Origin of the sequence: Afipia sp. P52-10 (assembly GCF_000516555.1) — a bacterium.
GTDB lineage: Bacteria > Pseudomonadota > Alphaproteobacteria > Rhizobiales > Xanthobacteraceae > P52-10.
The window spans coordinates 2,748,925-2,805,482 of sequence record NZ_AZSJ01000003.1 but is presented as its reverse complement, the minus strand read 5'-3'; the positions used below and the strand labels follow the sequence as shown (position 1 = coordinate 2,805,482).

At 63.0% G+C, this 56,558-nt stretch carries 56 protein-coding genes (2 of these 56 only partly in view); 21 read left to right on the top strand and 35 right to left on the bottom strand.

The window, feature by feature from the left end; genetic code table 11:
• A protein-coding gene (locus X566_RS14445) for a hypothetical protein (RefSeq protein ID WP_034467356.1) crosses the window boundary here: on the top strand, positions 1–21 show its 3' portion. Its footprint begins 177 nt before the window's first position; only the last 21 of its 198 coding nucleotides appear in the window; its start codon lies off the left edge, out of view; its stop codon occupies positions 19–21.
• A 286-nt stretch (positions 22–307) separates the two neighbouring features.
• Entirely contained in the window at positions 308–1,264 is a 957-nt protein-coding gene (locus X566_RS14440; protein ID WP_034467355.1) for a D-2-hydroxyacid dehydrogenase family protein, read from the top strand.
• 78 nt (positions 1,265–1,342) lie between these two features.
• On the opposite strand, the gene X566_RS14435 is transcribed toward X566_RS14440, so the two are convergent.
• Positions 1,343–2,512: a L,D-transpeptidase gene (locus tag X566_RS14435; RefSeq protein WP_081740195.1), complete on the bottom strand. Its 1,170-nt coding sequence runs from the start codon at positions 2,510–2,512 to the stop codon at positions 1,343–1,345.
• Positions 2,513–2,894: 382 nt separating this feature from the next.
• Here X566_RS14435 and X566_RS23980 point away from each other — a divergent pair, with 382 nt between their 5' ends.
• The gene (locus X566_RS23980; RefSeq protein ID WP_051444112.1) at positions 2,895–3,929 is read left to right on the top strand and encodes a hypothetical protein; all 1,035 of its coding nucleotides are present in this window, start codon (positions 2,895–2,897) and stop codon (positions 3,927–3,929) included.
• Positions 3,930–4,130: 201 nt separating this feature from the next.
• On the opposite strand, the gene sseA is transcribed toward X566_RS23980, so the two are convergent.
• The 3 genes from sseA to X566_RS14415 form a co-directional block, all read right to left on the bottom strand.
• Complete coding sequence (gene sseA, locus X566_RS14425; RefSeq protein ID WP_081740194.1) at positions 4,131–4,991, bottom strand: 3-mercaptopyruvate sulfurtransferase; 861 nt, start codon at positions 4,989–4,991, stop codon at positions 4,131–4,133.
• Positions 4,992–5,162: 171 nt separating this feature from the next.
• Positions 5,163–5,588 (bottom strand): rhodanese-like domain-containing protein, encoded by a 426-nt coding sequence (locus X566_RS14420; protein ID WP_034468763.1) that lies wholly within the window; start codon positions 5,586–5,588, stop codon positions 5,163–5,165.
• Positions 5,589–5,726: 138 nt separating this feature from the next.
• Complete coding sequence (locus X566_RS14415) at positions 5,727–6,902, bottom strand: VWA domain-containing protein (protein ID WP_034467353.1); 1,176 nt, start codon at positions 6,900–6,902, stop codon at positions 5,727–5,729.
• A gap of 319 nt (positions 6,903–7,221) precedes the next feature.
• Here X566_RS14415 and X566_RS14410 point away from each other — a divergent pair, with 319 nt between their 5' ends.
• The 3 genes from X566_RS14410 to X566_RS14400 all read left to right on the top strand — a co-directional run bounded on the left by X566_RS14410 (position 7,222) and on the right by X566_RS14400 (position 9,171).
• The gene (locus X566_RS14410; protein WP_244434755.1) at positions 7,222–7,473 is read left to right on the top strand and encodes a GlsB/YeaQ/YmgE family stress response membrane protein; all 252 of its coding nucleotides are present in this window, start codon (positions 7,222–7,224) and stop codon (positions 7,471–7,473) included.
• A 141-nt stretch (positions 7,474–7,614) separates the two neighbouring features.
• Positions 7,615–8,457: a MoxR family ATPase gene (locus tag X566_RS14405; protein WP_034467347.1), complete on the top strand. Its 843-nt coding sequence runs from the start codon at positions 7,615–7,617 to the stop codon at positions 8,455–8,457.
• 96 nt (positions 8,458–8,553) lie between these two features.
• Positions 8,554–9,171, top strand: a complete 618-nt coding sequence (locus X566_RS14400) for an HAD family phosphatase (RefSeq protein ID WP_034468761.1) — start codon at positions 8,554–8,556, stop codon at positions 9,169–9,171.
• 48 nt (positions 9,172–9,219) lie between these two features.
• Here the strand turns inward: X566_RS14400 and X566_RS14395 are convergent, their stop codons facing one another.
• The 6 genes from X566_RS14395 to X566_RS14370 all read right to left on the bottom strand — a co-directional run bounded on the left by X566_RS14395 (position 9,220) and on the right by X566_RS14370 (position 15,390).
• Positions 9,220–10,011, bottom strand: a complete 792-nt coding sequence (locus tag X566_RS14395; RefSeq protein ID WP_051444111.1) for a DUF1963 domain-containing protein — start codon at positions 10,009–10,011, stop codon at positions 9,220–9,222.
• 100 nt (positions 10,012–10,111) lie between these two features.
• The gene (locus X566_RS14390; RefSeq protein ID WP_034467345.1) at positions 10,112–10,705 is read right to left on the bottom strand and encodes a GNAT family N-acetyltransferase; all 594 of its coding nucleotides are present in this window, start codon (positions 10,703–10,705) and stop codon (positions 10,112–10,114) included.
• A gap of 20 nt (positions 10,706–10,725) precedes the next feature.
• Positions 10,726–11,655, bottom strand: coding sequence for an SMP-30/gluconolactonase/LRE family protein (locus X566_RS14385; RefSeq protein ID WP_034467344.1), 930 nt, complete (start codon positions 11,653–11,655; stop codon positions 10,726–10,728).
• Positions 11,656–11,722: 67 nt separating this feature from the next.
• A complete protein-coding gene (locus tag X566_RS14380; protein WP_034467342.1) occupies positions 11,723–12,649 on the bottom strand; it encodes an SMP-30/gluconolactonase/LRE family protein in 927 nt (308 codons plus the stop codon).
• A gap of 520 nt (positions 12,650–13,169) precedes the next feature.
• Positions 13,170–14,234, bottom strand: coding sequence for a phosphotransferase (locus X566_RS14375; protein WP_034467340.1), 1,065 nt, complete (start codon positions 14,232–14,234; stop codon positions 13,170–13,172).
• 22 nt (positions 14,235–14,256) lie between these two features.
• Positions 14,257–15,390 (bottom strand): nitronate monooxygenase, encoded by a 1,134-nt coding sequence (locus tag X566_RS14370; protein ID WP_034467337.1) that lies wholly within the window; start codon positions 15,388–15,390, stop codon positions 14,257–14,259.
• A gap of 294 nt (positions 15,391–15,684) precedes the next feature.
• Between X566_RS14370 and X566_RS14365 the strand changes: the two genes are divergently transcribed.
• The 5 genes from X566_RS14365 (at position 15,685) to X566_RS14345 (ending at position 20,578) form a co-directional block, all read left to right on the top strand.
• Positions 15,685–17,346 (top strand): NAD(P)/FAD-dependent oxidoreductase, encoded by a 1,662-nt coding sequence (locus X566_RS14365; RefSeq protein WP_034467335.1) that lies wholly within the window; start codon positions 15,685–15,687, stop codon positions 17,344–17,346.
• 7 nt (positions 17,347–17,353) lie between these two features.
• Complete coding sequence (locus X566_RS14360; protein ID WP_034467333.1) at positions 17,354–17,713, top strand: SCP2 sterol-binding domain-containing protein; 360 nt, start codon at positions 17,354–17,356, stop codon at positions 17,711–17,713.
• Positions 17,714–17,805: 92 nt separating this feature from the next.
• Positions 17,806–18,690, top strand: coding sequence for an alpha/beta fold hydrolase (locus tag X566_RS14355; RefSeq protein WP_051444110.1), 885 nt, complete (start codon positions 17,806–17,808; stop codon positions 18,688–18,690).
• 363 nt (positions 18,691–19,053) lie between these two features.
• Positions 19,054–20,259 (top strand): EAL domain-containing protein, encoded by a 1,206-nt coding sequence (locus tag X566_RS14350; RefSeq protein ID WP_051444109.1) that lies wholly within the window; start codon positions 19,054–19,056, stop codon positions 20,257–20,259.
• A gap of 139 nt (positions 20,260–20,398) precedes the next feature.
• A complete protein-coding gene (locus X566_RS14345) occupies positions 20,399–20,578 on the top strand; it encodes a hypothetical protein (RefSeq protein ID WP_034467331.1) in 180 nt (59 codons plus the stop codon).
• A 200-nt stretch (positions 20,579–20,778) separates the two neighbouring features.
• Here X566_RS14345 and X566_RS14340 read toward each other — a convergent pair whose 3' ends face one another.
• Both X566_RS14340 and X566_RS14335 read right to left on the bottom strand, forming a co-directional pair.
• Entirely contained in the window at positions 20,779–21,711 is a 933-nt protein-coding gene (locus tag X566_RS14340) for a fumarylacetoacetate hydrolase family protein (protein WP_034467329.1), read from the bottom strand.
• Positions 21,712–21,928: 217 nt separating this feature from the next.
• Positions 21,929–23,020: a nitronate monooxygenase family protein gene (locus X566_RS14335; RefSeq protein ID WP_034467326.1), complete on the bottom strand. Its 1,092-nt coding sequence runs from the start codon at positions 23,018–23,020 to the stop codon at positions 21,929–21,931.
• Positions 23,021–23,122: 102 nt separating this feature from the next.
• On the opposite strand from X566_RS14335, the gene X566_RS23975 reads away from it, so the two are divergent.
• The 7 genes from X566_RS23975 to X566_RS14300 all read left to right on the top strand — a co-directional run bounded on the left by X566_RS23975 (position 23,123) and on the right by X566_RS14300 (position 30,239).
• Positions 23,123–23,818: a TetR/AcrR family transcriptional regulator gene (locus tag X566_RS23975; RefSeq protein ID WP_160170476.1), complete on the top strand. Its 696-nt coding sequence runs from the start codon at positions 23,123–23,125 to the stop codon at positions 23,816–23,818.
• Entirely contained in the window at positions 23,815–24,774 is a 960-nt protein-coding gene (locus X566_RS14325) for a tripartite tricarboxylate transporter substrate binding protein (RefSeq protein ID WP_034467324.1), read from the top strand. The genes X566_RS23975 and X566_RS14325 overlap by 4 nt, the downstream gene beginning before the upstream one ends.
• Before the next feature lie 117 nt (positions 24,775–24,891).
• Positions 24,892–25,809, top strand: a complete 918-nt coding sequence (locus X566_RS14320) for an enoyl-CoA hydratase/isomerase family protein (protein ID WP_051444107.1) — start codon at positions 24,892–24,894, stop codon at positions 25,807–25,809.
• Between the two features lie 137 nt (positions 25,810–25,946).
• On the top strand, positions 25,947–27,158 hold the full coding sequence (locus X566_RS14315) for an MFS transporter (RefSeq protein WP_034467322.1): 1,212 nt from the start codon (positions 25,947–25,949) through the stop codon (positions 27,156–27,158).
• A 139-nt stretch (positions 27,159–27,297) separates the two neighbouring features.
• The gene (locus X566_RS14310; protein WP_034467319.1) at positions 27,298–28,500 is read left to right on the top strand and encodes a CaiB/BaiF CoA-transferase family protein; all 1,203 of its coding nucleotides are present in this window, start codon (positions 27,298–27,300) and stop codon (positions 28,498–28,500) included.
• A gap of 132 nt (positions 28,501–28,632) precedes the next feature.
• Positions 28,633–29,436, top strand: coding sequence for an SDR family oxidoreductase (locus X566_RS14305; RefSeq protein ID WP_034467317.1), 804 nt, complete (start codon positions 28,633–28,635; stop codon positions 29,434–29,436).
• Positions 29,437–29,459: 23 nt separating this feature from the next.
• Positions 29,460–30,239 carry an enoyl-CoA hydratase/isomerase family protein gene (locus tag X566_RS14300; RefSeq protein WP_034467315.1) on the top strand — a complete coding sequence of 260 codons (780 nt, stop codon included), beginning with the start codon at positions 29,460–29,462 and terminating at the stop codon, positions 30,237–30,239.
• A 36-nt stretch (positions 30,240–30,275) separates the two neighbouring features.
• Here the strand turns inward: X566_RS14300 and X566_RS14295 are convergent, their stop codons facing one another.
• Positions 30,276–32,972: a bifunctional acetate--CoA ligase family protein/GNAT family N-acetyltransferase gene (locus X566_RS14295; RefSeq protein WP_034467312.1), complete on the bottom strand. Its 2,697-nt coding sequence runs from the start codon at positions 32,970–32,972 to the stop codon at positions 30,276–30,278.
• Between the two features lie 191 nt (positions 32,973–33,163).
• Here X566_RS14295 and X566_RS14290 point away from each other — a divergent pair, with 191 nt between their 5' ends.
• A complete protein-coding gene (locus X566_RS14290) occupies positions 33,164–33,904 on the top strand; it encodes a CBS domain-containing protein (protein WP_034467308.1) in 741 nt (246 codons plus the stop codon).
• 20 nt (positions 33,905–33,924) lie between these two features.
• On the opposite strand, the gene X566_RS14285 is transcribed toward X566_RS14290, so the two are convergent.
• From X566_RS14285 to X566_RS14220, 14 genes are all read right to left on the bottom strand, one after another.
• Complete coding sequence (locus tag X566_RS14285) at positions 33,925–34,515, bottom strand: flavin reductase family protein (protein WP_034467305.1); 591 nt, start codon at positions 34,513–34,515, stop codon at positions 33,925–33,927.
• A 24-nt stretch (positions 34,516–34,539) separates the two neighbouring features.
• Complete coding sequence (locus X566_RS14280; protein ID WP_034467302.1) at positions 34,540–35,637, bottom strand: LLM class flavin-dependent oxidoreductase; 1,098 nt, start codon at positions 35,635–35,637, stop codon at positions 34,540–34,542.
• Between the two features lie 31 nt (positions 35,638–35,668).
• Entirely contained in the window at positions 35,669–36,811 is a 1,143-nt protein-coding gene (locus X566_RS14275) for an acyl-CoA dehydrogenase family protein (protein ID WP_034467300.1), read from the bottom strand.
• 9 nt (positions 36,812–36,820) lie between these two features.
• Entirely contained in the window at positions 36,821–37,612 is a 792-nt protein-coding gene (locus X566_RS14270) for an ABC transporter ATP-binding protein (RefSeq protein WP_034467297.1), read from the bottom strand.
• Positions 37,606–38,634 (bottom strand): ABC transporter permease, encoded by a 1,029-nt coding sequence (locus tag X566_RS14265; RefSeq protein ID WP_034467294.1) that lies wholly within the window; start codon positions 38,632–38,634, stop codon positions 37,606–37,608. The genes X566_RS14270 and X566_RS14265 overlap by 7 nt, the downstream gene beginning before the upstream one ends.
• The gene (locus X566_RS14260) at positions 38,612–39,700 is read right to left on the bottom strand and encodes an ABC transporter substrate-binding protein (RefSeq protein ID WP_034468746.1); all 1,089 of its coding nucleotides are present in this window, start codon (positions 39,698–39,700) and stop codon (positions 38,612–38,614) included. The genes X566_RS14265 and X566_RS14260 overlap by 23 nt, the downstream gene beginning before the upstream one ends.
• Before the next feature lie 434 nt (positions 39,701–40,134).
• The gene (locus X566_RS14255) at positions 40,135–40,671 is read right to left on the bottom strand and encodes a flavin reductase family protein (protein ID WP_206538697.1); all 537 of its coding nucleotides are present in this window, start codon (positions 40,669–40,671) and stop codon (positions 40,135–40,137) included.
• A gap of 44 nt (positions 40,672–40,715) precedes the next feature.
• The gene (locus X566_RS14250) at positions 40,716–41,261 is read right to left on the bottom strand and encodes a nuclear transport factor 2 family protein (protein WP_034467291.1); all 546 of its coding nucleotides are present in this window, start codon (positions 41,259–41,261) and stop codon (positions 40,716–40,718) included.
• Between the two features lie 39 nt (positions 41,262–41,300).
• Positions 41,301–42,275: a tripartite tricarboxylate transporter substrate binding protein gene (locus tag X566_RS14245; protein ID WP_034467288.1), complete on the bottom strand. Its 975-nt coding sequence runs from the start codon at positions 42,273–42,275 to the stop codon at positions 41,301–41,303.
• Positions 42,276–42,396: 121 nt separating this feature from the next.
• Positions 42,397–43,155, bottom strand: coding sequence for an SDR family NAD(P)-dependent oxidoreductase (locus X566_RS14240; protein ID WP_034467286.1), 759 nt, complete (start codon positions 43,153–43,155; stop codon positions 42,397–42,399).
• Between the two features lie 35 nt (positions 43,156–43,190).
• Positions 43,191–44,222 (bottom strand): acyl-CoA dehydrogenase family protein, encoded by a 1,032-nt coding sequence (locus X566_RS14235; RefSeq protein ID WP_034467284.1) that lies wholly within the window; start codon positions 44,220–44,222, stop codon positions 43,191–43,193.
• Position 44,223: 1 nt separating this feature from the next.
• On the bottom strand, positions 44,224–45,435 hold the full coding sequence (locus tag X566_RS14230) for an acyl-CoA dehydrogenase family protein (RefSeq protein WP_051444105.1): 1,212 nt from the start codon (positions 45,433–45,435) through the stop codon (positions 44,224–44,226).
• On the bottom strand, positions 45,432–47,564 hold the full coding sequence (locus X566_RS14225) for an acetate--CoA ligase family protein (RefSeq protein ID WP_034467282.1): 2,133 nt from the start codon (positions 47,562–47,564) through the stop codon (positions 45,432–45,434). Before X566_RS14225 ends, X566_RS14230 begins: the two co-directional genes overlap by 4 nt.
• Positions 47,565–47,567: 3 nt before the next feature.
• Positions 47,568–48,344 (bottom strand): enoyl-CoA hydratase/isomerase family protein, encoded by a 777-nt coding sequence (locus X566_RS14220; protein ID WP_034467280.1) that lies wholly within the window; start codon positions 48,342–48,344, stop codon positions 47,568–47,570.
• Between the two features lie 225 nt (positions 48,345–48,569).
• Between X566_RS14220 and X566_RS14215 the strand changes: the two genes are divergently transcribed.
• Positions 48,570–49,550, top strand: a complete 981-nt coding sequence (locus X566_RS14215) for a tripartite tricarboxylate transporter substrate binding protein (RefSeq protein WP_034468739.1) — start codon at positions 48,570–48,572, stop codon at positions 49,548–49,550.
• 119 nt (positions 49,551–49,669) lie between these two features.
• Here X566_RS14215 and X566_RS14210 read toward each other — a convergent pair whose 3' ends face one another.
• A complete protein-coding gene (locus tag X566_RS14210) occupies positions 49,670–50,311 on the bottom strand; it encodes a TetR/AcrR family transcriptional regulator (RefSeq protein ID WP_051444104.1) in 642 nt (213 codons plus the stop codon).
• Positions 50,312–50,438: 127 nt separating this feature from the next.
• Complete coding sequence (locus X566_RS14205; protein ID WP_034467278.1) at positions 50,439–51,377, bottom strand: LysR family transcriptional regulator; 939 nt, start codon at positions 51,375–51,377, stop codon at positions 50,439–50,441.
• Positions 51,378–51,508: 131 nt separating this feature from the next.
• On the opposite strand from X566_RS14205, the gene X566_RS14200 reads away from it, so the two are divergent.
• Complete coding sequence (locus tag X566_RS14200) at positions 51,509–52,570, top strand: LLM class flavin-dependent oxidoreductase (protein ID WP_034467276.1); 1,062 nt, start codon at positions 51,509–51,511, stop codon at positions 52,568–52,570.
• 117 nt (positions 52,571–52,687) lie between these two features.
• Here the strand turns inward: X566_RS14200 and X566_RS14195 are convergent, their stop codons facing one another.
• The 6 genes in view from X566_RS14195 to cyoB are tightly spaced (at most 29 nt apart) and all read right to left on the bottom strand, a layout consistent with a single transcriptional unit that may run on beyond the window.
• The gene (locus X566_RS14195) at positions 52,688–53,221 is read right to left on the bottom strand and encodes a response regulator transcription factor (protein WP_034468735.1); all 534 of its coding nucleotides are present in this window, start codon (positions 53,219–53,221) and stop codon (positions 52,688–52,690) included.
• 7 nt (positions 53,222–53,228) lie between these two features.
• On the bottom strand, positions 53,229–54,506 hold the full coding sequence (locus X566_RS14190; RefSeq protein ID WP_034468733.1) for an ATP-binding protein: 1,278 nt from the start codon (positions 54,504–54,506) through the stop codon (positions 53,229–53,231).
• A gap of 26 nt (positions 54,507–54,532) precedes the next feature.
• Positions 54,533–55,342 carry an SURF1 family protein gene (locus tag X566_RS14185; protein ID WP_081740248.1) on the bottom strand — a complete coding sequence of 270 codons (810 nt, stop codon included), beginning with the start codon at positions 55,340–55,342 and terminating at the stop codon, positions 54,533–54,535.
• A gap of 29 nt (positions 55,343–55,371) precedes the next feature.
• Positions 55,372–55,749 (bottom strand): cytochrome o ubiquinol oxidase subunit IV, encoded by a 378-nt coding sequence (gene cyoD, locus X566_RS14180; protein WP_034467274.1) that lies wholly within the window; start codon positions 55,747–55,749, stop codon positions 55,372–55,374.
• Positions 55,746–56,375, bottom strand: a complete 630-nt coding sequence (gene cyoC / locus X566_RS14175) for a cytochrome o ubiquinol oxidase subunit III (protein ID WP_034467272.1) — start codon at positions 56,373–56,375, stop codon at positions 55,746–55,748. The genes cyoD and cyoC overlap by 4 nt, the downstream gene beginning before the upstream one ends.
• Positions 56,376–56,378: 3 nt before the next feature.
• On the bottom strand, positions 56,379–56,558 hold the 3' portion of the coding sequence (cyoB, locus tag X566_RS14170; protein WP_034467269.1) for a cytochrome o ubiquinol oxidase subunit I. The gene runs 1,824 nt beyond the window's last position; the window shows 180 of its 2,004 coding nt (coding positions 1,825–2,004); its start codon lies beyond the right edge, outside the window; it ends in the stop codon at positions 56,379–56,381.

The window sequence follows — 56,558 nt, the reverse complement described above, 5'->3', positions numbered from 1 at the left end:
CAGGCGCACAAGACGCGCTAGGAATCCCGGGCGCAGATCGTTCAACGTCTGCTCCATGCAAAGAGGCAGCGCTCAACGGCTTGCTTGAATAAGCGCGTTTCACCACATCCTGGACAGGCTCGCCTCCGGTCCCGAGCTCCGATAACGCCCGGCGATCGGCGCACGCGCTTTCATCGACGGCGATGCGGACCATCCGACGGAACGCCCTTGCGACGGCGGCATCTGAGCGCTTGCATCGCTTGTCACCGCGCGCCACCATCACGCACCACATCCATCACGACGCCGCCCCAGAAAGAGGCCACTGTCAATGACCCTGCGCTGCGCGATCCTCGACGACTACCAGAATGTCGCTCTCACCCTAGCGGACTGGACACCGCTCCGAGGCAAGGTCGACATCACCGTCTTCAACGACCATCTGGGCGCACCGGACAATGTCATCAAGGCGCTGGCGGATTTCGACATCATCTGTGCGATGCGCGAGCGCACGCCGTTCCGCCGCGAGATCGTCGAGGCGCTGCCGAAGCTGAAACTGCTCCTGACCTCGGGCGCGCGCAATGCCTCGTTCGACATGGAGGCGCTCAAGGAGAAAGGTATTGTCGTGTGCGGCACCGGCAGCTTCGGCAATCCGACCGCCGGCATCGCCATCGGGCTGATGCTCGAACTGACGCGCCGGATCGGCTTCGAGAACGCACGCATGAAGGCCGGCGAAAAGTGGCAGATCACGCTCGGTCAGGATGTCGAAGGCAAGACGATGGGCATCATCGGCCTCGGCAAGCTCGGCACGCGTGTCGCCGGCATCGCCAAGGCGCTCGGCATGACGGTCAACGCCTGGAGCCAGAATCTGACCAAGGAGCGCTGCGCCGAAGCCGGCGTCGGCTATCTGCCAAAAGAGGAATTGATGGCGACCTCGGATGTCATCAGCATCCACGTCATCCTCAGCGCCCGCTCGCGCGGGCTGGTCAGCCGCGAGGATCTGGCGCGCATGAAGCCATCGAGCTACTTGATCAACACCGCGCGCGGGCCGATCGTCGATGAAGACGCGCTGCTCGATGCGCTGCGTGCGAAACGCATCGCCGGTGCGGGCCTGGATACGTATTCGATAGAGCCGCTGCCGGTCGATCACCCATTCCGCAAACTCGACAACGTCGTGCTGACACCCCATCTCGGCTACGCGACCGAGCAAGGCTATCGCCGCTACTACAGCGATATGGTCGAGGACATCCTCGGCTGGCTCGACGGCAAGCCCGTCCGGCAGATCGGCTAACGCGCAGCGAACAGGCGGCCGAAAACAAAAGTCCCCGCTCTCGCGGGGACTTTAAGGCCGGGATGATCGGACGCCGCTTCAGCGGATCGTGGTCGGCGGCGGCAGCGGCTGCACCGTAGTCGCATCCGAGCGCGCATCGCCACGATACGCTGGCGGCTGACCGGGCGCTGCACCTTGAGTCTGGCCTTGGTTCTGAACCGGTGTGTAGTTCAGCTGGCCGCCCTGAGAGCCCGCATTCGAAGACTGTGCGGAGGCGATCGCCGGCGCCGCAGGCTTGCCGCCCGGCAGCACCACCACGCGGGTTCCGACCTTCACTCGATCGAACAGATCGATCACGTCCTCGTTGAGCATGCCAACGCAGCCGGACGAGACAAACTGGCCGATCGTCGACGGCTGGTTGGTACCGTGGATGCGGTAGACCGTCGAGCCGAGATACATCGCGCGCGCGCCAAGCGGGTTGCCGTCACCGCCGGCCATGAAGCGCGGCAGATAGGGCTGACGCTCGATCATTTCCGGCGGCGGATGCCAATCCGGCCACTCGGCCTTGCGGGTGATCTTCTGCACGCCCGTCCAGGTGAAGCCGTCCCGCCCGACGCGAACGCCGTAACGGATCGCCCGGTTGCCGCCGAGCACCAGATAAAGGTGTGTGTTCGGCGTATCGACGACGATCGTACCTGGCGGCTCCTTGGTCTCGTAATAAACCTCCTGCCGCTTGAGGTTCGGCGGCAACTCCTTCGGCGCGCCGACCTCAGGCTGATCTTCCGGAGGAAGCGCGGCCAAGGTCACCGGCCGGGATGGATTCGCCGCACCGGGGGCACCGCCGACACCCTCCGGCGGGCGCACTGCAGCACCGTCCTGATAGGCATAGCCCGGCTGCTGCTGACCGCGATCGGAATACGCGGGCGGCGGACCGGACGGACGGTCCGAATAGATCACCGGCGGCGGCGCCATCGGGCGGCCGTAACGGGGATCATTCGGAGAGAGCACCGGTCCCGGCGACGGCAGCGCCGCAGAACTCTGCGGCTGCATGTCATCATCGTCGAGTGCATCGAAATTCGGTTGCTGCGAATACGGGTTGTTGCCGTAGGGCGCTGACTGCCCCGGATAGTTCGGGGAACCCGAAGAATACGTCTGGGCGGGATAAGCTTGCGACGAAGACGGCGCATAAACCTGGGCGATCGCGCCGGAACTTTCCAGCACGCCGACCGTCGCCAAAATCGCAAGAACCACAAATTTACGCTGAGCCATCGTCGTCCCTTCGATGAAACGTCAGGTATACCGTCCGTGGGCAACCATAAGGTTAACAGAGTTAACGGCTGATCCCCCAGGATCGCGGCACATTCAAGACCTGTAACAAGAAAACGTCCGGCGCACGGCCTGAACTTAGCGTGAGTGACCTAAATGACGCATCTTTGCGGCGAAATACCGTCAAGTGGTTCGCCGCTTTGATCTTTTTTTTAGGGATGCTGGCCCGTGGGGTATTCTGGCCTCAGCCTGATTCGCTGTGTGCCGATATCGGCGCCCATCGCATCCGGGGCCAGTTGCGTTCCGAGTTGTCGAGCGTGCGCGGCCGACCTGCCCCTCCTGGCGTGAGGCTGAAGCGGCGAAAGAGGAAGGGCTGATTGATCCCATGCTACCCGGATTCCGGATTCTCTTCGCAATCGTGCTGCTGTCGGTATCCCTGCTGATCTTCGGGCTGGGCGCTGCCGCCTTCCTCCGCTCAGCCCACGAAAACATCGCCAGCGCTCCGCTTTGGAAGCCGATCGAAGCGCCGGTCATTGCGCGTATGGACAGCGGCCAGGCCAACCATGCCCCGCCGACCCTGGCGATGCTGCGGGTCGAGCCTGAAACCGAACCGCCAGCCCGAACGACAACGGCGCAGTCTCCGTCGGCGCCGCCGGCCGAACCCGTCGCCACTGTGTCCGCTGAACCCACCGGGGATGCGCCTGCGTCCGCCCGCGCCGACGAACCACGACCTGCCGCCCTCGTAACAACGCCGCCAGCAGGGCCGCAACCGTCAACGACGGCGGTGGTGTCCGACCAGCCGCCTCCTGGTCCGCCGACGGAAGCCGCCCACGACGGCAGCGCGAGCGCGGCTCCCGCTTCGGAAGCGGCTGCGCAGGAGACCGCCTCCGTCTCCGAAGACCCAACGCGTCAGACTTCGGCCCCGGTTGCCCTCGCCGCGCTCGTGCCGGAGCCGCATGGCGCCCCTCCCTCCCCGGCCGCTCCAGCAGCCCCGATCGCAGTGAGCGCAGCTGCGCCGCCAGCTTCCGCCAGTGCGGACACCGCCGCAAGCGATGGCGTCGAAAAGCCAGCATCGTCCGTTGCCGATACGCTGAAAGTCGATGATCGGATGATCGAGATTCCACCGCCGGCGATAATCGCCGCACTCAACGAAGCTGCGGCGCCGCCGAACGCCGACATCAAGCCGCTGCCGGCACGCGAAGTGCGCATTCCCCGCCCACGCGTCGATCCTGCGGCGCGCGAAGCGCATCGCCGGCAACTCGCCGCAAAACAAAAGCAGCAGGCGCGCGTGCGCGCCACTCAGGCCGCCCGTCGCGTTGCCGCCGCGCGGGCGCATGCCATCGCTCAGGCAAGAGCCAACGCCGCAGCCGCGGCGGCCAGCAATCCGTTCGGCTTTCCGCCGGTCGCGGGAACGAATTAATCTCATCCGTGTTGGTGACGACCGCCGCCTGCAACGTTCAGTCAGGCGCTAAAGCGCGACGAGGTTTGGATGAATCATCTTCGCGCTTTAGCTCAGTGTTCAAGCATAATCGCTTCGGAAAACCGCTTCACACTTTCCGGGTCATGTTTTAACAGCGGCGCTTCGCCATAACCGTGCTGCCGATCGCCGGACTTCAGCGCATCAGGAAGCTGCCGGACCGGTCGCGATCCCCGGGCCACCCTGCACGCCCCATTCCGACCACGAGCCGTCGTAGAGCGCAGGATTATCGATGCCGAGGCGGTAAAGCGCCAGCGTCAACACCGCCGCCGAAACGCCCGAACCGCAACTCGTCGTCACCGGTTTCGCCAGATCGACACCGATGCTGCCGAAGGCCGCCCGCAACTCCGAGAGCGGCTTCATCGTGCCGTCCGCCGCGATCAGATTTCCGTATGGAAGATTGCGGCTGCCGGGAATGTGTCCGGAACGGAGGCCCGGACGCGGCTCGGCGACCCGTCCCTCGAAGCGATCGGCGGCGCGCGCGTCGATCACCTGTTCGGTTCCGCTTGCGACGTTGGCCACCATCTGCTGCATGGTCCGAACACGAGCGGCGTCGAATGTCGCCGTGAACGTCGCAGGCTTTGGCGTGACGGCGCCACTCTCGACGGGACGGCCCTCGGCTCGCCACTTCTTCAAACCGCCATCGAGAACATACACATCGGCGTAACCGAAGCTCAGGAACATCCACCATGCGCGCGGGGCTGCAACCCAGCCACCGGAATCGTAGATCACGACGGTATCGCCATTGCCGACGCCAAGCGCGCCGACATCGCGGCCGAACTGCTCGGCGCTCGGAAACATATGCGGCAGCGAACTGGAATGATCGGAGACCGCGTCGACATCGAAGAACACCGCGCCCGGAATATGTTCGTCGAGATAATCGTCCTTCGGCAACGGCAGCACGCCCGGCATCTTGAACGAGGCGTCGAGCACCTTCACACGGGGATCATTGAGGCGGTCGGCCAGCCATTGCGTGGTGACGAGAGGATCGCGTGCCATCGGCATCTCCAATGATCGGGCCCGTTGCGCGGCTGGCGATCGCCGCCGCGGCGTGCTCGCTCATAACACGACCGCCGCAGATTGCCGAATGGCGCTTGCGCACTCCGCGTTCAGCCGCCGCAAACAACCGCGGGCCCGCATGGGGGCCCGCACAGCGATACCGGACGGCATCTCGGCTCACTTCTTCTTCGGTTCGACCTTCTCGACCGCACCGCCCGCGTCACGCCAGGCGGTGAAGCCGCCGCCGATATGCGCAACCGGCTTCAGCCCCATCTCCTGCGCGACCTTTGCCGCAAGGGCCGAGCGCCAGCCGCTCGCACAGTGGAAAATGAACTTCTTGTCTTCCTGGAAGATCGGCTTGGCATAGGGGCTCGCCGGATCAATCCAGAATTCCAGCATGCCGCGCGGGCAGGAGAAGGCGCCGGGAATGCGGCCTTCGCGCTCGATTTCGCGCGGGTCGCGCAGATCGACGATCACCGTATCGGCGAGATCGACGCCTCCCTTCGGGAAACTCTTGACGGCGTCCGCAGCCGGGATCGTCTCGATTTGCGCATTCGCCTCATCGAGCATGGCTTTGTAACCGCGGGTGATGGTTTGCGGCATGCGTCGATCTCCTTGGTTCGATTGTTCTTCTGATCCGAGCGGCGCGCGGCCGTTCGGATGTGACATTATCGTCGGACGTGATCTTATCAAGGACCCGCGTGCTGTTGCAGCCCAGCCCGCAGGACGTCTGCCGGCGAACTACCGCACCAGCTCGCGCATGGCGTTGTCCAGCCCCTCGATCGTCAGCGGGAACATACGGTCGTTCATCGCCTTCTTGATGATGGTGATGGATTCCGAATAGCTCCAGTGCTTCTGCGCCACCGGATTGAGCCACACTGCATGCGGATAGAGCCGCGTGATGCGCTCCATCCAGACCGAGCCCGCCTCCTCGTTGACGTGCTCGACCGAGCCACCCGGCATCATGATCTCGTAGGGCGACATCGAGGCGTCGCCGACGAAAATGATCTTATAATCATGCGGATACTTGTGCATCACGTCCCACGTCTTGGTGCGGTCGGTGAAGCGGCGGCGATTGTCCTTCCACACACTCTCGTAGAGGCAGTTGTGGAAGTAGAAATACTCCATGTGCTTGAATTCGGTCTTCGCCGCCGAGAACAGCTCCTCGCAGGTGGCGATGTGCGAATCCATCGAACCGCCGATGTCGAAGAAAATCAGCACCTTCACGGCATTGCGCCGCTCGGGGCGCATGTGCAGGTCGAGGTAGCCCTGGTTGGCGGTCTTCTTGATCGTGGTATCGAGATCGAGCTCGTCCGGCGAACCGGTGCGGGCGAACTTGCGCAGCCGCCGCAGCGCGATCTTGATATTACGGATGCCGAGCTCGATGTTGCCGTCGAGATCCTTGAACTCGCGCTTGTCCCAGACCTTCACCGCGCTGAAGTTGCGGTTCTTCTTCTGACCAATGCGAACGCCTGCCGGATTGTAACCCTCAGCGCCGAACGGCGAGGTACCGGCGGTGCCGATCCACTTGTTGCCGCCCTGATGGCGACCCTTCTGCTCTTCGAGGCGCTTGCGCAGCGTTTCCATGAGCTTCTCCCAGCCCATAGCCTCGATCTGCTTCTTCTCTTCCTCAGTGAGGTATTTGTCGACCAGCTTCTTCAGCCACTCTTCAGGGATGTCGGCCTTGTCGAGCGCATCGAGCAGGCTCTCGAGTCCCTTGAAGGTCACGCCGAATACGCGGTCGAACTTGTCGAGATTGCGCTCGTCCTTCACCAGCGCGCTGCGCGCCAGATAATAGAAATTCTCGACCGACTGCTCGGCGAGATCGTTGTCGAGCGCCTCCATCAGCGTGAGATACTCACGCAGGGTGACGGGAATCTGCGCCTCGCGCAGCGAAGAGAAGAATTGCAGGAACATGCCCGACAGTGTGACGGGACCACGCGCCGCGTCAAGAGATCAATGCCCACTACAGGGCCACCGCTGCCCTCGCCTTGTGCAAGCCCATACGCGGCGAAAGCAGAGCTGGGCAGGCCAATTTGCCGGTGCTGCGCTGGACCGGGCCAGTAATTCCACTACACTGACTGTTCCGAAGCTAAAGATGGGGCTCCGGAGCGCTTGCAGGGCCGAGGCCTTGAGAGCTAAGCCGTCCAGACCCAGAGAGGCCGATGGGACGAACTGTCCGGCGGATCGTGGGCAACGGGCCGTAATGGGGTAACGAACAATGGGGGAGGTTCTTATGGTTGAATCGGTGATTGCCTGGCTCGTTGTCGGTGCTATTGCAGGCTGGCTCGCGGGCTTGATCGTCAAGGGCGGCGGCTTCGGACTGATCGGCAATATTGTCATCGGCATCGTCGGTGCGGTGGTTGCCGGGTGGCTGTTGCCGCAACTCGGCATCGCGATCGGCTCCGGCATCGTTCGTGCCATTATCAATGCAGCGATCGGCGGCGTGATCGTGCTCGTGATCCTTTCGCTGATCAGGCGAGCGTGAGGAACAGGATTTGAAAGTTGAAGGTGCCCGATCGGCTGCCGGACTGCTCCCGCCACCGATCGCGTACCGGAACAGGCTACGCCAGGACGACAACATTGGCGGCGTCTTTTAAGAAACCAAAGGAAGAACCAAGGCACTCCAATGAAATTCACCGGAACCAAGAACTACGTCGCCACCGATGACCTGAAGATCGCCGTCAACGCATCGATCGTGCTGGAGCGTCCGCTGCTGATCAAGGGCGAGCCGGGGACCGGCAAAACCGTGCTGGCCGAGGAGGTCTCCAAGGCGCTCGACGCTCCGCTGATCACCTGGCACATCAAATCCACCACCAAGGCGCAGCAGGGCCTCTACGAGTACGATGCGGTCTCGCGCCTGCGCGACAGCCAGCTCGGCGACAAGCGGGTGACCGACATCTCCAACTACATCAAGCGCGGCAAGCTGTGGGAGGCCTTCACCTCCGAGAAGCGTCCCGTGCTCCTGATCGACGAGGTGGACAAGGCCGACATCGAATTCCCGAACGACCTGCTGCTCGAGCTCGATCGTATGGAGTTCTTCGTTTACGAGACCGGCGAGAACATCAAGGCGAAGCAGCGCCCGATCATCATGATCACCTCGAACAACGAGAAGGAGCTGCCGGACGCCTTCCTGCGCCGCTGCTTCTTCCACTACATCAAGTTCCCGGATCAGGAGACGATGGCGCAGATCGTCGACGTGCATTTCCCCGGTATCAAGCAGCGGCTGGTGGAAGAGGCGCTGCGCATCTTCTTCGAGGTGCGCGAGGTGCCTGGCCTGAAGAAGAAGCCGTCGACCTCCGAACTGCTCGACTGGCTGAAGCTCTTGCTCAACGAAGACATGACGCCGGAGATGCTGCGCGAACGCGATCCGCGCAAGCTGATCCCGCCGTTGCATGGCGCGCTGCTCAAGAACGAACAGGACGTGCATCTGTTCGAGCGGCTGGCCTTCCTCAGCCGCAGGGACGTCTGAGCGCGGTAACAACCGGACTTCCATTTTGATTGGCATCGCGGGCGGGATTTCTGCAAAGAGGTCCCGCCCGATCCTTGTCAAAGCCGTGTGATCGCGATGCCATCCTCCCGCCCCAGCATTGTCGTGTTCGATATCGGCGGCGTTCTGCTCGACTGGGACCCCCGATACCTCTACCGCAAGATCTTCGACGACCCGGAGCGGATGGAATGGTTTCTGAGCGAGGTCTGCACGCCCGCGTGGAATCTCGAACAGGATCGCGGCCGGCCATGGGCGAAGGCCGTCGCCGAGCGCATTGCGCTCTACCCCGATCATGCCGACGCCATCCGCGCCTTCGACGAACGCTGGGTGGAAACCGTCTCGCAGCCGATCATGAGCAACGTTGCGTTGCTGGAGAAGCTACGCGGCAAAGGCGTGCCGACCTACGCCATCACCAATTTCTCGGCCGAGAAATACGACGTCGCCCGTGAGGTGTTTCCGTTCCTGAACGGCTTCGACGGCATGATCGTCTCAGGCGCCGAACACCTGCTGAAGCCGGACCCTGCGATTTATCAGCTGCTGCTCGACCGCTACCACCTGAAGGCGGCCGACTGCCTGTTCATCGACGACGTCGTGAAGAATGCAGACGCCGCCCGCGCCATCGGCATGCACGCGCATCACTATGTCAGCAGCGAAAACCTGGCGCAGGAACTCCGCCAACAAGGCTTTCCGGTGTGAGCGCTGCAAACACCAGCTTGGCATCCAGCGCGAGACACGCAGGCGCCATCACGTAAACTGCCCGTCGAGTATGCAGGCGCTGAACTTCATCTCCCGCAGATCGTCCTCGCTCATCGTGAAATAGAGCGAGCCGCCGGGGCCCCAGCCTTCCATCTCCTCGCCGTTTGAATACTGGTCGATCTGCAACAGCAGCCGTTGCGACAGATCCTGACTGTCGGGCGCAGAAAACCACTGCACCAGATGCGGCCAGCCCAACAGTTTGCTGAACCCGCAATAGAATTCGGCCTCCGCCGGAAGACCATGGCTTCGCATCGCGCGGTGAAATTCCGTGTAAACCGCCATATCTGCGCCATCGCCCAAGATCGATCGCATCAGCGCGCTCCGCGGATCAGGCAAATCGAACAGCGAGCGCGTGACAAGCGCGCACTCGGGAAACACCGTCAATTCACCGGCAGGCGGCTCGACGGCACGAAGCACCGTGCTATCGGGCCAATAGAAGACGGAGCCATCATCGCCGCCTTCTGCGGCGCCGATCACAACGTCTTCCTCTCCGAAGAAGGCCAGCACGCCAGTCCCGGGCAGCGTCTCGCCACCCGCATACCCGGGGATATCGGCGCAGTTCACCTGGCCGAGAAACAGCATCGGCTCATCGTCGGTCGTTGGCCACGACCAATCTGCCGGCCCGACGGGCAGACCGCCGAAACGGGCCCCGAGCGGATCCGGTCGCGCACCAGGCCGGCGCGGCCAGAGGCCGATGGCAGGCCGGATCAGTTCGCCCAGTCGCCGCGCATGGGATGGCAACAGCCGCGACAGCTCCGCTTCGATCTGCTGCCGCGACATCGCTGCAGGTGGATCGTTCTGCGGCTGCCAATACACGTAAGGATTAGGATTCGCCTGCAATGTCGCCCTCGCCCGCCGACCGCCTGCCCCGCGCCGAACGTCAGCCCCTGCCGCGCGCGAGTTGATACGTCAGATGCGCCTTCACCGTCGGCCATTCGCTGGCGATGATGGAAAACACCACCGTATCGCGCAGCGTACCGTTCGGCGCGACCTGATGGTTGCGCAGGATGCCGTCCTGCCTGGCGCCGAGGCGCGCGATCGCCGCGCGGCTCTGATGGTTGAAGAAATGCGTGCGGAATTCCACCGCAATGCAGTTCAGCGTCTCGAATGCGTGCTGCAGCAACAGCAGCTTGCACTGCGTGTTGAGCGGCGTGCGTTGCACGGCCTTGCGATACCAAGTCGAACCGATCTCGACGCGCTTGTTGACCTGATCGACGTTCATATACGTCGTCATCCCGGCGATCGTCCCGTCCGGCGCCTTCACTGTAAACGGCAGCATCGATCCCGCCGCCTGCAAGCCGAGCCGACGCTCGATCTCCGCGGCCATTTTGTCCGGCGCGGGAACGAAGGTGTACCAGAGGTGCCACAGCTCCCCGTCCTTGACCGCCTCCACCAGTCCGTCGTGATGGGATTTCGCCAGCGGCTCCAGCCGCGCGTGCTGACCTTCAAGCGTTACCGGTTCAAGCCAGGCCATTTGCAACGATCCCTCTCACATCACTTGTTCAGAAAATTCAGCGGCAAGCCCGGCCGCGGCCAGTCCATCGCCACCAGTTCACCCTTGCCTGACAAGGTAATGTAGGCGGTTTTCAGCTCCGGCCCGCCGAAGGCGATGTTGGTGGTCATGTGATCGCCGGTCTCGACCTGCTCGACCAGTTTGCCGTCCGGTGCGATCACGCTGATCGCGCCGGTCACCAGCGTCGCAACGCAGAGATTGCCGCTGGCCTCCATGCCGAGCGAGTCGAACATCTGATAGCCGCCGAGGCCCGCGATTACCGTGCCCTTGTTGTTGCGCGGCGAATTCTCCGGCGGCTTGATCTCCCCCGGCGCGCTCAGTGTGAACGCCCAGGCGCGGCAGGTCGGCGTCTCCACCGCGTAAACGGTTGTCTCGTCCGGCGAGAGGCCAATGCCGTTCGGCCGCTCCATCGAGAACACCGCCTCGACGATGCCGCCGTCGTTCGGCTTGCAGTAGTGAATAGCACCGACATCCGAGGTACGGGCGTAGCGCTTGCCGAGATCGGTGAACCAGAAGCCGCCCTGGCGGTCGAACACGATGTCGTTCGGCCCTTTCAGCGTGTGCTCGCCGCAACGATCATAGACCGTCTCCACCTTGCCGCTCTGGATATCGACGCGCTGGATCTTGCCGCCGAGATAGTCGCCCGGCTTCGGCGCTCCAGGCATCCAGGTGCCGCGGACATTGGTCCAACCGAAGCCGCCATTGTTGGTGACATACATCTTGCCGTCCGGGCCCAGCGCCGCGCCGTTCGGGCCGCCGGGCACCTGCGCCACGGTCTCCTTGCGTCCGTCCGGATAAATCCGTGTCAGCCGCTGCCCCATGATCTCGACCAGGATCACCGAGCCATCCGGCATGACCACAGGACCTTCAGGAAACTCGAGATCGGATGCAATGACGCGATAGTTGGGCACGGTACACCTCCAAAACGTTTCCCTGTCATAAAAACGCCGGCAGTGATGCCGGCGCTTTGCTTCTGTCTCACGTGTTGAGGAAGTTCAGCGGCAGGCCGGGCCGCGGCCAATCCATCGCCACCAGCTGTCCCTTACCGGACAGGGTGATGTACGCCGTCTTCAGATCGGGCCCGCCGAAGCAGATGTTGGTGGTGGCGACGTCGCCGGTCGAAACCTGCTCGACCAGCTTACCGTCCGGCGCGATCACCGAGATGCAACCGGACGCCAGCGTTGCGACGCAGATGTTGCCGTTGGCTTCGAGCGCCAGCGAGTCGAACATCTGGTAGCCGCCAAGACCGGCCACCGGCTTGCCCTTCTCGCCGCGATAGATCACATCCACCGGCGCGATCTGCCCCGGCCCGGTGATGTCGAATGACCAGACCCGCGCTGTCGGCGTTTCGGCCACATAGACCTTCTTCTCGTCTGGCGACAGACCGATGCCATTCGCCGGCAACAGCGGCGAAACCACCTCGACAATTTCCTTCAAGCCCGGCTTGACGTAGTAGACCGCACCGAGATCCATGTCGCGCGCACGCCGCTTGCCGAGATCGGAGAACCAGAGTCCGCCGCCCTTGTCGAACACGAGATCGTTGGGCCCATTCAGCTTGTTCTCGCCACATGCGGTGAACAGCGTCTCCACCTTGCCGCTCTGCAAGTCGACCCGCTGCAGTGAACCGCCCTTGTAGTCGGCTGCCGCCGCGAGCGAGACCTGGCGGCCATTGACCGTCGCCCATGAGAAGCCGCCGTTGTTGCAGATGTACATTTTTCCGTCGGGTCCCAGCGCTGCGCCATTCGGACCACCCGGCACCTGCGCCACCGTCTCCTTGCGCCCATCCGGATAGACACGCGTCAACCGCTGACCGCGGATTTCGACCAGGATGACCGAACCATCGGGCATCGCCACCGGGCCTTCAGGAAACTCGAGATCGGTCGCGAGGACACGCATATTGGGCACAGTAGGCCTCCCCTTTTTGCTTGGAGCGCAATGCCGAATCTTCCGGCAGGCTCGAACAGACAGAGGCTGCACTATAGGCCATCGCACCATGATGAACAGACCGCAGGTGCCACACTCCCATTCGGAAAAACTGTTTGTCAGCTTTTCTGCGGGCGATGCGTTCCGCCGGCGGGCACGGCTGGCGGAGGACAAGCACTGTGCTAGAGGCGGGTGTGTTTAGGTGCCTACATGGATACGCCTGCTGGATGCTGGAGCGCTTGCTCCACTCTCTCCGTCGTTCCGGGGCATCGCGCAGCGATGAGCCCGGAACCCATACGCCCTGCGTTTGTGATGGCTGTTGCATGAGTCAGTGCGCGGGCGCGCTGCGGATGATGACCCGAGATCACCTGCACAACAGAACCCCATAAGCACCGGGGATATGGTTTCCGGGCTCACGAGCTTCGCTCGCGCCCCGGAATGACGGCTAAGTTGATGTGACGCACTTCCTCTCCTTCCATTAGGAAAAGAGGACAGCGCTTCGCTAATCCAGCAGCTCCCGCGCGCCGAGATCGTCCACCGCAAGCAGGATGCGCTCGAGATTATTCCACCAGATCACCGGCGGAATGTTGTTGGCCCATTGCCACACAGGCCGGCCGATCAACAATAAAGCCGAGCGTCGATAGTCCGTATCCAGCGCCGCGCGGCTGTAGCCGGTCACCCCGCAGGCAACAAGCTCCTCGTGATAGCGGTCGAGCAAGCGCTGCTCCAGCAAGGCGCGGCGGTCGGAGTACCAGTGCATCGCGATCATATAGGCGAGATCGTTCGCACCGGTATCGATGCTCCAGGCGTCCCAGTCGAACCAGCGGGCTGTGCCGCCCGTGCCCTCGCGCGGCAACAGCACGTTCCAGACATGGGCATCGCCGTGGCTGATGGTGATGTTGCCGCGACGGCTGCGATCGGCAAAGACGCGCTCGTGCTGGGCTAGCAGCCGCTCGAACAGCACGCGCCGCTCCTGCGACAAGCGATCGCTCATAAAGTCACAGAACTTGCCGAAATCCCCGGCGAAGCGTGTGAGCCATGCATCACGCTCGGCAGCGCTCACCTGTTTGCCGACCTCGTTGCCAAGGCGGGGGTCGTCCCACCACGCCGCATGCAGCCGCGCCAGCGCGCATACGATGCTCTCGCATTGGCCTTGGGTTGGGGGCAGCGGCCAGGCGGTTGCGATCCGATGCGTCAGCGCCAGATCTTCGAGCAGCAGGTGCCACGTCTTGCTGGCAGGGTCGCAAACCGCCTCGAAGCAATGCGGCACGATCCCGGCAGGCATCCGCGCACCCGCCTGGGTGTAGAACGCCACCTCCCGTTCGCCAGCGAACCAGAAGGTCTCGGCCCGATCGGGATGACAGCTCTTCAGGATCAACGCCTTTGGAGCCCGCGGCGCATCGCCATCGTAACGCAGCTCGAGACGGACGATCCGCGACAGCACCGTGTTCTGGCTGCTCTCGACGACCACCTCACTCACCCGCGCACCATCGAGGACTTCCGCCCGGCGCAGCGCATCGGTGAGATGCGCCGCGCTGGCCATCGGCGGCAAGGTTTGCGTCGTCATGAAGCCTGTTGATGGCCTTCGCTTACTCGGCCACCAGTCCCTGCATGTGCTCGACCGCGTCGAGGAATTCCATCTTGAACTCCTGTACCACACTGGTCGCCGACTTCACACTATCAACCAGGCCGACGCCCTGGCCGACGAAGTAGCTGACGAGCTCACGCGCCTTGGCATTGCCGCCAGCAGCGGCCCGATCGATCGCGCGGAAGGCATCGTTGCTGACCAGGCTCTGCAGCGGCATCGGCAAGGCGCCGGGGCTTTCCGGCGCGCGATCCCAGGCATCGGTCCAGACCGAGCGCAGTTGCCGCGCGGGCTTACCGGTGCGCCCCTTGGAACGGATCGCGTCGCGCGAGGAGGCCGCGATCATCTTCTCGCGGAAGGTCTCAGAGGTTTCCGATTCGGTGGTCGCAAGCCAGACCGAGCCGGTCCATACGCCCGCCGCGCCCATCGCCATGCAGGCGGCCATCTGACGCCCGGTCATGATGCCGCCCGCCGCCAGCACCGGCACGTCACGAACCGGCTTGATCGCCTTCAGCACCTCCGGCACCAGCACCATGGTCGAGACCTCGCCGCAGTGGCCACCCGCCTCGGTGCCCTGCGCCACCAGGATGTCCACGCCCGCAGCCACCTGACGCAGCGCGTGCTCCTTAGCGCCGATAAGCGCCGCGACCGGCACACCGTGCTTGTGACCCAATTCAATCATCGACGGCGGTGGCACACCGAGCGCATTGGCGATCAGCCGAATCGGATGCGTGAAGGCGACCTGCAGCAATTCCATCGCCCGCTCGGGATCGAACGGCTGTGGCTTGTCGTTGGCGAATTTCGCCTGCTCGATCTCGATATCGTACTTCTTCAGGAGATCGCGCGCGTACTGATAGTGCTGCTGCGGGACGCGGTTGATCAGCGAGTTGTACGTGACGTGCTTCTCGCCCGCAGTCGCCATGTTCTCCGGGATCAGCACGTCGAGCCCGTAAGGCTTGCCGTCCACATGCGCATCGATCCATTTCAATTCCTGCTCGAGGCTCTCCGGCGAATGCGATGTGCAACCGAACACGCCGAAGCCGCCCGCACGGCTGACGGCGGCGACGACGTCACGGCAATGGCTGAAGGCGACAAGTGGAAATTCGATGCCAAGCATCTCGCAAATGGGCGTTCTCATCGCCGGTTTCCTCCGCTGACGTCGTTATCGTTGTTCCCGAAACGCTAAACCAGAGATCGACCGGCTGCCAAGCCGTCCCGAGCACCGATTTGCGCCTGGTTGCGACCGGCCGTCCCCATCCGTCGCTACCGCACAGCGGTACTGCGCCAGACGCGGGCCGGTGCGCGCTGTTGTCCCTTGCGCTTTTCCATCCGTGAGAGACAATTCACATCAATCAACAGTCGCCGGGCCTCAATAGCGACCTGACAGAAACGCTAGGGCCGGCAGGATCTAGGAAACGCGGAGATTTCACTCATGACGGACCTTCAACGCGACGCGGCGGATATGACCGTGGTGAGGAGCTACGACGTCATCGTCGTCGGCGCGGGCTTCGCTGGCATGTATCTGCTGCATAAGCTGCGCGGCCTTGGCCTTTCGACGCGCGTGTTCGAGCAAGGCTCGGGCGTCGGGGGCACCTGGTACTGGAACCGCTATCCGGGCGCGCGCTGCGACATCGAGAGCATGCAGTACTCATACTCGTTCTCGAACGAACTTCAGCAGGAATGGGAATGGACCGAACGGTTCGCCGCCCAGCCGGAGATCTTGAAGTACGCCAACCATGTCGCCGATCGATTCAACCTGCGACCCGACATCCAGTTCAACACCCGCGTCGCCTCCACCGTGTTCAACGAGGATACCGACCGCTGGACCGTGACCACCGACGACGGCAAGCGCTATGGCGCACAGTTCGTCATCATGGCGACCGGCTCGCTCTCCAATGCCCGCACGCCGGACTTCAAGGGACTGTCGAGCTTCAAGGGCAAGACCTACCACACCGGCCAATGGCCGCATGAGGGCGTGGATTTCACCGGCTTGCGCGTCGGCATCGTCGGCACCGGATCGTCGGCGATCCAGTCGATCCCGGTGATCGCCGAGCAGGCCAAGCACCTGACTGTCTTCCAACGCACGCCAAACTTCTCGATTCCCGCGCGCAACCATCCGCTGACGCCGGACTATCAGCGTGACTGGAAAGAGAACTATCCCGAGCGGCGGCGCAAGGCGCGCGAAGAGATGCGCAACGGCGTGTTCGGCCGGCTGCCGACCAAGGGGGCGATGGACGACACACCGGACGCGCGCCGCAAGGTTTACGACACCGAATGGGAGCAAGGCGGGCTCCATTTTATGTCGTCCTACAACAATCTCGCTCTGGATAAGGCCTCCAACGACACCGCGGCGGAGTACGTGCGCACCAAGATCGCCGAAGTCGTCAAGGATCAGGCGGTCGCGAAGCTGCTGCAGCCGACCACCTATCCGATCGGCACCAAGCGCATCTGCCTCGACACGGATTATTACGAGACCTTCAACCGTGACAATGTCACGCTGGTCGATATCCGCAACGCGCCCATCGAGGAGATCACACCGAAGGGCCTGATCACCGGCGGCAAGGAGTATGAATTCGACGCCATCGTCTTCGCCACCGGCTTCGACGCCATGACCGGCTCGTTCGCCAAGGTGGATATCCGGGGCCGCGAGGGGCGGACACTGAAGGACAAGTGGGCCGAGGGACCGAAGACCTATCTCGGGCTGATGGTGACCGGGTTTCCGAACCTGTTCTTCATCACTGGCCCCGGCAGTCCGTCGGTGCTCTCGAACATGATCCTGTCGATCGAGCAGCATGTGGACTGGATCACCGACTGCCTTGCCAACTTGCGCAAACGCGGGATCGGCGCGATGGAAGCCACTCAGAAGGCGGAAGACGACTGGGTCGCGCACGTCAACGAGGTCGCGTTCAAGACGCTCTATCCGCAGGCGAACTCCTGGTACATGGGGGCCAACGTCCCCGGCAAGCCGCGGGTGTTCATGCCCTATATCGGTGGCGTTCCGACTTACCGGCAGACCTGCGACCGCATCGCCGCGAACAACTACGAAGGCTTCCTGCTGACGCCGCAGCGGCAAGCAGCAACGGCGGCGGAATAGACCACGCATGATCGAGCAGCTTGCCGAGCGGGTGAATGCGAACGCGTCGCTGGTGCGGCGCGGGCAGCATCTCGATACAACGCTCCTGCTGCAGGTCGGCCCCAAGAGCTGGCTCATCCGCATCGAGAAGGGCCGCATCGCCGCCGTACGGCCGCAGGACCTGCCGATCAATAACGCCACGCTCGCGCTCCGCGCCTCCAGCGAGGCGTGGGCCGAGTTCTGGAAACGACTGCCGAAGCCCGGCTTTCACGACCTGATCGCTCTGACCAAGACCCGACAGCTCTCGGTCGAGGGCGATATCCATCTGTTTATGACGCACTTGCGTTACTTCAAGGATATGCTCGCCGCATTGCGAGCGAGCGCATGATCCCGTGCAGCGGTCATGCCGCGTGCGCGCCGCATCACCTGGACCGATGCGACGTTACATAGACGAGAGATTTCAAGCGTGAGGAGAGCCGCATGGCGCCGCGTTTCGAGCCGATCGTTGGACGCTACATGCATCTCGACATGCTCGGCCGGCCGCACCGGCTGTATGTCGAGGAAGCCGGACACGGCATCCCCCTGCTCTGCCTGCACACTGCGGGCTCCGATGGACGGCAATACCGCGGCGTGATGAACGACCCGCGTGTGCTGGAGCACTTCCGCGTCATCGCCTTCGACATGCCCTGGCACGGCAAATCCTCGCCTCCGGCAGGCTGGCACGACGAGGAGTATCGCCTCACCTCACGCGACTACGTGGCGATGATCCTCGACGTCATGCAAGCATTGGAGCTTGAGCGACCCGTGGTGATGGGCTGCTCGATCGGCGGCCGCATCGTGCTGCATCTCGCGCTCGACCATCCGGAACGGTTCCGCGCCATCATCGGCCTGCAATCGGGCGCCCATTCCGAGCCCTATTATGATCTGGATTATCTGCACCGCCCGGATGTGCATGGCGGGGAGATCTGCGGTGCCATCGTCTCGGGCCTGGTCGGCCCGAACGCGCCCGAAGCCGATCGCTGGGAGACGCTGTGGCACTACATGCAAGGTGGTCCCGGCGTATTCAAAGGCGACCTTCATTTCTACCAGCGCGACGGCGATGTGCGCGACCGCGTCGCGCACATCGATACAGAGCGATGCCCGCTCTATCTGCTGACCGGCGAGTACGATTACTCCTGCATGCCGAAGGACACTCTGGAGATTGCTAACAGCGTCAAGGGAGCCGAAGCGACCATCATGGATGGTCTCGGTCATTTTCCGATGAGCGAGGACCCGACAAAGTTTATCGACTACCTGCTGCCGGTGCTGACGCGCATTCGCAAGGCCGGCGCGCCTGTGACCGTAGCCAAACGTTCGGTCGTCTGACCCACCGCCAAGACCGCCGCGCGGGCAATCTCGCTGCCCGTCTATGGTTAAAGCCCGCCGTTGTGGCGCGCGTGTCGGCGCCTCATCCGTCATCGCTTTATCAAGGCTGCGTCATTATCGATAGGAACCTTTCGGCGCGATGCCGGCCGGTTTCTGCGGCCAAAACGCACGCGAACTCCTGATTCATTGCTGCGTCCGGTGTCCTCTGAACGAAAGCTTAGCTCGTTCGTGCGAATTTTAAGACGATTGCAATCATTAATCTTAACCCGGTATTTCAGTGTCTAACCATCCTGTGACTATTCTGTTTCCCATTTACGCCTTAGCGCGAATCCATGATGCCCGTTGCTACACAGGAGGGACATCATGGAAAGCCTTCGTTCCGAACCGGTGCAGCGCGCAACTTTCGGCCTGAGAAAGGCGGTCCCCCGCGCCTGCGTCATCGACGGCAAGCAGCACCTTCGAACATTCCTCGGCGAAACGCTCGAGGAGCTCGGCTTCGTCGTCCACGGCTGTGCCTCGTCGGACGACCTCGCACTCGTACTCGATACGATGTTTCCGGATCTGCTGATCTTCGGCCTGTCAGCCGGAGGCGTGGAGGCAACACGCGCGCTTGAAGCCGCGGCTGCGCGAAACTTCGACGGCAAGGTGTTGCTGCTCGGCGCCGCCGCGTCACCGATGGTCAGCGCCGTGCGTAGTTTCGGCAGCCGGCTCGGCTTGACGATGCTGCCGATTCTGAAGACGCCGTTCGGCGACCGCGACTTGCGCCTGGCGATCTCCTCGTTAATTCCGTCCGAAGCACCNCCCGAACCGCCGGTCGACGCCGCCGAGGCGCTCGACGCCGGCTGGCTCGAACTGTGGTACCAGCCAAAAGTCGCGACCCGCAGCTTCGTGCTCGACGGCGCCGAGGCGCTGATCCGGATGCGCCATCCGACCTGGGGCGTGGTGCCGCCGGCCTACTTCATTCCGGCAGACAATGACCCGAATTTTCGTGCACTGTCCGAATTCGTCATTCGTCAGGTGCTGAATGACTGGCATTACTTCATCACCCAGCGCGGCGGCACTCGTCTTGCGATCAACCTGCCGCTGTCGTTCTTCAGAAGCCCCGGCGCTACGCAACATCTCTGCCGGATGCTGCCGCAGCATCCAGCTTTCGAGGGCCTGACAGTCGAGATGCGCGGCGCCGAGATCGTTCAGGATTTATCCTTTGCGAACGAACTCGCGCATACACTGCAACTGCACAACATTGGCATTTCGATCGACGACCTGGGCGAACAATGGCCGTCGCTCGCCGAACTCGACGAGTTTCCGTTCATCGAGGTCAAACTCGACCGCAGTTTTGCAGCCGGCTGCGCCGACGACCGGCTGCGACGGCTCGCCTGCCGGCAGATCGTCGATTTCGCGCAAAGCACCGGCGCACGCACCGTTGCTGAAGGGATCGAAAGTCGCGGCGACTTTCTGACCCTGCGCGACATGGGCGTGGATCTGATCCAGGGCTATCTGTTCGCCAAGCCGATGACGGCACAGAAGTTCGCCCGCTTCAGCCTGCGCCGCGCCGAGCCTCTCGCCTGACAATGATGCGGCCGTTCTCCCGGGCATCACTGGCTCTTTTGGAAACGACCGATCGATTCAAATTTTAGCGATCGGCTGAACGGTAAGACAATGCTTCACTGCCAGGGTGAACCCAGCAAGCAAGACTATCGAGGCAGTGATGGGTGAGGCAGAGTATTACCGTCTTCTCAATGCGGTTTCCGCGGCGATCGCCGTCGAGCCGCTGCCGAATCTGCCTTGCGAGGACGACGATCATCTCGTCGTTCCGGCTCCGGCCAACGACAATGACGGCGCCTGGCCGCATTTCGCTTTTCCGGATGGCTGGACGGCATCCTGCTGAGATCTTCGGAAAGTGCCCGAACGGACAACCGACAAAGGCTGATCCGTCTTCCTTCGTAGTATCTCCCCTCCGGAATCAGGAACACATCACGTCCCGCGCGAAAGAAGCGCGGGCGCGTGGAACCGGCAGCATAGAGGCGTTTTCCGGACGCCGCTGTTCAGGCACCTTCGCCTCCGAATGGCTTCGGCCAAGGCGCCTTCTCACGACGCTTTGGCGTATTTGCCCGTGAGCTGTGGCGTCAGCCCCTCGAGGCCCTTGTTGGCACGCTCAAGCCGCGTCTCGCGCGACCAGCTACGCTTCAGCGGATCGCTTACCTTGATCGTCAGCCGCCCCAACCCTTGCGTCTCCAGCTCGACCGTGTCGCCGTCCTGAAATGCATTCAGGCCGCGATGGTTGGTGCCGGTGGCGAGGATATCGCCAGGATCGAGGGTGTGGATCGCACTCACCCACTCGATGCAGCGGGGGATCTTGTGCGCCATGTCGTCGGTGTTGAAATCCTGCATCAGCTTGCCATTGACCCATAGCTTCACCGGCAGTTTGTGCGGATCGGCGATCTCGTCGGCGGTGACGATGTACGGCCCGATTGGCGCGAAGGTGTCCCGCGACTTCATCTGGTAGAACACGTTGCCCGCGGGCGGCAGCCCCCGCGCCGAGCCGTCGATGAAGTTGACGTAGCCGAAAACATGGCTCATCGCATCGGCCGCCTTGACGTTGCTGGCGCGCTTGCCGATCACCACCGCCAGCTCCGCCTCACCCTCGAACACGGTAGCCGGCGCGTCCGGCAGCTTCATCGTATCGCCGGGACCGATGATGGCGTTGGGCGACTTGGTAAAGGCATTGATCGGCGCGGGCTCAGTGCGCGTGCCGTCCTCCATATAGTTCACCGCCATGCAGACGATGTTGCGCGGACGCGGCAGCGGCGGACGAACCTGGACGCCCGAGAGCGCCACGCCCTTGCCCTTCTGCGCAGCCTCCTCAAGCTTCCCGCGGAGGCTGTCGAAATGCTCGATCACAGCGGCGATCAGATCGTGAGGACCGACATGCGGAACGGCTTCGACAGCAGTGGTGACATCGATCACCTCGTCGTTGCGAACGACGCCAAGGCGGAAGTCATTGAAGAACATCAGTTTCATGGGCGGCACACATCCATCACGGTGGAAATCAGACGCAAGCAGCCTAGCACATCAAGCTGCCCGCGCTTCAAGCCCGACATTCATGCGGTTTCCGAACAAGCGCATCGCCTTTCGCATGCGCGAGACGTCGTACATGCAAAAACGGCGCGAGAGACCTCTCGCGCCACCACTGGCTTCAAATGCTTTCCAACTCTCGCTGCTGGTCAGACCGTGCCGATCAAACCGTCACGCGCTTGCCGAGGGCGCCATAAGCCTCGCGTGCGTCCTTGATCAGTTGAGCCATCACGTCCGCGACGGTGGAACGGGCGTTGACATAAGCGATGCTCTGCCCGGCCGGATAATGCACCAGCGGCTTAATGTCGTGTTCGTCGATGGCGCCGAGCAAATCGCCGACCAGGATGTCTTGGTAGGGCATCTTCAGTGGTGACGGCACTCCTTCCTTTGCCCACTCCTCGCTCCAGGCGCTACGGATCTGGCGCAACGTCTTGCCGCTGTCGGCGCGGGAGATCACGGTATCCTCGCTGCCCGCGGCAAGCAGCTTCTCGACGATGGTCTCGCTCAGCCCATACTCCTTGGTGGCGAGCCAGGCCGTGCCCATCCACACGCCGACGGCACCCAGCGCCAGCGCCGCGACGATGTGCTTGCCGGTCGCAACGCCGCCCGCCGCCACAACCGGCGTATCGCCTGCCACCTCGACGATCTGCGGCACCAGCGAGAAGGTGCCGATCGGCCCGGTATGCGCGCCCGCGTCGTGCCCCTGGGCCACCAGGATGTCTACGCCGGAGGCGATCGCACGGCTGGCATGATTGCGGTTGCCGACCAGCGCCACGGTCATCTTGCCTTGCGCCTTCGCCCGCCGCAGCACATCCGGCGGCGCACCGATGCCGCAGGCGAGCAGATCGACGTCGGATTCAAGCACCGCCTCGATCTGCGCCACCGCCATGTCCTTGGAGCGGACGAAGCGTGAGCGCATGCCGGCCTTCGACGCCGGCGGCACCTCGTAACGCTTGATAAGGCTGTCGACGAAAGCCCGATGTTTTTCAGGAAGCTGCTTCTCGATCGCCGGGCGGTCGTCATGATCAGGCATATTCGGCGGCAGCACCAGATCGACTCCGAACGGCCGATCGCCGACGAGCGCACGAATCGTCTTCAGGTTTGCGCGGATTTCCTCCGGCGTGTCGCGCGTCGCNCCGTAGATGCCGAACCCGCCATTGCGGGTGACTTCAGCAGCCGCCTGCACGCTGTGGACGAAGCCAAACACGGGGACATCAATGCCGAGGCGGTCGCAAAGCGGGGTCTTGAGGGGCATGGCGTCTCCTTATCGATCGTCCACAATATCTGTTTAATTCATATATATTAAAATTCTTGAACATGTCAATTAGAGCATGTACAAGGCGGTATGGACACGCGCATGAAATTGCTGCTCGCCGCCGAGCGTCTGTTCGCCCTGCATGGGCCGGAAGGCACATCGACGCGAATGATCGTCGCCGAGGCCGGGCAGAAGAACGCCTCCGCCCTCACCTATTATTTCGCCGATCGTGCCGCGCTGATCGAGGCGATCTGCGCGCTGCGGATGGAGCCGATCAACAACGAGCGCATCGAACGCGTCGCCCGTTATCTCGCGGCCAAGCCGGCGCCGGCGGAGCGGTTACGCGCGCTGCTCGGCATCCTGTGCGAACCCGGCCTGATCCCGATCATCGAGGCGAAGGGCAAAAGCTACTTCCGCCGCTTCCTGGCGCAGGCGATCAACAGCCCCTCAACCTCGTTCTACACTCTGGTTAAAGGCCGTTTCGACAGCGGTCTGCGCCAGGCGGCGCCGTTGATGCGTGAGGAAGCAGCTCACCTGCCGCCCGAGATCGCCAACAAGCGCATCGCCATGATGATCCGCGCAACCAGCTACCTGTCGGCGCACCTCGAAGCCCGCTGCTCACAGGGCCCATGGTCGGTGCGCCGGATCGAAATGGAAACCGAGACCCAGCTGATGATCGACGGTTTCGTCGGCTTCCTGCAAGGCCCGCATGTCGCCACCATTCCGCAAACCGCCAGCAAGAGCGGCACGACGAACCACATACCAACGGAAGCAACCTGGGAGACCGCCCTGTCATGAAACGCGTACTCGCCGCATTGGTCGGCCTGATGTTGAGTGCAACCGCCCACGCGCAGGACAACTACCCCTCGCGGGTGGTGAAGGTGATCGTGCCTTACACGCCGGGCGGCATCACCGACGTCCTCGCCCGCCTGGTTGCCGATGGCCTGTCGCATGCGCTTGGTCAGCAGTTCATCGTCGAAAACCGGCCTGGCGGCGGCACCTCGATCGGCACCCGCGCCGTGGTCACCGCTCCGCCCGACGGCTACACACTGTTGATGGGGACCACTGTCCTCAGCATCAATCCGCATCTGATGGCGAACCTCGATTACGACGCAGCGAAGGATCTCGTGCCGATCGCCAATGTCGGCGAATCGATCGGCCTGATCGCGGTGCCGGAATCGACGCCGGTGAAGACGTTGGCCGAGCTGATCGCACTGGAGAAATCCAAGCCCGGCCAACTCTCGTTCGGCTCGGCGGGTCCCGGCAGCATCGGCCACATTGCCGGGGAGATGTTCAACCAGCTTGCGGGCACCAAATTCACGCACGTCGCCTATCGTGGCAGCGCGCCGCTGCTGAACGACGCCATGGGCGGTCACATCCCGATGATCGTCGACGGCGTGATCACGACGCTCCCGGCGATCCAGGGAGGCAAGCTACGGCCGCTGGTGATCCTGCGAGCCAAGCGCACCGAACTCCTGCCGGATGTCCCGACCTCGGCGGAGGCCGGATTCCCCGACCTGATCTCCACCAGCTACTACGGCTATCTCGCGCCGCGCGGCACGCCGGAGGAGATCGTCACCAAGCTCAACACCGAGATCAACAAGATCTTGTCCCGTCCCGATGTGCAGGAGAAGATCAAGCAACAAGGTGCGGTGCTGACCGGCGGTTCGCCAGAGGATTTCGCCAAGCTGATCGAACAGACCACCAAGCGCTACGGCGATATCATCAAAGCTGCGAACATCACTGCGAACTGATCCAGCACGACAGCCCCTGCGCGCGGCCAGCCCGGCCGTGCGCAATCGTCTGTTGACGGCCGGGGACACGCCGCCCGACAATCCGGAAAACCTCGCACGACAACGGAGGAAACCGGCGTGACCCTCACATACGAAAAGCGTGACGGCGTCGCTTACATCACCCTCGCCAATCCGGACAAGGCCAACATCCTCGACAAGGCGACCTCCGATGCGATCTCGGAGGCCTGGACCGATCTCTGGGAAGACCGCGCGATCCGCTGCGCCATTCTCACTGGTGAGGGCAACCGGCACTTCTGCGGCGGGCACAACCTCGCACCATTGCCCGGATTGACCGAGGATGACCGCGAATATCTGCGCACGCAACGCATCTTCTGGCCGTTAGCGGGCACTGTGCATGGGCAGCGAACCGGCGTCGACGGGCGGATGGGCGACCACTATCCGCGAGTCTGGAAGCCGGTGATCGCCGCCGTCAACGGCTGGGCCGCGGGCGCCGGACTTTACATCCTGCTCGCCTCGACGGATATCCGCATTGCCAGCGCGGAGCACGCCCGTTTCAAGTTCGCCCTCACCAGCCAGGGCTGGCTCGGTCACGGCCCCGGCGCCAGCTTGCTGATCAAGCAGCTCCGTTACATCGATGCGATGAAGATGCTGCTCACCGACGAACCGATCGATGCTGGCGAGGCGCTACGCGTCGGCCTGATCAACGAGGTGGTGCCGCACGCAAAACTGATGGAGCGGGCGGAGGCGGTCGCGCGACAGATCTGTAAGATGCCCCCGGTCGCGGTACGCATGATGAAGGAGTTCGTGGTGCGCTTTGGCGATATGCCGACCGACCAGGCCTGGCATGTTCAGAACCTGATCAACTCGCTGCTGATTCAGGTCACTCTGGATGGCCATGAGGGGCGCCAGGCGTTCAACGAAAAGCGCCCGCCGAATTTCACCGGCACGCTACGCCGCCGCGGCGAGCCGTGGGACGAGCCGGAGGGCGAGCGGGCGCAGCGGCTGAACGATGCCTATCGCAGCGGCGAATACTGAGCATCACGCTCCTTCCCGCCTGCATGGGAAAGCCTGCAACACTGCCTGACGAAAAGGAAGACACCGAAGCTCGCAGCAGGTCATCCGTCGCCGCATTGCAGGCGGCTCGCAAAGCGGATTAGCTTGCCGACGGCGCCATGAAAACAACACTGTCATCGACTGCCTTCACCGTCCTTGCTTTGTGCTTCGTGCTTGCGGTCCTCGGACGCGGCATGAGCGAGAGTTTCACTGTCTTTCTGCTGCCGATTTCCTCGTCGTTCGGCTGGGATCGCGCCAATGTCCTGTCGATTTATTCGATGGCGGCACTGGTCAATGGTCTGTCATCGCCATTCGCCGGGCGGCTGTTCGACCGTGCTGGCCCGCGCGTGGTGTACTCGCTGGGGCTGATCCTGATTGCGGGCGCTCTCCTTGCCGCATCCATAGCGGGACAGCTCTGGCAGCTGCAGATGAGCCTTGGCCTCAGCGTCGGTCTCGGCGTGGCCTGTATCGGCAATGTTCCGAACACAATCCTGCTTGGACGCTGGTTCGGCGAGCGCCTGCCTGCGGCAATGGCTGTGATCTTCTCGGCTATGGGCGCCGGCGTGCTGGTGCTGCTGCCCGTCTCGCAATTGCTGATCGACCACGCGGGCTGGCGCGGCGCTTACCAGATCATGGGCGGCTGCGCGCTCGCCCTGCTGGTTCTGCTGCAGCTGCTGCCGTGGCGAATCTTCGCCGCGGGCTCGCCCGATCTGCCGAAGACGGCTGCCGCGACCGCCGTCGAAAATGGCTGGACGCTCGTCGGCGCCATGCGCCATCACGCGTTCTGGTCGTTGTTCTCGACATTCTTCTTCACGGCGGTCGGCATGTTCGCGATTTCCGCGCAGATCGTCGCCTATCTCGTCGATGCCGGTTTCGCGCCGCTGCAAGCGGCGACGGCCTGGGGTTTCAGTGGCGTGGTTCTGGTGATCGGCATGCTGTCGATCTCCTGGCTCGATGGCGTCATCGGCCGCCGTCCGTCGATCCTGCTGAGCTATGCGCTATCGATCGCCGGCATCGCCATGATGTGGCTATTGAAGTTCTATCCCAACACCATCCTGCTGGCGGGCTTCATCCTATGCTTCGGCAGCATGGTCGGCTCGCGCGGTCCGCTGATCTCGGCCACCGCGATGCGCTTTTTCCAGGGCAAGAATGTCGGAACGATCTTCGGCACGATTTCCATCGGCAGCGGCCTCGGCGCGGCGCTCGGATCATGGTGCGGCGGTCTGATCCACGACGCCACCGGCAGCTACGACCTAGTGATCGTCTTCGCCCTGGTCAACGTTATCCTCGGCATGATCCCCTTCCTGGTCGTACCAGCGTTACGTCAGTGACCACCTGAACTCCTACGCCAGACGGCGGACAACGCATGGCAGAGCTTCGCGCCGCCATTCGACAAGACGCCGAACATCTGCATTACTGCCCTGAAACTCGCCGACCGTTCGCATCCAATAACAAGGAGGAAGACCCGCAATGTCGCTGGCCTATGAAGGCGTTCGCATTCTCGATTTCACGCAACTTCTGTCCGGGCCGGTCGCGACCCAGCAGTTTGCGCTGCTCGGCGCGGAGGTGATCAAGGTGGAGCGTCCGGGCGTCGGCGACCAGTTCGCGAACACCATGCATACCGAGCCAAGTCGGCAGAGCGGGCGCTCGTTTCCGTTCCAGGGCGCCAATCTCGGCAAGCGCAGCCTGACGCTCGACCTGAAGCGTAGGGAGGCCGTCGAGATCATCCTTACCCTCGCCAAGCGCTGTGATGCCCTTGTCGAGAACTTCGCCGCCGGCGTGATCGGACGGCTGGGGCTCGACTACGAGAGCGTGCGCAAGGTCAACCCGAACATCGTCTATTGCTCGGTGTCCGGTTATGGCCAGAAAGGACCGAAGGCCGGTGTCGCCGCATATGATGGCGCCATCCAGGCCGCCTCTGGCATGATGGCGGCGACCGGCGATCCCAGAACCGGTCCGGTCCGCGCAAGCTATATGCCGGTGGATATCTCGACCGCCCTACTCACCTCGTTCGCCCTCGCCTCCGGTCTCTATCGCAAGCTCAGAACCGGCGAGGGCCAGTACATCGACGTGGCGATGATGGACACGGCGGTGCTGCTGCAGATGCCGCAGATGATGAACTACTTGAATGCAGGCGTGGTGCCGCAACTGAGCGGCAACCGCGCCGCAACCGGCAGCCCTACCGCCGATGCGTTCGCGACCAAGGACGGTCACGTCATGATCGTCACCATCGAGGAGCGGCATGTGGAGGCACTGCTCGCGGTTCTCGGATTGTCGGAACTTCATGCGGACCCGAAATATCGCGACGAGACCGCGCGCCGGGCGAACGAGCAGACGTTGCGTCCGCTGCTCGATCGTGCCTTTGCGGCAGACACGACAGCCAGCTGGTGCGCGCGACTGAGCCAGGCGGGCGTCGCTTGCGCCGCGGTCTCACAGCTGCCGGATGTCGCCGCGCAAGAGCAATTCAACCATCGCAGCCTGTTTGCTCCCATCGCCATGGCGGGCACGTCCGACACCCAAATCAAAACCGTCGTCACCGGGTATACGATGACCAGCGACGGCCCTCGCCCGCGGCCTGCCCCTGCCCTCGGGGAACACAGCGAGGCGATCCTGGCCGAAGCCGGTTATACGACAGCCGACATCGCCCGCTTCCGCAAAGAGGCGCTGATCTGAGCCGATATCGGGCTCGCCCACATCGCAGCGCCCCTCCTCATTCACATGCACATTCCTCCCGAAATATGCTGCACAGTTCCAGATCATGCTTTAGTACACTAGATTACTGATAAGAGTTAGGGAGGAAGTGCCATGTCGTGCCAGTTTGATTTCAAGGGAAAGACTGTCTTCGTATCCGGCGGGACCAGCGGCATCAATCTCGGCATCGCCGAAGGCTTCGCTGCGGCGGGGGCGCGCGTTGCGGTGATGAGCCGCAACGCGGAGCGGGTGGCGGCCGCACGCGAGCATCTGGCCCGCTTCGGCCAGCCGGTGATCGGCGAAGTCGGCGACGTGCGCGATTTCGAACAGGTCAAGCGGGCACTGAAAGCGGCCCACGACGTCTTCGGCGATATCGACGTGCTGGTTTCCGGCGCGGCAGGCAACTTCCTGCAGCCCGCTCTGAACCTATCGCCGAACGGCTTCAAAGTGGTTGTCGATATCGATCTGATCGGCACATTTCATGTGCTGCGCGCCGGCTTCGACTTCCTGCGCAAGCCGGGAGCCTCGATCATCAACATCTCCGCGCCGCAATCGTTCAATCCGGCGCCAATGCAGGTGCATGTCTGCGCGGCAAAGGCCGGCCTCGATCAGGTCATGCGCGTGCTGGCGCTGGAATGGGGCGAATACGGCGTGCGCGTCAACTCGATCTCGCCAGGACCGATCGACAAGACCGGCGGCCTCGACAAACTGATCTCCGAAGCCGACGTGAAGAGCATGGCGGAGCGGATTCCGGCACGTCGGCTCGGTACGCGGGATGATATCGCGCAGATGGCGATGTTCCTCGGCTCGCCGCAGGCGAGCTACATCACCGGTACGCTGATTCCGGTCGACGGAGGGCTCGCTCTGATCGGCGGGCGCGGTCATGCTCCTAACCCCGAGCCGACGCCGCGAAATTAACAGACAGAAAGGCATAACAAGCCATGTCGTTGCCGATTATCGTCGAAAGGCACGGTCCCGTTCAGGTCTGGCGCTTCAATCAACCCGAAACACGCAATGCCATCAGCCCGGAAATCCGCGCCCAACTCGGAGACCTCGCGCCGGCCTTCGCTACCGATCCAAGCATACGTAGCCTCGTCATCACCGGCACCGAAACGTCCTTTTGCGCCGGCGGCGACATCCGCAGCATGACCTCCGGCCGCGGCACCGTTGCAGTCCGTAAACGTATGATGGGACATTACGAATGGTTGACGCCACTCGTGAACACCGAGAAGCCGATCATCACCGCCGTCAACGGCGCGGCAGCCGGCGCGGGCTTCTCGGTCGCGCTGCTCGGCGACATCGTTATGGCGTCAGACGCTGCCTATTTCGTTGCCGGTTTTCCAGCAGTGGGCACACTGCCGGACTTGTCGTTGCTTTATCACCTGCCGCGCGCTGTCGGCCTGCCGGTTGCGAAGGACCTGCTCCTGACCAATCGTCGTGTCCAGGCCACCGAAGCCCTGACGCTCGGGCTCGTCAGCCGGGTCGTTCCACATGCGACCCTCCTGCCGACCGCTCTGGAGGTGGCCACGCAACTCGCCAGTGGCCCAGCGATCTCGCTCGGTCTCACCAAGACGATGCTCAATCAATCGCTGAACGATTCCTTCGAAAGCTTCCTGATGAAGGAAGGTATGGCGCAGGCCATTGCCTTCGGCACCGAGGACTTCTTGGAGGGAACCAGCGCGTTCAGGGAAAAGCGAAGGCCTGTTTTCAAAGGAGCTTGACGTCTGGTCGCCCGCGACCGCGCCTGCGCTGCCGGCTTAGGCAGGCACCATCAGACCATCCTGTAGCGACAGCGATACATGATAGACATCGCCATCGTCCGGATCAGGTCGCACGGAGAAGCCAAGCGCGCGGCACATCCGCAGCATCGCCTGATTGCCGCGCAGCACCTGACCGGTCAGGGACTTCAATCCCTCGGATTTGGCATAGGCGATCAGCAGCTTCATCAGTGCCCAGCCGAGTCCGCGCCCTTTCAAATCAGAGCGGAGCAGGATCGCATATTCGGCAGTTTCGTAATTCGCATCCGCATGCAGCCGGACGACGCCGATGATCTTATCCGCCTCGTCGAGCGCGGCGAACGCCATCGCCCGTGCGTAATCGAGCTGCGTCAGCCGCGCGAAGAAGGCGTGGGTGAACGTCTTCATCGGTGCGAAGAAGCGCAGGCGGAGGTCCTCCGGTGACACCTGCTGGGCCAGTTCGATCAGCAGCGGTTCGTCCTCGGGACGGATCGGCCGCACCCGGACGCGCCAGCCATCCTTGACCTCGAGAGTCCGGCGCCACTCATCCGGATAGGGGCGCACCGCCAGACGGGCGCCCCCCGCGACCGGCTTCGCAACCTCGACACGCGCATCGACGGCAATCGCGCCGCTCTCGTCCGCTACGAGCGGATCGATGTCCAGGCCGCGGATCTCTGGCAGATCGGCGGCCATCTGCGCAAGCCGGACCAGGACCAGCGCGATCGCCTCGCGATCCGCCGCGGCGACATCGCGATACGCATTCAGCCGGCGCGTTACTCGCGTCTGTCCGATCAGATCATGCGCCATTTTCAGATCGAGCGGTGGCAGCGCAATCGCCTTGTCGTTGATCACCTCAACCGCGGTCCCGCCGCGGCCGAACACGACGACCGGACCAAAGGTCGGGTCGGCGGCGATACCCGCGATCAACTCCCGGCCATGCCGCCGCAGCACCATCGGCTGCACCGTCACGCCTTCGATCCTGGCGGCAGGACGCGCAGCTTGCGCCTTCGTCATCACCTCGCGCGCAGCGGTCTCCACTGCCTCGGCAGAAGCGAGATTGAGCCGCACGCCACCCGCATCCGACTTACGCACGATATCGCGCGACAAGATTTTGACCGCGGCCGCCGAACCTTCCTGCAGAAACGGCATCGCCGCCGCCCGCGCAGCCTCCGGGTCTGCCGCCAGCACCGTGCGCACGACGGGAATGCCGTAAGCCTCCAATAGCGACACCGCCTCCACCGGATCGAGCCACCTGCGGCCCTCGGCGACAGCCGTAGCGACGATCGTGCGGGCCTTCACGACGTCGCGTGAAAAGCTCGCCGGCAAGCTCGGCGGCACCTCCATGAGCGCAGCAACCGCCTCGCGATAACGCACCATGTGCATGAAGCCGCGCACGGCATCGTCCTCAGTGCGATAATTTGGGATCGCCGCCGCACTGAAGGTGGCGGCCACAGACTCGTCGTTGCCAATCCACGCGGCCAGCACCGCTTTCGGCGGGAAACGCGTTTCCCGGTCCGCAACGACGACCCGTGTGACAGCTTGAGCGATTTCCGCAGCGGATGCGACTGCGGTCTGCACGTTCATGACGAGGAGCGCATCGTTCTCGTCATCGGCGAGCAGCGCCTCCAGCGATGCGGCATACCGCTGCGGGTCCGCATCGCCAACGATATCGACCGGATTGCCATGCGACCAGATCGGCGGCAGCAGCGTATCGAGACGTTGGTAAGCCGCCTTGCCGATCTCAGCCGGAATACCGCCCAGTTCGACCAGTCGATCGATCGCCAGCACGCCGATCCCACCTCCATTGGTCAGGATCGCCAGCCGCTTGCCCGATGGCGGACGAATCCGCCCGAGCGTCTCAGCGCAGTCGAAGAACTCGCGCAGATCGAGCACCCGCAGCAGACCAGCGCGACGGAACGCCGCTGCATACACCGCATCCGATCCCGCCAATGCGCCGGTATGCGTTGCCGCAGCCCGTGCGCCCGGCGCCATCCGCCCCGATTTCACCACCACCACCGGCTTTGTCCGGGCAGCGGCGCGCGCCGCCGACATGAACTTGCGGGCATCCTTGACCGCTTCGATATAGAGCAGGATCGCCCGGGTCTGCCCATCGAGGGCGAAGTAATCCAGAAGGTCGGCGAGATCGATGTCGAGTTGATCGCCAACCGATACGATGCCCGAGAAACCGACCGAGCGCCCGGCCGCCCAGTCCACCATGGCAGCGGCGATCGCGCCCGATTGCGAGATCAGGGCAAGATCGCCCGCGCGCGGCATCGACGAGGCAAAGCTGGCATTGAGACGAGCCCTCGGCGCCAGTGCGCCGATGCTGTTCGGCCCGATCAGCCGCATGCGATACGCACGGGCGATGCGCTCGACGGCCTCTGCCCGCGATCCCGGCCCATGACCGAGGCCAGCGCTGATGATCAGGGCGCCTGCGCTCCCCTTTCGACCCGCATCCTCGACGACCCCGGGGATTGCCGCCGGCGGCACCGTGACAACGACGAGATCGGGCACGAACGGCAGCGCCGCCAGCGTGCGCACCGCCTTCAGGCCATCGATCTCCGCGTAATACGGATTGGCCAGCCCCACAGGGCCCGGAAAATCGGCGGCGCGAAGATTGCGCAGGATCGCGCGGCCGAGCGAATTGGGCCGCAGGCTGCCGCCAACGAGCGCAAGCGAGCGTGGGGCAAGCAGCCTTTCGATATTGTACGTCGACATGAAGGCTCACGTATCCCTGCCTGAAACCGCTCGCCTGAAGCCGCGTGGCTTCGGAAGCAGTACCTTAGCAGCCGGACGGACCGATAATAGTCCCTCCGCCGGCCTTGCGGCGGCCGCGGAGCTGACCTGATTTGAACCTTACGCGGGATTCGCGGTTAATAGAGGTTATCCATTCGGCACAGAGGGGCGATATGCGCGCGTACCAGATCATGACCAGACCGGTGATCACCGTGAAGACCGACACCTCGGTTTCCGACGCAGCCGGGCTGATGCTGAAAGAGCGGATCAGCGGGCTGCCGGTGACCGATGCGGCCGGCAAGCTGGTTGGCATCGTCTCGGAGGGCGATTTCCTGCGCCGGGGTGAAATTGGCACGCGGCGGAAACGGTCCGCCTGGCTCGAATTCTTCGTTGGCCCCGGCAAGCTTGCCAACGAATTCGTGCATCAGGAAGGGCGTACCGTCGAAAACGTGATGACACGCAATCCGCAAACCATCCCCGAGGACGCTCCTCTCGAAGAGATCGTCGAGCGGATGGAGCAGAACGGCATCAAGCGCTTGCCGGTGGTGCGTGGTGACACCTTGGTCGGCATCGTCACCCGCGCCAACCTGTTGCAGGCGGTCGCCAACCTTTCCCGGGACAGCGCCGCCCCGAGCGCAACCGACGATCAACTCCGCCAGACCATCATGGCCGAAATCGAGAAGCAGCCTTGGCGGCCGATGGGCTTGAACGTGGTGGTTCGCGGCGGCGTCGCCGACCTGTCAGGTGTCATCACCGACGACCGCCAACGCAAGGCCGCCGTTGTCGCTGCGCAAAACGTTGCTGGTATCAAACAGGTGCACGATCACCTGTGCTGGGTGGATACCATGTCAGGCGCCTATCTCGATTCACCGGAGGACAGCCGCGCCAAGGACAGCCAGGCCAAAACACCTTGAAAAGCCTCTGCTGAAGAGGCCTACACCAGCCCTTCAGCGATGGTCAGACGCTCGAGCAGTCGCCGCTGTGCGGCGGCATGGTCGTCAGCGGCCTCGTTATCGATAGCCACGTAGCGTCCGTTCCAATAGGCGAGTGCGCCCTGCCCCGCCGATGTCTGCAGCTCCAGCACCCGGCCGATGATGATCACATGCGAATGGCGGTGGATGACATGTTCGACCTCGCAGTCGATCGCTGCCAGCGCGCCGCGCAGCAGCGGAACGCCGGAAGCCAGCACCATCCATTCGCCGCCATCGAACCGCGCCGGCCCGTGCAATCCTCCCTTACCGCTGAAACGATCGGCAATCGCTGTCTGGTCGGCCGCCAGAATATTGGCGCCAAACACGCCACGCTTCTGGATCAGCGGCCATGACGACGACTGACGATTAACGCTGACCATTACCGTCGGCGGATCGACTGACAACGATACGAACGACGATACAGTCATCCCGGAAATTTCGCCGTCGCGCCCTGCTGTGATGATGGTGACGCCGCCCGGAAGCTGGCGCATCGCCGCTTTGAAGGCGTCGACATCGACGCCTTCAGCGACACCGAGATCCGTCAAGCGGCTCATCGTTTGCTCCCGCACGTCCACCCGCTATTCCGCCGCAACCTTGGCCTGCTGCCGTTCGGCAACCAGCTTGCGCGTCAGCGGGATCAGCTCCCGGCCATACTCGACGGCGTCGATCAACGGATCGAAGCCGCGGATCAGGAAGATATCGACGCCGAGTTCATAGTAATCCAGGAACGCCTCGGCGACCTGCTCAGGCGTCCCGACCAGCGACGTCGAGTTACCGCGGGCGCCAGTGAGGTTGGCGATGCCGGTCCATAGCCGCTTGTCGAGCCGCGCGCCTTGCGCCGCAAGCGCCAGAAGCCGTTTCGAACCTTCATTCGGCGGCCCGTTTTCAGCCCGCTTGAAACCGGTCTTCTCCTGTAGAGCCCGCGCCCGCTCGAGAATCGCATCGGCCTTGGCCCAAGCCTTCTCCTCGGTGTCCGCGATGATCGGCCGGAACGACAGGCTGAAACGCGGCGACGGACGGCCGTTCTTTGCCGACGCCGCGCGCACCCGCGCGATCACCTTACGCACTTCTTCGTAGGTCTCGCCCCAGAGCGCGAACACGTCCGCATGCCGGCCTGCGACTTCGATCGCCGGGTCCGATGCGCCTGCGATGAACACCGGAATCCCATCCGGCTGATACGGTTTGATTTGCGAGAAGCCGCCTTTCACCTGATAGTACTTTCCATCGTAGTCGAACGGCTTTTCGCTGGTCCACTCCGCACGCACCACGTCGAGGAATTCGCTGGTGCGGGCGTAACGCTCGTCCTTATCGGCGACGGTATTGCCGTCGTGCACGAGTTCAGCCTGGTCGCCACCGGTGATGACGTTGAGCGAGACACGCCCCTTGGTCAGGTGATCCAACGTCGCAAACTGGCGCGCGAACACGGTCGGCGCGGTGAAACCCGGCCGCTGCGCGATGAAGACGTTCAGCCGTTCGGTGACATGGGCTACATGTTGCGCCACCTGCAGCGCATCCGGCAGATCGGAATGAAACGCCAGCAATGCCCGGTCGAAGCCGGAGTTCTCGTGTGCCTTTGCGACCGTCTCGACATGGTTGATGTCCAGGATCGGGCCGCTGCGCGGGATGATCTCCGATGAATTGTTGTTGCCGATATAGCCGATAAATTCGAGTGACATAAGATGTCTCCGATGGTGTGAAGAAGGAACGTCAGACCTGCAGCGCGGCGCGCCCCGCCGCGCTACGAACCGAGTCGTCTTGGGGGGTGTGCACGCGACCGCACAACACGTCCCGATAATGGCGTTGCAACGGATTAGCCCGTGACAGGCCATGATTGCCGGACAAGGACAACGCGGCCTCGACCACAGCGACAGCGTTATTGGTCACGGTCAGCTTCACCGCATGCGCATCCTGCGATGACACCAGCCGCCCGCCGTCCTGATCGGAGGTGATGCTGTCGATCAATCGCGCGTTGATCGCCAATCGCACCTCGATGTCGCCGACGATCTCCTGCACACGCGGCAAGGTCGCGAGCGACGCGCCGAGGTTGGCAGGCTTGCGGTTCTTCAAGAACGCGACCAGCCACCCCTTCGCAGCGCGCGCGATACCGTCATAGATTGCCGCAACGAAGATGCTGTGAATGGAATTCTGGAGAACGTCAGGTCCCCTCCATTGCTCCGGCAATCGAACATCGATCTTATGATCGAACGGGATCGCGACGTCCTCGAAAATCACGTCATGACTGCCGCTCGCGCGTAGTCCATGGTGATCCCAGGTCTCGACGATACTGATGCCCTCGCGTCCCGCCGGCACCAGGAACGAACCAACCCGCGGCTGCGGCTCGTCGGTCTTCGCCCAAACCACGTAGTATTTCAGAATCGGCGCCCCGGTCGAATAGATCTTGCGGCCGCTGATCCGCCAACCATCCTCGGTCAGCCGCGCAGTGGTCGCGGGCAAGCCGCCACGCGCGGGCGTTCCCAGATCCGGCTCCACACGCAACGCATTGACCAGCGCCACGCCGCGGTTACTCTCCAGCGAAAGCTTCTTGGCGAGGTGCAGCGGAAAGCGATCATTTCGCGCGATGGTAAAGTGCTGGATGTAGTGCATCGCCAGCACGAGCGCGGTCGCCGGATCACCCTCGGCGATAATGCCGAGCACGTTGGCCACCTCACGGGCATCCGCGCCACGCCCGCAGAAACCGCGCGCCACCGTCAGCGATAAGAGGCCGGCCTCCGAGAGCTTGTCGAAGTTCTCGAACGGAAAGCTTCCATCGCGATCATGCTGATCGGCGCGAGTGGCGAAATCCGAAGCAAGCAAGCGCGCCTTGTCGAGAATACCTGTCGTTGCGTCCATATCAGACCCTCACCATGTCGCATCGAGACCGAGCAGCCCAAGAATCTGTCGCCGCAGCTCGGCAAGATCCGGATCGCCGCGGTGCCGCGGATAAGGTTTATCGACGAGAATGTCCGCCTTCACCTGTGCCGGACGATCGCTGAAAACGATGACACGGTTGGCAAGAAACAGCGCCTCCTCCACATCGTGCGTCACCAGAAGCGCGGTGAAGCCCGCACGCTGCCACAGCGACACCAGCTCGGACTGCATGGTCAGCCGGGTAAGCGAGTCGAGCTTTCCGAGCGGCTCGTCGAGGATCAGGATGTGGGGATCGTTGACCAAGGCGCGTGCAAGCGCAACGCGCTGCGCCATGCCACCCGACAGCTGGTGCGGATAAGCCTTGGCAAAGCTCGCTAGACCGACCAGCGCCAGCGCCTCGTCGATGCGCCCGCCCTTGGCCTTCAACAGACCCTGCGCCGCCGGCCCGAGCGCGACGTTGTCGCGCACCGTCCGCCACGGGAACAACGTCGGGTCCTGAAACACCACCACGCGCGAAGGATTTGGGCCGACGATGTCAAGTCCATCCTCCTTCAGCGTGCCGGCAACCGGTGGTTCCAAACCGGCAACGAGACGCAGCAGCGTTGACTTTCCGCACCCCGATGGCCCGAGCAGCGCGACGAACTCACCAGGCGCAACGCTGACGCTGACCTTGTCGAGTACGTCGAGGGTCTTGCCTTCGATCTCGAAGTGATGGCTGACGGTTTCGATCTCGAGGGCCGCGCCCGCCGATACACTCTCCTTCTGCAGGGCCAGCGCTACCATTTGACCACTCCCTTCTGCCAGGACAGCAGCCGATCGCGCACCTTGAACAACAGCGTGATCGCACCCGAGCAGAGCAACGACATGACGATCAGCGCCGCATACATGTTGGCGTAGGCGGCCCATCCCTGCGCCCATTGCAGGTACCAGCCGAGGCCGGCCTTCACGCCCATCATCTCGGCGACGACCAGGACGGCGAACGAAGCACCGAGGCCCATGAACAGGCCGACGAACACATGCGGCATCGCCGCCGGCACCGCCACTTTCCGGATCAGGAACCATGGCGTTGCGCCAAGGGTGCGCGCCACATCGTAAAAGCTCGATGGTACGCTGGCGACGCCCGACCAGGTCAGCACCGTCACCGGAAAGGCGGTGGCGAGTGCGATCAGGAAGATGCTGGCGCTCCAGCTCGACGGGAACAGGAAAAAAGCCACAGGTAACCACGCGGTCGCGGGCAGCGGACCGATGAAGCGCAGCACCGGATGCACCCAGTAGCCGGCACGCCGCGACCAGCCGATCGATACACCGGTGAGAAAACCGACAACGGCCCCTATGGCGTAGCCGGTGATCTGCAGCTTCACCGAAGCGACAACACTCGCACCGAGCTTGGCAAAATCGTCGAGATAGACCTCCAGCAGCGCCTGCGGCGGCGGAAAGAACGGCAACGGCAGCCAGCCATACTTCGCGGTCACCAGCTCCCACGCCGTCAAAACAAGGCCGAGCACCACAAGCCAAGGCGTACGTTGGACGAACCAAGCGCCGGTTCGCCCCAGCCGCGCCGGCGCGAGGGCCAGGATGAACGCCAGCGCAGCGACTGCAGTAGCACCCTGTGCGAAGGTCACCGTGCGGGGCCAGTCGCCGACATCCTCGCGAATGAGACTCGCCGCAGCCACGGCAAGCCAGCTCAACGATGCGGCGACACCCCAGCCGCTGACCGAGAACCGCGCTGGCGGCAGCGCCCCATCAGCCTGCGACAGGCCTACATCCTCGAACGTAGCGACTTTAGATGCTGAGGACGTCGGCATAGATTCGCTCCGCGAACTTGGTCGTATCGGTGGTCTTCTTAAACACGGAGACCAGTTTGAGATCGTCGGCGTAGGCCTTCAGCTCATTCTTCAGAACGCTGCCGGTTGGATGATGGTGATGGGTGTGATAACCGACCAGCGCACGCAGATCGTCGAAGGTCGCCTCCTTCGTCGCGTAGGGAGCGAACGCCCTCGCGGCCAAGTCGGGATTCTGCGCAGTAAACATCGCCGCATCGAGGATCGCCTGCGTCACGGCGCGAGCCACTTTCGGTTCGTCACGCACGAGGCTCCCGCGCAGGCCGAGGATGCAGCAGGAACGCTCCTTAAATTCCCCGTCGAGATTGGAGGCGACCTCGCGGAAGGTCCCGTCCTTCAGCCAGAGATAGGCGACCGGGTCACCGGACAAGAACGCATGCGTCTCGCCCTTCTCCGCGGCGAGCCGCAGGAGGTTGCCCGGAAACACGCGCCATTCGACCTCGTTGGTGGGGTCGATGCCTCGCTTAGCGAGTTCGATCGAGAAGAAGTTCTTGTCGGCACCACCGAGGTCGGCAACGCCGATGGTTTTGCCTTTGAGATCGTTCAGACTGGCGATGCCGGACTTCGCCGGAGCGAGCACACGCATGCATCCGCCGTGGGTCGCCGCCGTGATCTTGACGTCAAAACCTTGCTCCAGCGGCTTCAACCAGCGCAGCGCCATACCGACGCCGCCGTCAGACTTACCGGTGGCGATCGCTTCCAGCAGTTGATCGGTCGATCCTGCAAAATTGACGAGCTCGATGTCGAGATTCTGCTTTTTGAAGAAGCCGTGGTCGATCGCGACCGGCACGGTGACAAGGCAGACCGCGTTCGCGTTCCACGACAGCCGCAGCTTGCGTGGCGCTCCGGTGAGCGCAGGTGTGGTCTCCGACGAGGTTCGGCACAGAGGAAACTCGGAGAAGTCGATCGGCGAGCGGGTCGAGGGGAATGCTTGCGCGCCAAGAATACCGAGCGGTGCCGCCAACAATCCGGCAGCACCCCCACCGAGCAGCGCGCGACGGCTGAGTTGACTCGTTCGATCGTTCGACATCGTGCACACCCCTGCTCTGCTGCGGCCAGCCGCAGGCATTCGCGCGCAAACCCTGCGCGGCGCCTTTCATGCGAAGCTGGTCGTCGTCTTGAAGATTGCGAGCTCGCGCAAAAACAGCGGCGCGCAGGCTCACTTGATGTACGCAAATGATGCGACCAAGCGTCCAGTCCGTCAATAAAATGGAATTTCGAAGGTGTTACCGAATGGAGAGAATGATTGTCTGAAGCTGCGCGTGCATGAATGAGAACATCCGTTCACTCGGAAACACACGTTGCCAAACCGTGCACACGCACTAGCACCACGACTCAGGTGAGTTCACCGCCGAAGCCGGATGGCGCACATCTTCGGAGCAACGAGTACCGCGTCGGAAAAATTCTTGTACCACGCGAGCCATATTCAGAGAAACACGGCCGCCCTGGAGCGTTCGGCAATGATTATCCGCTCGCGGCTGAGGATTTCTCAGAACAATCGAGCTGTCCAAGCCGTCGGAACGTTCCGCTCCGATACAGCAGCGCGCCTTGATCGACAAATGACGCTGCCATCACACGTCCAATATAGATGTGATGCGTACCCGCGACGATCTGTTCCCTGACGCTGCAATCGAAACTCGCCACCGCCCCATCGAGGATCGGAGCCCCGGTCACGATCTCGCGCCAAGCGCCCTGTTCGAAACGCTGGTCGGCGCTCAGCTTCGATGTCGAGAACGCGCGCGCGATCGCCTCTTGCGTATCGGCCAGGAAATTCACGCCGAAGCAACCGCCCGCCGCGATGAGCGGTTCCGCCGAGGCATTGCGGTTGACGCAAACCAGAATGGTCGGCGGCTCGGCAGACACTGAACAGACGGCCGTGGCCGTCAAACCGTTGCGCACACCGTCTGCCCGCGCCGTCACGATCGCGACCGACGACACGACCTGCCGCATGCCGAGCATGAAATCCTGCGCCCCGACCGTCGGCCTGATTTCGTGGGTCATCGCGACGCCTCCGTCCATCCTTGCGGTTGCGGCTACAGCTTCGGTCAACGCCCTGCGGGCGGCGCCAAGCCTGGAAGCTGATACACCGGGTCGTGTGGGAAGCTGCCGCCGATCGGCTTGCGCAAACCGAAGCGAGCGTCTTCCGGTTGTTCCGGCGGCGTCTGCTCTTCGACCCAGTCGTAAACGACGACCCGCGCGGCGACACGCCACTCGTCGCCGCGCTTCTCGAATGTGTCGCAATAGCGGCCCGCCAGCAGCACCTGGCTCCAGGTGCCATCCTTGCGCGGGCTGCGCTGCAGAGCATTGAAGTAGCTTTCAACCGCCGCGATCGTCGCACCTTCGAAGGTGATCAGGATGTTGCTGACCTGATGGACATTGCGCCCACCCTTGCCATACCCCTGCTTCACCATATCGAAGAAGCCTTCGACGGGGCCGGAATAGCGGCCATGACGGTCCGTCGCGTCCGGCCAATACGCACTGCGCAAGGCCGCCTCGTCGGCGCGATCGATGCCGCGGCAGTAACGGTACATACAGTCCCGGATCGCTTCGCGATCGAGCAGTTCCGTCAGCCGCTTCTCGATATCCGTCATGGCTCTTCTCCTGCCGCAACCAGCGGCGTGATGGCTGTGTCAGTCGACCGTCACGCCCGCGCGCTCGACCACGCCCTTGAACTTCTCGATCTCCTTGGCGAAGAACTCGCGTGTCTTCTCCGGGCCGAGATCGCCGATGATCATGTTGTCGTTGTCATCATAATACTTGGTGACGGCCGGGTCCCTCAACGCCTGCTGCACGATGGAGGCGAGCTTGTTGACCACCTCCGTCGGCGTTCCGGCAGGCACCGCGACCGCCGACCAGCCCGAGTTCTGCGCGTTGGGGTACCCAAGCTCGGCAATGCTCGGCACATCCGGGAAGCCCTTGAAGCGCTTGGAGCCGTTCATGGCGATCGCCCGCATCTTGCCAGCCTCGATGTAAGGCCGCACCACCGTCGGATACTCGAATGCCAAATCGATCACGCCCGACATCAAGTCCGCCATCTGCGACGCACCGGCACGATAGGGAACGTGGGTCATCTTAATGCCGGCCTCGGTCTGCAACAATTCGGCGCTGAGGTGCTGGGCCGTGCCTTGGCCGGGCGAACCGAAGTTCAACTTGCCCGGATTCTTCTTTGCATACTCGATCAGCTCGGGCAGCGTCTTGAACGGCGTGGCCGGGCTGACGACGATCAGCATATGAGCCTGCGACAGCGTCTGTACCGGAATGAACGACTTCAGTGGATCATAGGACAGCTTGTCCTTGTACAGCGAAGGGTTCACGCCCATCGGTCCGCTGGAAGCGTAGAGGATCGTGTAGCCGTCTGGCTTCGCCGAGGCGACATACTCCGTACCGACGATGCCGCCGGCGCCCGGCCGGTTGTCCACCAGCACGGACTGGCCGGTGATCTGCGACATCGCCTTGGCGACGATCCGTCCGGTGCTGTCAGTGACGCCGCCGGTGCCGAACGGCACGACCCAATTGATCGTCCGGTTCGGATAATCCTGGGCGGCGGCGGGAGCGGCGATCGCCAAAGACATGACCGCGCCGGTCAAAAGAGCCAAATACTTCATTATCAGTTTTCCCTCTGATGTCGGTCTACCCATGACGGGGCAGCACGAGTTCTTGATTGTTGTAATGATCGTCACTTGCGACTGCGGAGCGCGGCATTCGCCTAGCGCCGTACGACGCATGTCAGATGTTGGTGGTGATAATGCCGCCGTCGACGGCCATGACCTGCGCCGTAACGAAACTCGCATCGTCACTGGCGAGATAGCAGATCGCCTTGGCGATATCGTCCACGGTGCCGAGACGGCCGAGCGGAGTCCGCGCGATGCGACGCGCATCGAGCTCGGCGTTGCGATTGCGCTGTGTGCCCTCGGTCGGAACCGCGCTCGGTGCGACCGCATTCACCCGGATCTTGCGCGCACCAAGTTCGGCGGCCGCCGCACGGGTGATGCCCATAACGCCTGCCTTGATGCCGCTGTAAACGATGCTGTTCTTCGCAGAGACGAAGCCCGCGACCGACGCGACATTGACGATCGCACCACCGCGCTCCGCATCCATCACTTCCGCCGCGGCTTGAATACCCCAGATCACACCCTTGAAGCCGATATCCAGCATCCGCTCGATCGTCTCCGGTGCGATATCCGGCACCGCCTGATAGCGCACCCAAGCCGCGTTGTTGACGAGGATGTCGAGGCGTCCCTGCTTCTCGGCGAAGCCGAGCACCGCGCTGCGCATGCCGTCGCGGGTCGCAACGTTCTGCGTGACGGCGACCGCTTTGCCGCCTGCCGCCGTGATCTCGCCGACGACTTTTTCGACGAATTCCGGCTTCAGATCATTGACGCCGACAGTCGCCCCCATCGCCGCCATGCGCAGCGCGGTCGCCCGTCCGATACCATTGCCCGAGCCGGTGATGAGCGCGGCTCGCCCTTCGAGAACCTTGGTCATGTCGAACCCGTCCTTCTTATGTTGTTGCTCTGTCGTTACGTCGCCGCGTCCTCGCGCGCGGGCGCGACGCTGGCGATGTAGTTGTGTCCGAGCGAAGCCAGCACGCCGCTGGCATCGCCTTGCGCCTGCAGCGAACGGATTCGCCGGACATGCCGATGCACCGGGACATCCCAGGTGAAACCCATGCCGCCATGCATCTGCACGGCGCCTTCGCTGATCAAGACGCCATACGATGACGCCGCAAGGAATGCTGCTTGCCGCTCACGAAGACCTGCGCCGTCGAACAACGCGCGGGTAATCGACTGACGAAGCCCCTCCAGGCCGAGCTTGTGCCGCGCCAACGTATGGCGGATGCTCTGGTTGAAGGACAGCGCACGACCGAACTGCCGCCGTGTCGACACATGCTCTTGCGCCAGCGCCAGACAGGTTTCAGCTGAGCCGAGAATTGACGCTGCGCGCAGCACCATCGCATCAGCCTGCAATGCGGACCAGGTACCAGCTGTCAGCAGGTGAGATGCCGGAACGCTGACCTCATTCAGTTGCACCGTATGCTCCGGCTGGGTCAGGTCGAGGCCGCTTGCGCTCTCGATCGTGATGCCGGCAGTACGCAGCGGCACGAGCGCAGAAGCATCCTCACCGACCCGCACTAACAGCAGCCCGACATCGGCCGCACGCGGCGCGCGACCGACGGAACCGCTCAGCACCACGCGGTCGCCTTGCGATTTCGCCGTGACCGCGCCGGTCCAGGCCACCGTTGCGCTATCGGTGCCGGTCGTAATCGCTTGCGCGATCTCCGCCAGCGACTTCGACAAGGCGCGTGCCAGCAGGATGTTCTCCACCAGCGGAAACGCGAGCAGCCCGGCATTTGCGGCAGCCGCGACCGGCACCGCGAAGGAGAGCGGCAGATCGAGGCCGCCAACGTCTTCCGCGGCGATCACGCCGAGCAGGCCGTCGCCGGCGAGCTTCGCTCCCTGCTCTGGCACGCTCTGGCCCTCGCAGGCAGCAACCGCCCGCGCTGCCGTCGCCGCGAAATCGGCCGGCGACAATCCATCATCCCTGGTCGTCATGTCACTTGCCCCTGGAGAGTTCGAGAATCCGGTCAGCGATGATGCCGAGCTGGATTTCGGTGGTGCCGGCGTAAATCGTCTCGGCACGCGAATGCAGATAAAGTCCCTCGAAACGCCGCTGCGCGACGCGCACCGCAGGTCTCAGCGGCAGCGATGCCTTCGACAGCAACTCCAGCGCCAGCGCGGCGAAGCGTTGATGCGTTTCGCTCCAGTGCAGCTTGGCAAGGCTGCCGCGCGCACCAATCGACTCACCAGCGACCAGCGCATCGACCGCAGTCTCGACATGCGCCTTCAGCACCTCGATGTCGACAAGCGTTTCGGCGAGCCGTGCTGCATAATGACGCTCCTGCACAAGCTCGGCCAAAATCGGATCGGCCTTGCAGGCTGCGACCAGATGCCGGAGTTCGTTCTCAAAGCGCCAAGCGCGATACATGCGGTTGGTCGCGCGCTCGATCGCCAGCACGCGGATCGCCGCCGCCCAACCTTCGTCGGGTGCGCCGAGCGCATCCTCCTGCGCGACCTCGACGTTATCGAAGAACACCTCGCAGAAGTTCTCCTTGCCGTCGATCGACTTGATCGTACGAACGCGGACTCCGGCGGCGTCCAGCGGCACCGCGAACAGCGCGAGACCGCGGTGGCGATCCTCGACCGGACCGGTGCGCGCCAGCAGCAGACAGCGCTGGGCGCGATAGGCGCCGCTGGTCCAAATCTTCTGACCATTGACGCGCCAGATATGACCATCGCGCACGGCGCGGGTGCGCAGGCCGGCGAGATCCGACCCCGCCTCCGGCTCCGAGAAGCCCTGGCACCAGATGTTGCTCATGTCGAGGATGGCTGGCAGGAAACGTTGCTTCTGCGCTTCGGTGCCGACCGCCAGAATGATGGGCCCGGCCAACTCTTTGCCGATCGAATTCACGCTTTCAGGAATCGGCAACGCGCCGATCTCCTGATTGGCGATCAAGTGCTCGCGCAAGGTGCGGCCATGACCGCCATAAGCCGTCGGCCAGGTGATGCCCGCAAGACCCGCGCGATACAACGCGGCTTCCCAGGCCGCCGCCTGCTCGAGCGTCGGCGGCACGAAAGCCGTGCTGTCGCTGCGGAAGCTTGCGGGGAGATTGGCAGCGAGCCAGCTGCGCGCGGCCTGCCGATACGCTTCGCCGGACAAGGATCCGGTGATCGAACCATCCTGCACCTGAATGCTCTTTGCCGTCATGACTTCTCCTTCACATCCGCTTTGGCTCGCGGCACCAGCAGCGCATCGAGCGCGACGGCCCCCTGCCCCTTCGGCATCAGCAACAGCGGGTTGATGTCGATTTCGGAAACTGCGTCCGCATGTGCAGCCGCAAACCGCGAGAGCGCGGCGACAGCCTGCGCCGCCGCTTCGAGATCGGCAGGCGGCCGCCCCCGCGCGCCATTCAGCACAGGAAATGCCTTCAGCGAGCGCAGCATCGAAGCCGCTTGCGGCTCACTGACCGGGGCCGTCTGCACCGCCGTATCCTGGATGATCTCGGCGAAAATGCCGCCGAGCCCGACCATCACCACGGGGCCGAAGATCGGGTCCGTCGTGGTGCCCAGAATGAGCTCTGCGACGCCCTTCGCCATCGGCGCGATCAGCACGCCGTCCACGACCGCAGCGGGCGCCTTCGCGGCAACCGTACGGCGCATCTCGTCATAGGCGGCTCGCACCTCCTGCGCGGAGGTGAGCCCCACCTTGACGCCGCCGACCTCCGTCTTGTGCGGCAGATCCTTCGAGGCGATCTTCATCACCACCGGGAAGCCGAGCGCTTCCGCCGCATGCACCGCGGCGTCGGCATCGGTCACGAGTTGCTCCGGCAGAACCGGAATGCCGACCGCCGCCAGCGCCCGCTTGGCGCCGAACTCATGGCGGAACGCATCTGCCGAAAGCGGCGCGGCCGGCGCGACAGCAGGCACAGGCTCTGCAGCTGACCTGCTTGCTTGGCCGAGCTTCGCGAGACTCGCCAGCGTGTTGCAGCAGGCATCGATGCCGTCCACAGTCGGAAAGCCCATCGCATGCAGTTCGGCAACGGCATCCTGCGGACCGCGAACGCACAGCATGATCAGCCGATCAGGATGCTGCTCGCGGATGCTGCGCAGCGCCGCCATGTAGACCGAGCGCAGACGCGGCAAGCCAAGCGACGACGCAAGCAGCAGCACCACTGCATCGCAACTCTCATCCTCAACGATCGCCGAGAGGATCTTGTGCAGCATCTCCGGACGGCTGGACATCTGCGCCGTGGCATCGACCGGATTGCGCGCCGACGCAAACGGCACGACATCGAGGATGCGACGCTGCGTCTCTGCGCTCAATTCCGGCAGCGACAGACCGGCCGCGCTCGCGGCATCCGCCAGCAACACGCCGAAGCCGCCGGAAGCCGTGAGCAACGCCACGCGGGGACCCTTCGGCAACCGGTCCGGCAGCAACATCGACGCGACATGACCGAGGCTGACGAGCTGCTCGACGCTATGAACGCGTACCGCGCCGGTGCGTGCAAACACCGCGTCGAACACCGCGTCAGCGCCTGCCATGGCTCCGGTATGCGAGGCCGCCGCCGCCTGCCCCGCTGCCGAGGTGCCGATCTTCAGAACGATCACCGGTTTGCCAGCGTCACGCGCTTCCTCGAGTGCCGCGATCAAACGTGGCGCATCGCGGCAGGTTTCAAGGCAGCATAGGATGACTTTCGTCGCTGGATCGCGCGCAAGCCAGGCGATGCCGTCGGCGACATCGACGTCGCACTCGTTGCCTGTGGTCATGAAGCGGCTGACGCCGGCGCCACGCTCGCCAGCGAGGCGCATGGTGAAACTGCCGAGATTGCCGCTTTGGGACACGATGCCGAGCACGCCAGCCGGAGGCAGTGCATCTTCAAGGACGATGGAGAAGGTGGCGATGCTCTTGTCGGGCACGCTCACTGCGCCAAGGCAATTCGGGCCGAGGATGCGGATGCCCGTGCGCTGCGCGGTGTCGCGCAGACGCTGTTGCAACGCCTGCCCCGCCTCGCCCAACTCCGCAAAGCCAGACGAAAAGATGACCACGGCCTGCATGCCGCGCGCCGCGCACTGCTCCACCGCGTCAGGGGCCTTCTCGGCCTCCACTGCGATGATGCCGAGGTCGGGCGCATCAGGCAGGTCCGCCACCGAGGCGTAAGCCTTCAGACCCTGCACTTCGGGCGCGCGCGGATTGACCGGATAGATCGTCCCCGCGTAGCCATACTTGAGCAACAGTTGCAACGGCCGGCCGCCGATCTTGGTCGGATCCTGCGAGGCTCCGATGATGGCGATCGAGCACGGCCGCAGCAGCGCCTCCAGTCCTCGTCCCGTCTGCATCGCTCAGCGCCCCTTGAAAACGGGCTCTCGCTTCTCCAGGAACGCACGGCGCGCCTCCTGAGCATCCTCGGTGCGCGAAAGCGCCATCGTGAAGTTCTGCTCGAAGCGATAGGCATCGCGCTGCGGCATCAGGTCGACCATGTTGGTCGCCTGCTTGGCATAGGCGATCGCGATCGGGCTCTTCGAAGCGATTTCCTTGGCGATCTTCAAGGCTTCCGGCAGCAGGTTCTCGCGGCTGGTGCAGGCCTCGATGATGCCGCGACGATAGAGCTCTTCCGCCGGCAGACGGATGCCGGTGTAGAACATGCGGCGCAGGATCGAGCGGCCAAACAGTGTGCGCAGCATCGACGCGCCGCCGGCGAGACCGACATTGATCTCCGGCATGCCAAATACCGCCTCCTCGGAAGCAACGTAGATATCGCATGCGGCCATTAGTCCCATGCCCGCGCCGAGCGCCGCGCCGTTGATGGCAGCGACCACCGGCTTCGCGCATTCGCGAATGGCGTTGCCGGTCTCACGCGTGATGCGGTTGTGGCTGAGGAACGAACCAGGCTTCGAAGGATCGGGGCGATCCTTCAGGTCGGCGCCGCTGCAGAACACCTTGCCCGCGCCGGTCAACACCGCGGAGCGGATGTCGGAGCGCTCGGAAATCTCATCAAAAACCTCAACAATGCGCTCACGCATCGCCCAATTGAGCGCATTCACCGGCGGACGGTTCAACGTCACGACGGCCACATAGTCGGACACTTCCAGGGTGACGATATCGGCTTCGGCGGACATTACATTCCTCGCTTGCGTTTCTGGTTCGGCTTTGGATTTCGTACGGCGCTTGACCTGCTATCGCTGGCCTGCCTGACCGGTCGGTCAGTGCCTCGTGGGTGAGCCTGTAGCACCAGCAAAATTGCTTGGCAAGGCAGCACACCATATTGACCGACCGGTCGGTCATGACCTATGGGAGGCGAGTTCCGGGCCCCGCCCGCCCTTCAAGAAAACGGGGAAATGCAAATGTCGAAGTTCAACAGACGTCAGGTGACGGCCCTTCTGGGCGGCGGACTTCTGGCACCGCTCGCCGCACCATCGATCGTGAAGGCGCGTTCCAACCAGACCATCTTCATCGTCGTGCCCTACGCCAGCGGCGGCACGATCGACAATCTCATCCGCACCGTCGCCAAGGGCATGTCCGACGTGCTGCAACAGCCGGTGCTGGTCGACAACAAACCCGGCGGCAACGGCATCGTCGGATCGCAAGCCGTCGCGCGCGGCCCGAAGGACGGCACCATGCTGCTGGCAGGCGGCACCGGGCCGATTTCGCTCAACGTCATGCTGCGCAAGAACCTGCCCTACAAGCTTGAGGACTTCGCCTCGGTCGCCCTGCTCTGCACCGGCCCGCTGTCGCTGACCGCCAACCCGCAGGTCCCGGGCACCGACGTCAAGAGCTTCGTCGAGCATGCGAAGACGCGCAGCAAGCCGATGTTCTACGCGACCCTCGGTCCCGGCAGCGTCACCCATCTCTATGGACTGATCATGTCGCAAGCGATGGGCTTTCCGGTGACCGACGTCGCGTATCGCAACAATCCGACACAGATCATGGACGTGCTCTCCGGCGAGTGCGACTTGACCTTCGCGACACCGTCTGCGGTGATCGAGCACGTCAAGGTCGGCAAGCTGAAGATGCTCGCGGTCTCCACGGAGAAGCGCATCCCCGTTCTGCCGGACATTCCGACCTTCGCCGAGTCAGGTTATCCGCAGCTGAACGCATCGTTCTGGACGGCCCTGCATGCGCCGGCCGGCACGCCCGCCGACGTCATCACCCGGCTGAACGAAGCGGCGAACACTGCGCTGAAGAGCCCCGAGATCGCCAAGCTGATGGACAACGAGATGCAGCAGGTCGAGATCGGGCCAGCATCGCTGCTCGACAGCCAGCTTGCCAAGGACGTGGCTCTGTGGGGCCCAGTGATCAAGGCCCGCAACATCGTGCTCGAATAAGCACAAGAAGAAACGATCCTAAGCGACATCAGGGCCCGGCCGCAGACCTGCGCGCCGGGCCTCTTTTCGACCAAGCCACCCCTGCGGCGCTAAACCCATTCGTACCGCAAAACGCAGGTTCAAGACCGCGTGCGATCGGGCGCCGCATCGACACGCAAGCCGTTAAACACCATGTCGAAAAACTGGTCGGCGATCTGCTCGGGCTTCATCGGCTTGGTCGGATTGTACCAGCGATGCATCCAGTTCAAAGACGACAGGATCAGGCGCCCAGCCATCGCCACATCGATGTCGCGAATTTCTCCGGCATCGATCGCCTCTTGGATAAGCTCGCGCAGATACTTTTCATAACGATCGCGTCGAGTCATACGCTCCTTGCGGCTGCGCCGCTCGGGATCATTCCAGAACGCGGTGGTGGATGCGATCCACGCCCAGCGATGGCGGCGGAAATATTCGGCGGTCAAAACCATGAACGCGCGGATCTTCGCCGACGGCGCAGCCTCAGGAGGGATCTGTTCGACCACGAACAGAAACAGTTCCTTCGTCGCGCCGACCGCAACCCGCGAATAGATTTCTTCCTTGCTGTTGAAGTGGTGATACAGCAGCGACTTAGAGATGCCGCAAGCCTCGGCGATGTCCCGCATCGAGGCACCTTCGTAACCCTTGCGGGCAAAAATCCGCGCCGCCTCGGTCAAGATCTGGACAACGCGCTCGGACTCGCCATCCCTCTCCGGTCCGTCCTCTCTCAGCATCACATTCGTCATCGAGCGCGCTCCAGGCCTGTTTGCGGACGTGGGATCGAAGCGAACGCCGACCACAACAATCGATTGAAATAAACCATATTTTTCACTGACCAATCGGTCAAGCTTAGGCAATGCATACGGTCATAGCTCAGGCCGCGCTGCTGCTCGCGCGCATCGACCGCCTCTTGATCTGCCCCGGCACGTTCTCGGCCAAAAAGTCGAGGAACACGCGGATCTTCTCGGGCAGATAATTGGTCTGCAGGTAAGTTGCATAGATGCCTTCGTCGAAGGTGGAGTTGGTGACGCGATAGCTAGGCAACAGCCGCACAAGCCGGCCCCGTGCCAATTCACTGGCGACGGTATAGTCATCCAATAGCGCAATGCCATGCCCCATGATCGCAAGCTGAATCAGAACATGGCCGTTGTTGCTGCTGAACGACGACGGCACCACCATTTCCGTCAGCTTCCCTTTGTGCAGGAACTTCCAGACCACGGCCTCTGCTCCGAGCCAATAGGTCAGACAATTGTGCTGGAGGAGATCCGCGGGAGCACGCACCGCCGGCGCGCGGGCGACATAATCAGGCGCCGCCACCAGGATCCGCTCGCTTGCCAGCAACCGCCGCTGCATCAGACTGGGATCGCTGGGCGCTGCGATCTGCAGATCGATATCGAAGTCGTGCTCGCGCAATTGGACGCGACGTTCGGACAAAGACAGCTCGATCTTCAATTCGGGATACTGCTTTTGGAACGACGGCAGCAGCGGCGTCAGCACCGTCATCCCGAACAGCATTCGCGAGTGCACTCGCAACGTGCCGCGCGGCGCTTTCTGCAACGCAAGCGCAGCCGCAGCTGCATCCTCGATGCTGTGCAGGATCTGTTCGGCCCGCTGAACATAAACCTTGCCAGCCTCGGTCAACGACAGATGCCGGGTCGTGCGATTGAGAAGTTGAACGCCCAACATCGCCTCGAGTTCGCCGATATGCCGCGAGACCGAGGCCGGAGACAGACCCGCGCGGCGACCCGCCGCGGAGAAGCTGCCCTCCCGCACCGTCGTCACCAGCAATTCCATGGCCTGCAGATGGCTCATCTGATCTTTTCATTTTCTGCAAAGGATATGCTCATTATACGGCAATTGTCTTGGATTTTTCAAGGTCTTAGCTTCCGCTCGCCGGTTTAGCCGGCAGTGCTCACCACCCCCCTGCCGCGGAGGCTTGTTACATGGAATTCGGTGTTTTCATTCTGGCGCAACAGCGCGGCTATCATCAGTCGTCGCAGCAGGTGATCGGCAACGCAGTGGAGCAGACCGTCGCCGCGGAGGCAGCGGGCTTCGACGCGGCCTGGTACGCCGAGCATCACTTCAACAACTACAGTCTATGTCCGTCGCCGCTGATGATGGTGGCGCACTGCGCCGGTCTCACCAAGACCATTCGCCTCGGCTCGGCGGTCTGCGTCCTGCCGCTCTACCATCCCTCGCGTCTGCTGGCAGAAATCGGTTTCGCCGACACCGTCTCAAATGGCCGGCTCGACCTCGGCATCGGCTCCGGCTATCAGGAATTCGAGTTCGAGCGCTTCGGCGTCGAACTGAAGAACTCGCACGCACTGTTCGCCGAGTTCTATGACGTGCTGCATGCCGGTTTGCGCGACCGCATCTTCTCCTATGACGGCAAACACCTGAAGATTCCGCCGACCGCGATCAGCGTTCGCACCGTGCAGACGCCGATGCCGCCGGTCTGGGTCACGTCAGGCCACGCTGAAACCCTCGGCCGCGCCGTACGCGACAACCACAACCTGTTCGTCACCGCGCTGCTGAACGGCCTCGACGCAATCAAGTCGCTGCGCGGCAAGCTGGTGACCATCGCCGACAAGGAAGGCCGCTCAATCGACGACGTGCGTTTCGGTTTCCTGCGCTGCGGCTATGCCAGCGACAACGAGAGCGAGATCATGTCGTATCTCGACAATGCGCGCTTCCAGCGCCGCCTGTCGGAAAGCCTGAAATTCCGCCGCGCTCAGAGCGACGACGGCTACCTCATCAAGGAAGAAGCCGGCCCGAACGACATGTCGCTCGAGACGATGCGCGCAAACCTACCGGTCGGCAGCGTCAATCAGGTGATCGACCGCCTGCTGGAGGAGATCAGCATCCTGAAGCCGTCGCATATCGCGCTGCAGACTCAACTCGGCGATTTCGATCAGGTCACCATGCTGCGTCAGATCGAACTGTGGGGCACGCGGATCATTCCAGCCGTCCGCAAGGCGCTCGGCGAGAAGGCGCGAGCGGCCTAACCGCTCATCAAGGCAACAGACTTATGAACGACGGCCCAGCGGCGAGTGGGCCGTCGTTTTTGCTTTCAGTATCTATGTTCGGATCGAGAATCTGAACCGTGCTTGAGGATCTGGAGCCTACTTCATACGAACCTTGGCAAGCTTGCGTGCAAGCGTCCTCCGGTGCATGCCGAGCCGACGAGCGGCTTCCGAGATATTGAACTCGGTCTCGACCAGGACCTCGTGGATGTGCTCCCATTCGAGGTTCTTGATCGAGGTCGGCCGTGCGGTCAGCTCAACCGAAGCGTCGCCCTCGGCGCGGCGGAACGCCGCCTCAATGTCATCGGTGTTGGACGGTTTGGCCAGATAATGGCAAGCGCCGAGCTTGATCGCCTCCACTGCGGTCGCAATGCTGGCAAACCCGGTGAGCACCACGATTTTCATTTCGGGATCATGCTCGTGCAACAGCTTGACGCATTCAAGCCCAGAACCATTGACGAGCTTCAGATCCACCACCGCATAATTGGGAGCGAACGCCTCGAGCAGATTGTCCAGATCGTCCACACGCTGGCACAGGCGCACTTCATATCCGCGCCGTTCGAACGATTTTCCGAGCGCGCGAGCGAACGAAGCATCGTCCTCGACGATGACGAGCTGATGATCGGAATCGATATGCGGCTCAGTGTCCATGCTCGCTCCGGGGCGACAAAGAGGCAAGCGGCAGCGTCAACGTGACCCTCGCACCACCTTCCGGAGGATTGTCCGCCGCAACCGTTCCGCCAAGCTTACGCACAACATTGACGACGAGGAAGAGGCCAAGGCCAGCCCCGTGCCGTCCCTTGCTGGACTGATAGGGCTTGCCGAACGCTGCCAGCATCTCCTTACTGAAACCAGGACCACGATCGCCGACGGTCAGCACGAGATTACCGTCGGCCCGGACGACATTGGCTTTCACCAACCCCGGCGAGGCATCGAGCGCATTGTCGAACAGGTTGAAAATCACCTGCTTGAGCGCCGTGTCGGAGACGATCGCTTCGTCCGCGCCGAACGCATTCACGTAATCGAACCGGGCCGGAGAGCGCGTGACCCGCCACTCGGCAGCAAGACCATCGAAAAAGGTATTGACCGTGGTGCGTAGGGTTCCCTCCCCGCGGGCCTCGCCGGACGACATCAAGATGCCGGAGACGATGGTTTTACATCGCTCCACCTGCAGCTGCATCTCCTCGATCTCCTGGACGGTTTCGGGACTCTGGTTGAGAGACGGCATGTGCTGCCAGTCGTTCAAGATCACCGACAGCGTGGCCAGCGGCGTGCCAAGCTCATGCGCGGCGCCCGACGCGAGCAATCCCATACGAACGATATGATCCTCCTCGACCGACTGCTGCCGCAGCCGCGCCAGATGCGCGTCGCGGGCGCGAATGTTGCGGTTGATCCGGCTGATGAACGAGACAAGCAGCACAGCCGACAGCAGAAAGCAGACGAAGGTACCTTGCAGATGCAGCCGGTCGAAATCCGCGCTGTGCTCGCGGAAAATGTCGCGAGACAATGCGCTGAGACCGACATAGCAGCCACTGGTAATGACAACGAGCGCCCAAGTCGACCAGGCATCGAGCAACACAGCGCCCAGCGTGACCTGCAGCAGATAGAGGGAGACGAACGGATTGGCCGCTCCGCCGGTGAGATAGAGCTGGACCGTCAGCGCGGCGACATCGATCAGCAACGCAACGAATAGCTCGGTGTTGCTGACCACGTCACTGCGGTAATGTCTGAACAAACTGAAGAGATTGAGCGCGATCAAGCAGCCGATCACAGCCGCAAGCTCGAACAGCGGCAGCGCAATGCCGAGTCCGTACTGCACAACGAGAATCGTCACCACCTGACCGATCACCGCCAGCCAGCGAAGCTGGACAAGAAGAAGCAGGTTCTTCTTGTCGGTGACATGATCAATGGAAACCATCGGACTCCACTGCTGGCGCAGCTCGCTCACGTATCGCAGTCCTCCGGGCGCCGGCGCGCTCTACGTTGCGCCAGATCCAGCCGCAAGGCATGGAGCGACCAACCCGCGGCCATGATCGCGAGCCCGAACCACGTCAGGGCATAGACCAGGTGGTTGTTTGGAAACGCGATCACAGTCAGCCCCCCGACCGGCTTGGCAACCCGATTTGCGGATGCATCAAGGTCGATGAAATATGGCGCGACCTCAATGAGACCACGCGCGTTGGCAATCGCCGCCACGTCGCGGGAATACCAACGTCCCGCCGCGGGATCGTTATGCCGAAGAAATCCACCACCGGGCTCGGTGATCCGTAGCAGCCCGGTCAACGTGACGTCACCAGAAGGGCGCGCGATCGCACAGCCCTCCCCCCTCGCCTCAGCTGAAGACACGAACCCCCGATTGACGAGCACCGTAAAACCATCGGCCGCGCGGAATGGTGCCAGCACCCAGAAGCCGCCGCCCAGCTCCGTGACCGCCCGCACCAATGTATCGCACCCAGAAAGAAATTGCCCTCGAACAAGGACACGTCGGTAAGCGTCGGCGGCGGCGTTGATGTGCGGCCAGGCTGCCGGCCCAGGGGCGGGTACAGGCGCGGCATGCACGCGCTGATCCACCCGCGCGATCAGATCACGCTTCCAGCCGAGCCGCTGCACTTGCCAGATGCCGAGCGCAGTGAGTAGCGCAACAGTCACGCCGGCGACGATACCCAGCACGGCAAGTCTGACCGGCGACGCCGGAACACGCCGTTCCACTTCGTCCGCTCGTTCCTGCGCAAGGTTGCGAAGCCTGGAGGCCATCAATGCCCGCCGCGCCTCGTAGGCGATCGTCATGGCATGCGACTCATGTCGTGGCCCGGCATCATATTGACGTTCAGGTGATACATCACCCACAGCGAGCCGGCGAGCGTGATACCAACGATGATGACCGTGAACACCAGCGCCATCAGCGTCCAACCGCTTTCCGATTTCGCGTCCATATGCAGGAAGCACACCATATGCACGATGATTTGGAGCGCTGCGAATACGATGATGACAAACGACGTGACCTGCTTGTTATCGATGGCTCCGCTCATCACTAGGTAGAACGGTATGGCTGTTAGAACAACCGACAGCCAGAAACCGATCATATAGCTACGCAGCGATCCATGCGCGTGATCGTCGCCATGATCATTGTGGTCATGATTGGCATGTGCGTCGGTGTTCATCGCAGCATTCCCAGAAGATAGACGAAAGAAAACACGCCGATCCAAACCACGTCGAGAAAGTGCCAGAACATGCTTAGGCACATCAGCCGGCGTCTGTTGGCGGGGATGAGGCCGTGGCGCCCGACCTGCACCATCAGCGTAAACAACCAGACAAGGCCAAAACTGACGTGCAGCCCGTGCGTGCCGACTAGCGCATAGAATGACGACAGGAACGCGCTGCGCTGTGGCGTGGCTCCCTCATGGATCATATGCGCGAATTCATAGAGTTCGATGCCGACGAAGGCGAGACCGAACAGCGCCGTCACGAACAGCCAGCCCTGGGTCGCACCGGTGCGCCCCTTGACCATCGTCAGCATCGCGAAGCCGTACGTGATCGAAGACAGCAGCAGCATCGTCGTGTTCAGCGCAACGAGCTTCACATCGAACAGATCCTTCGGTGAAGGCCCGGCAGCGTAGTTGCCACCAAGCACACCATACGTCGCGAACAGCACCGCAAAGATGAGACAATCACTCATCAGATAGAGCCAGAAGCCCAGCATCGTGCTGCTGCCTTCGGCGTGATGCGGCTCCTCGGCCAGGTGGAACACCGGCGCCCTGAGGTCTCGGGTTTCAGCAAGAACGCTCATGACTCAAACCCTCGCCCCAAGCAGGCGCGAACGTTCGTTCTCGACCTGCACCACCTGCTCGGCCGGAATGTGAAAGTCGCGGTTGTAGTTGAACGTGTGACCGATCGCGACCGCCAGCAGCGCGACAAAGCTCACGGCAGCCAGCCACCAGATGTACCAGACCATGGCGAAACCGAAGACGAC

Coding starts and splice junctions, on each gene's coding strand:
- X566_RS14440 (WP_034467355.1), top strand. CDS start 308: ATGACCCTGCGCTGCGCGATCCTCGACGACTACCAGAATGTCGCTCTC.
- X566_RS14435 (WP_081740195.1), bottom strand. CDS start 2,512: ATGGCTCAGCGTAAATTTGTGGTTCTTGCGATTTTGGCGACGGTCGGC.
- X566_RS23980 (WP_051444112.1), top strand. CDS start 2,895: ATGCTACCCGGATTCCGGATTCTCTTCGCAATCGTGCTGCTGTCGGTA.
- sseA (WP_081740194.1), bottom strand. CDS start 4,991: ATGCCGATGGCACGCGATCCTCTCGTCACCACGCAATGGCTGGCCGAC.
- X566_RS14420 (WP_034468763.1), bottom strand. CDS start 5,588: ATGCCGCAAACCATCACCCGCGGTTACAAAGCCATGCTCGATGAGGCG.
- X566_RS14415 (WP_034467353.1), bottom strand. CDS start 6,902: ATGTTCCTGCAATTCTTCTCTTCGCTGCGCGAGGCGCAGATTCCCGTC.
- X566_RS14410 (WP_244434755.1), top strand. CDS start 7,222: ATGGTTGAATCGGTGATTGCCTGGCTCGTTGTCGGTGCTATTGCAGGC.
- X566_RS14405 (WP_034467347.1), top strand. CDS start 7,615: ATGAAATTCACCGGAACCAAGAACTACGTCGCCACCGATGACCTGAAG.
- X566_RS14400 (WP_034468761.1), top strand. CDS start 8,554: ATGCCATCCTCCCGCCCCAGCATTGTCGTGTTCGATATCGGCGGCGTT.
- X566_RS14395 (WP_051444111.1), bottom strand. CDS start 10,011: ATGTCGCGGCAGCAGATCGAAGCGGAGCTGTCGCGGCTGTTGCCATCC.
- X566_RS14390 (WP_034467345.1), bottom strand. CDS start 10,705: ATGGCCTGGCTTGAACCGGTAACGCTTGAAGGTCAGCACGCGCGGCTG.
- X566_RS14375 (WP_034467340.1), bottom strand. CDS start 14,234: ATGACGACGCAAACCTTGCCGCCGATGGCCAGCGCGGCGCATCTCACC.
- X566_RS14370 (WP_034467337.1), bottom strand. CDS start 15,390: ATGAGAACGCCCATTTGCGAGATGCTTGGCATCGAATTTCCACTTGTC.
- X566_RS14365 (WP_034467335.1), top strand. CDS start 15,685: ATGACGGACCTTCAACGCGACGCGGCGGATATGACCGTGGTGAGGAGC.
- X566_RS14360 (WP_034467333.1), top strand. CDS start 17,354: ATGATCGAGCAGCTTGCCGAGCGGGTGAATGCGAACGCGTCGCTGGTG.
- X566_RS14355 (WP_051444110.1), top strand. CDS start 17,806: ATGGCGCCGCGTTTCGAGCCGATCGTTGGACGCTACATGCATCTCGAC.
- X566_RS14345 (WP_034467331.1), top strand. CDS start 20,399: ATGGGTGAGGCAGAGTATTACCGTCTTCTCAATGCGGTTTCCGCGGCG.
- X566_RS14340 (WP_034467329.1), bottom strand. CDS start 21,711: ATGAAACTGATGTTCTTCAATGACTTCCGCCTTGGCGTCGTTCGCAAC.
- X566_RS23975 (WP_160170476.1), top strand. CDS start 23,123: ATGAAATTGCTGCTCGCCGCCGAGCGTCTGTTCGCCCTGCATGGGCCG.
- X566_RS14325 (WP_034467324.1), top strand. CDS start 23,815: ATGAAACGCGTACTCGCCGCATTGGTCGGCCTGATGTTGAGTGCAACC.
- X566_RS14315 (WP_034467322.1), top strand. CDS start 25,947: ATGAAAACAACACTGTCATCGACTGCCTTCACCGTCCTTGCTTTGTGC.
- X566_RS14310 (WP_034467319.1), top strand. CDS start 27,298: ATGTCGCTGGCCTATGAAGGCGTTCGCATTCTCGATTTCACGCAACTT.
- X566_RS14305 (WP_034467317.1), top strand. CDS start 28,633: ATGTCGTGCCAGTTTGATTTCAAGGGAAAGACTGTCTTCGTATCCGGC.
- X566_RS14300 (WP_034467315.1), top strand. CDS start 29,460: ATGTCGTTGCCGATTATCGTCGAAAGGCACGGTCCCGTTCAGGTCTGG.
- X566_RS14295 (WP_034467312.1), bottom strand. CDS start 32,972: ATGTCGACGTACAATATCGAAAGGCTGCTTGCCCCACGCTCGCTTGCG.
- X566_RS14290 (WP_034467308.1), top strand. CDS start 33,164: ATGCGCGCGTACCAGATCATGACCAGACCGGTGATCACCGTGAAGACC.
- X566_RS14285 (WP_034467305.1), bottom strand. CDS start 34,515: ATGAGCCGCTTGACGGATCTCGGTGTCGCTGAAGGCGTCGATGTCGAC.
- X566_RS14280 (WP_034467302.1), bottom strand. CDS start 35,637: ATGTCACTCGAATTTATCGGCTATATCGGCAACAACAATTCATCGGAG.
- X566_RS14275 (WP_034467300.1), bottom strand. CDS start 36,811: ATGGACGCAACGACAGGTATTCTCGACAAGGCGCGCTTGCTTGCTTCG.
- X566_RS14270 (WP_034467297.1), bottom strand. CDS start 37,612: ATGGTAGCGCTGGCCCTGCAGAAGGAGAGTGTATCGGCGGGCGCGGCC.
- X566_RS14265 (WP_034467294.1), bottom strand. CDS start 38,634: ATGCCGACGTCCTCAGCATCTAAAGTCGCTACGTTCGAGGATGTAGGC.
- X566_RS14260 (WP_034468746.1), bottom strand. CDS start 39,700: ATGTCGAACGATCGAACGAGTCAACTCAGCCGTCGCGCGCTGCTCGGT.
- X566_RS14255 (WP_206538697.1), bottom strand. CDS start 40,671: ATGACCCACGAAATCAGGCCGACGGTCGGGGCGCAGGATTTCATGCTC.
- X566_RS14250 (WP_034467291.1), bottom strand. CDS start 41,261: ATGACGGATATCGAGAAGCGGCTGACGGAACTGCTCGATCGCGAAGCG.
- X566_RS14245 (WP_034467288.1), bottom strand. CDS start 42,275: ATGAAGTATTTGGCTCTTTTGACCGGCGCGGTCATGTCTTTGGCGATC.
- X566_RS14240 (WP_034467286.1), bottom strand. CDS start 43,155: ATGACCAAGGTTCTCGAAGGGCGAGCCGCGCTCATCACCGGCTCGGGC.
- X566_RS14235 (WP_034467284.1), bottom strand. CDS start 44,222: ATGACGACCAGGGATGATGGATTGTCGCCGGCCGATTTCGCGGCGACG.
- X566_RS14230 (WP_051444105.1), bottom strand. CDS start 45,435: ATGACGGCAAAGAGCATTCAGGTGCAGGATGGTTCGATCACCGGATCC.
- X566_RS14225 (WP_034467282.1), bottom strand. CDS start 47,564: ATGCAGACGGGACGAGGACTGGAGGCGCTGCTGCGGCCGTGCTCGATC.
- X566_RS14220 (WP_034467280.1), bottom strand. CDS start 48,344: ATGTCCGCCGAAGCCGATATCGTCACCCTGGAAGTGTCCGACTATGTG.
- X566_RS14215 (WP_034468739.1), top strand. CDS start 48,570: ATGTCGAAGTTCAACAGACGTCAGGTGACGGCCCTTCTGGGCGGCGGA.
- X566_RS14210 (WP_051444104.1), bottom strand. CDS start 50,311: ATGACGAATGTGATGCTGAGAGAGGACGGACCGGAGAGGGATGGCGAG.
- X566_RS14205 (WP_034467278.1), bottom strand. CDS start 51,377: ATGAGCCATCTGCAGGCCATGGAATTGCTGGTGACGACGGTGCGGGAG.
- X566_RS14200 (WP_034467276.1), top strand. CDS start 51,509: ATGGAATTCGGTGTTTTCATTCTGGCGCAACAGCGCGGCTATCATCAG.
- X566_RS14190 (WP_034468733.1), bottom strand. CDS start 54,506: ATGGTTTCCATTGATCATGTCACCGACAAGAAGAACCTGCTTCTTCTT.
- X566_RS14185 (WP_081740248.1), bottom strand. CDS start 55,342: ATGGCCTCCAGGCTTCGCAACCTTGCGCAGGAACGAGCGGACGAAGTG.
- cyoD (WP_034467274.1), bottom strand. CDS start 55,749: ATGAACACCGACGCACATGCCAATCATGACCACAATGATCATGGCGAC.
- cyoC (WP_034467272.1), bottom strand. CDS start 56,375: ATGAGCGTTCTTGCTGAAACCCGAGACCTCAGGGCGCCGGTGTTCCAC.